Source organism: Mesorhizobium sp. STM 4661 (genome assembly GCF_000359125.1).
Taxonomy (GTDB): Bacteria; Pseudomonadota; Alphaproteobacteria; order Rhizobiales; family Rhizobiaceae; genus Mesorhizobium.
In genome coordinates this window covers 56,207-102,018 of record NZ_CAAF010000085.1, presented here as the reverse complement: position 1 = coordinate 102,018, position 45,812 = coordinate 56,207, and the positions used below count along the sequence as shown (strand labels likewise).

36 protein-coding genes and 2 pseudogenes (1 of these 38 cut by a window edge) are annotated in these 45,812 nt (G+C 60.3%); 16 read left to right on the top strand and 22 right to left on the bottom strand.

Annotated features, from left to right (window positions below):
- Positions 1–182 precede the first annotated feature (182 nt).
- The 9 genes from panD to MESS4_RS30375 all read right to left on the bottom strand — a co-directional run bounded on the left by panD (position 183) and on the right by MESS4_RS30375 (position 11,675).
- A complete protein-coding gene (panD, locus tag MESS4_RS30415) occupies positions 183–635 on the bottom strand; it encodes an aspartate 1-decarboxylase (protein ID WP_006339732.1) in 453 nt (150 codons plus the stop codon).
- 66 nt (positions 636–701) lie between these two features.
- Complete coding sequence (locus MESS4_RS30410) at positions 702–1,685, bottom strand: beta-ketoacyl-ACP synthase III (protein WP_006339730.1); 984 nt, start codon at positions 1,683–1,685, stop codon at positions 702–704.
- Positions 1,682–2,947 carry an adenosylmethionine--8-amino-7-oxononanoate transaminase gene (locus MESS4_RS30405; protein ID WP_006339725.1) on the bottom strand — a complete coding sequence of 422 codons (1,266 nt, stop codon included), beginning with the start codon at positions 2,945–2,947 and terminating at the stop codon, positions 1,682–1,684. The genes MESS4_RS30410 and MESS4_RS30405 overlap by 4 nt, the downstream gene beginning before the upstream one ends.
- Complete coding sequence (gene bioD / locus MESS4_RS30400) at positions 2,947–3,582, bottom strand: dethiobiotin synthase (RefSeq protein ID WP_006339724.1); 636 nt, start codon at positions 3,580–3,582, stop codon at positions 2,947–2,949. Before bioD ends, MESS4_RS30405 begins: the two co-directional genes overlap by 1 nt.
- Complete coding sequence (locus MESS4_RS30395) at positions 3,579–4,718, bottom strand: 8-amino-7-oxononanoate synthase (protein ID WP_006339723.1); 1,140 nt, start codon at positions 4,716–4,718, stop codon at positions 3,579–3,581. Before MESS4_RS30395 ends, bioD begins: the two co-directional genes overlap by 4 nt.
- Positions 4,715–5,656 carry a biotin synthase BioB gene (gene bioB, locus MESS4_RS30390; protein WP_006339721.1) on the bottom strand — a complete coding sequence of 314 codons (942 nt, stop codon included), beginning with the start codon at positions 5,654–5,656 and terminating at the stop codon, positions 4,715–4,717. The genes MESS4_RS30395 and bioB overlap by 4 nt, the downstream gene beginning before the upstream one ends.
- Positions 5,657–5,738: 82 nt before the next feature.
- Positions 5,739–7,880 (bottom strand): methylmalonyl-CoA mutase, encoded by a 2,142-nt coding sequence (gene scpA, locus MESS4_RS30385; RefSeq protein ID WP_006339720.1) that lies wholly within the window; start codon positions 7,878–7,880, stop codon positions 5,739–5,741.
- A 10-nt stretch (positions 7,881–7,890) separates the two neighbouring features.
- Positions 7,891–9,912, bottom strand: a complete 2,022-nt coding sequence (locus MESS4_RS30380) for an acetyl/propionyl/methylcrotonyl-CoA carboxylase subunit alpha (RefSeq protein ID WP_036242557.1) — start codon at positions 9,910–9,912, stop codon at positions 7,891–7,893.
- 230 nt (positions 9,913–10,142) lie between these two features.
- Positions 10,143–11,675 (bottom strand): acyl-CoA carboxylase subunit beta, encoded by a 1,533-nt coding sequence (locus MESS4_RS30375; RefSeq protein WP_006339717.1) that lies wholly within the window; start codon positions 11,673–11,675, stop codon positions 10,143–10,145.
- 215 nt (positions 11,676–11,890) lie between these two features.
- Between MESS4_RS30375 and MESS4_RS30370 the strand changes: the two genes are divergently transcribed.
- Positions 11,891–13,303, top strand: coding sequence for a short-chain fatty acyl-CoA regulator family protein (locus MESS4_RS30370; RefSeq protein WP_006339716.1), 1,413 nt, complete (start codon positions 11,891–11,893; stop codon positions 13,301–13,303).
- 181 nt (positions 13,304–13,484) lie between these two features.
- Here MESS4_RS30370 and MESS4_RS30365 read toward each other — a convergent pair whose 3' ends face one another.
- Positions 13,485–13,994, bottom strand: a complete 510-nt coding sequence (locus MESS4_RS30365; RefSeq protein WP_244441243.1) for a zinc-binding dehydrogenase — start codon at positions 13,992–13,994, stop codon at positions 13,485–13,487.
- A 578-nt stretch (positions 13,995–14,572) separates the two neighbouring features.
- Here MESS4_RS30365 and MESS4_RS30355 point away from each other — a divergent pair.
- Positions 14,573–15,472 (top strand): LysR substrate-binding domain-containing protein, encoded by a 900-nt coding sequence (locus MESS4_RS30355; protein ID WP_051070952.1) that lies wholly within the window; start codon positions 14,573–14,575, stop codon positions 15,470–15,472.
- 9 nt (positions 15,473–15,481) lie between these two features.
- On the opposite strand, the pseudogene MESS4_RS30350 reads toward MESS4_RS30355, so the two are convergent.
- Positions 15,482–15,874, bottom strand: a pseudogene (locus MESS4_RS30350) (transposase domain-containing protein); the annotation flags it as partial.
- Between the two features lie 533 nt (positions 15,875–16,407).
- On the opposite strand from MESS4_RS30350, the gene MESS4_RS30345 reads away from it, so the two are divergent.
- The 3 genes from MESS4_RS30345 to MESS4_RS30335 all read left to right on the top strand — a co-directional run bounded on the left by MESS4_RS30345 (position 16,408) and on the right by MESS4_RS30335 (position 20,673).
- The gene (locus MESS4_RS30345; protein ID WP_036242599.1) at positions 16,408–17,388 is read left to right on the top strand and encodes an ABC transporter substrate-binding protein; all 981 of its coding nucleotides are present in this window, start codon (positions 16,408–16,410) and stop codon (positions 17,386–17,388) included.
- Positions 17,389–17,482: 94 nt separating this feature from the next.
- Positions 17,483–18,562, top strand: coding sequence for a betaine/proline/choline family ABC transporter ATP-binding protein (locus MESS4_RS30340; protein ID WP_051070951.1), 1,080 nt, complete (start codon positions 17,483–17,485; stop codon positions 18,560–18,562).
- A 197-nt stretch (positions 18,563–18,759) separates the two neighbouring features.
- Positions 18,760–20,673, top strand: coding sequence for an ABC transporter permease subunit (locus MESS4_RS30335; protein ID WP_244441242.1), 1,914 nt, complete (start codon positions 18,760–18,762; stop codon positions 20,671–20,673).
- Positions 20,674–20,809: 136 nt separating this feature from the next.
- Here MESS4_RS30335 and MESS4_RS30330 read toward each other — a convergent pair whose 3' ends face one another.
- Positions 20,810–21,721, bottom strand: a complete 912-nt coding sequence (locus MESS4_RS30330) for a LysR substrate-binding domain-containing protein (protein WP_006339704.1) — start codon at positions 21,719–21,721, stop codon at positions 20,810–20,812.
- Positions 21,722–21,848: 127 nt separating this feature from the next.
- Here MESS4_RS30330 and MESS4_RS30325 point away from each other — a divergent pair, with 127 nt between their 5' ends.
- Positions 21,849–22,898 carry a PDR/VanB family oxidoreductase gene (locus MESS4_RS30325; RefSeq protein WP_006339702.1) on the top strand — a complete coding sequence of 350 codons (1,050 nt, stop codon included), beginning with the start codon at positions 21,849–21,851 and terminating at the stop codon, positions 22,896–22,898.
- A gap of 936 nt (positions 22,899–23,834) precedes the next feature.
- Here the strand turns inward: MESS4_RS30325 and MESS4_RS30315 are convergent.
- On the bottom strand, positions 23,835–24,752 hold the full coding sequence (locus MESS4_RS30315) for a DMT family transporter (protein WP_006339693.1): 918 nt from the start codon (positions 24,750–24,752) through the stop codon (positions 23,835–23,837).
- Between the two features lie 382 nt (positions 24,753–25,134).
- A complete protein-coding gene (locus MESS4_RS30310; protein WP_006339691.1) occupies positions 25,135–26,283 on the bottom strand; it encodes an aromatic ring-hydroxylating dioxygenase subunit alpha in 1,149 nt (382 codons plus the stop codon).
- Positions 26,284–26,877: 594 nt separating this feature from the next.
- Here MESS4_RS30310 and MESS4_RS30305 point away from each other — a divergent pair.
- Complete coding sequence (locus tag MESS4_RS30305) at positions 26,878–27,930, top strand: iron-sulfur cluster-binding domain-containing protein (protein WP_006339683.1); 1,053 nt, start codon at positions 26,878–26,880, stop codon at positions 27,928–27,930.
- Between the two features lie 3 nt (positions 27,931–27,933).
- On the opposite strand, the gene MESS4_RS30300 is transcribed toward MESS4_RS30305, so the two are convergent.
- Positions 27,934–28,779 (bottom strand): LysR family transcriptional regulator, encoded by an 846-nt coding sequence (locus tag MESS4_RS30300; RefSeq protein ID WP_006339682.1) that lies wholly within the window; start codon positions 28,777–28,779, stop codon positions 27,934–27,936.
- A 172-nt stretch (positions 28,780–28,951) separates the two neighbouring features.
- Here MESS4_RS30300 and MESS4_RS30295 point away from each other — a divergent pair, with 172 nt between their 5' ends.
- The 3 genes from MESS4_RS30295 to MESS4_RS30285 are packed head-to-tail and all read left to right on the top strand — an operon-like array spanning position 28,952 to position 31,076.
- On the top strand, positions 28,952–30,037 hold the full coding sequence (locus MESS4_RS30295) for an amidohydrolase family protein (protein ID WP_006339677.1): 1,086 nt from the start codon (positions 28,952–28,954) through the stop codon (positions 30,035–30,037).
- Positions 30,037–30,414 carry a Rieske (2Fe-2S) protein gene (locus MESS4_RS30290; protein WP_006339675.1) on the top strand — a complete coding sequence of 126 codons (378 nt, stop codon included), beginning with the start codon at positions 30,037–30,039 and terminating at the stop codon, positions 30,412–30,414. Before MESS4_RS30295 ends, MESS4_RS30290 begins: the two co-directional genes overlap by 1 nt.
- A 26-nt stretch (positions 30,415–30,440) precedes the next feature.
- Positions 30,441–31,076: an HD domain-containing protein gene (locus MESS4_RS30285; protein ID WP_006339671.1), complete on the top strand. Its 636-nt coding sequence runs from the start codon at positions 30,441–30,443 to the stop codon at positions 31,074–31,076.
- 556 nt (positions 31,077–31,632) lie between these two features.
- Here the strand turns inward: MESS4_RS30285 and MESS4_RS30280 are convergent.
- From MESS4_RS30280 to MESS4_RS30270, 3 genes are read right to left on the bottom strand one after another with little or no spacing between them, the layout of a single operon-like run.
- Positions 31,633–34,899, bottom strand: coding sequence for an error-prone DNA polymerase (locus MESS4_RS30280; RefSeq protein WP_006339669.1), 3,267 nt, complete (start codon positions 34,897–34,899; stop codon positions 31,633–31,635).
- Complete coding sequence (locus MESS4_RS30275; protein WP_036242550.1) at positions 34,896–36,416, bottom strand: DNA polymerase Y family protein; 1,521 nt, start codon at positions 36,414–36,416, stop codon at positions 34,896–34,898. Before MESS4_RS30275 ends, MESS4_RS30280 begins: the two co-directional genes overlap by 4 nt.
- The gene (locus tag MESS4_RS30270; RefSeq protein ID WP_006339666.1) at positions 36,331–37,092 is read right to left on the bottom strand and encodes an ImuA family protein; all 762 of its coding nucleotides are present in this window, start codon (positions 37,090–37,092) and stop codon (positions 36,331–36,333) included. The genes MESS4_RS30275 and MESS4_RS30270 overlap by 86 nt, the downstream gene beginning before the upstream one ends.
- A 161-nt stretch (positions 37,093–37,253) precedes the next feature.
- Here MESS4_RS30270 and dinB point away from each other — a divergent pair, with 161 nt between their 5' ends.
- Positions 37,254–38,375 carry a DNA polymerase IV gene (dinB, locus tag MESS4_RS30265; protein WP_006339665.1) on the top strand — a complete coding sequence of 374 codons (1,122 nt, stop codon included), beginning with the start codon at positions 37,254–37,256 and terminating at the stop codon, positions 38,373–38,375.
- A 24-nt stretch (positions 38,376–38,399) separates the two neighbouring features.
- Here the strand turns inward: dinB and ligD are convergent, their stop codons facing one another.
- The gene (ligD, locus tag MESS4_RS30260) at positions 38,400–40,337 is read right to left on the bottom strand and encodes a DNA ligase D (RefSeq protein WP_006339664.1); all 1,938 of its coding nucleotides are present in this window, start codon (positions 40,335–40,337) and stop codon (positions 38,400–38,402) included.
- A gap of 131 nt (positions 40,338–40,468) precedes the next feature.
- Here ligD and MESS4_RS30255 point away from each other — a divergent pair, with 131 nt between their 5' ends.
- The 4 genes from MESS4_RS30255 to MESS4_RS30240 all read left to right on the top strand — a co-directional run bounded on the left by MESS4_RS30255 (position 40,469) and on the right by MESS4_RS30240 (position 43,262).
- Positions 40,469–40,651: a DUF3606 domain-containing protein gene (locus MESS4_RS30255; RefSeq protein WP_006339662.1), complete on the top strand. Its 183-nt coding sequence runs from the start codon at positions 40,469–40,471 to the stop codon at positions 40,649–40,651.
- A 19-nt stretch (positions 40,652–40,670) separates the two neighbouring features.
- Positions 40,671–41,447 (top strand): exodeoxyribonuclease III, encoded by a 777-nt coding sequence (gene xth / locus MESS4_RS30250; protein ID WP_006339660.1) that lies wholly within the window; start codon positions 40,671–40,673, stop codon positions 41,445–41,447.
- Positions 41,448–41,553: 106 nt separating this feature from the next.
- Entirely contained in the window at positions 41,554–42,222 is a 669-nt protein-coding gene (locus tag MESS4_RS30245) for a DUF6088 family protein (RefSeq protein ID WP_006339659.1), read from the top strand.
- Positions 42,219–43,262 (top strand): nucleotidyl transferase AbiEii/AbiGii toxin family protein, encoded by a 1,044-nt coding sequence (locus tag MESS4_RS30240; RefSeq protein ID WP_006339658.1) that lies wholly within the window; start codon positions 42,219–42,221, stop codon positions 43,260–43,262. The genes MESS4_RS30245 and MESS4_RS30240 overlap by 4 nt, the downstream gene beginning before the upstream one ends.
- A 2-nt stretch (positions 43,263–43,264) precedes the next feature.
- On the opposite strand, the pseudogene MESS4_RS30235 reads toward MESS4_RS30240, so the two are convergent.
- A pseudogene (locus MESS4_RS30235) lies at positions 43,265–44,120 on the bottom strand (hypothetical protein).
- The gene (locus tag MESS4_RS33845) at positions 44,053–44,304 is read right to left on the bottom strand and encodes a hypothetical protein (RefSeq protein WP_157385707.1); all 252 of its coding nucleotides are present in this window, start codon (positions 44,302–44,304) and stop codon (positions 44,053–44,055) included. Before MESS4_RS33845 ends, MESS4_RS30235 begins: the two are co-directional and overlap by 68 nt.
- 56 nt (positions 44,305–44,360) lie before the next feature.
- On the opposite strand from MESS4_RS33845, the gene MESS4_RS30225 reads away from it, so the two are divergent.
- Positions 44,361–45,269: an HNH endonuclease gene (locus tag MESS4_RS30225; protein ID WP_036242591.1), complete on the top strand. Its 909-nt coding sequence runs from the start codon at positions 44,361–44,363 to the stop codon at positions 45,267–45,269.
- 73 nt (positions 45,270–45,342) lie between these two features.
- On the opposite strand, the gene MESS4_RS30220 is transcribed toward MESS4_RS30225, so the two are convergent.
- Positions 45,343–45,812 carry the 3' portion of a hypothetical protein gene (locus tag MESS4_RS30220; RefSeq protein ID WP_006339654.1) on the bottom strand. The gene runs 97 nt beyond the window's last position, so only the last 470 of its 567 coding nucleotides appear in the window; its start codon lies off the right edge, out of view; the stop codon is at positions 45,343–45,345.

The window sequence follows — 45,812 nt, the reverse complement described above, 5'->3', positions numbered from 1 at the left end:
ATCCAGACTACGGGCGACAATGACGCGTCAACGCACTGGGGTTTACCGCGGGATTGCATGGCGTTTCATGCCGAAATCCTCGGAGTGACCACCTCAACGGGTAGATAGCTCGCCAAGGTAAAGTTCTCGGCATTCCAAGGTCGCTGAACGGGGCTCTGCACATCATGGCAAATGCTGTGAAGTCATGCCCCGGAGACCAGCGCAGGAATTGCCAAAGCCTCATTCGCCTCGTCAAGGATCGAGAAACTGTATTTGCCGCTCGCGTCGAGATCGACGGAGTAGCTCAGGCGATCGAGTATGTGGTTGTCCTGGTCGAACGTGACGACCCGCGGCTTCAGCGAGGTGATATGCACCTCGTCCAGGTAAATGGAGTTGCAGATAATGATCTGGTCGTCGGGCTGGCAGGTGCGGGCGGCTGCACCATTGAGGATGCAGCAGCGTGAGCCGCGCTCGCCTAGAATGACATAGGTCGAGATCCGCGCACCGGAATTCTTGTTCCATATCTCCACGAATTCCATGGGCAGGATCCCGGCTGCTTCGCAGTGGTCCGGGTCGAGCGTTATCGAACCGTGGTAGTTGAGGTTCGCCTCGGTGACGTGGATGCCGTGCAGCTTACCGGCTACTATCTTTCGCATTGATCTGTTGTCCTATTCATCATGAGTGACTGGTCCTGCCGCCCCGTGGAGCAGCCAGTTATCCGGCTAAATTCCGACCACCAGCGCACCGCCGCTAAGACCCGCACCGGCCGCCGCCAGCAGTATTTTCTCACCCGGCCGAAACGGCTTCATCTGATGAGCCAACGACAGAGAAAGTGGGATCGTCGCGGCGGAGGAATTGCCGTAATCGGCGATCGTCTTGACGATTGCTTGATCCGCAATGCCGAGGTTTCGTCCGACCGCATCAAAGATGCGGGCGTTGGCCTGATGCGGCACAAACCGATCGATGTCCTGCGGCTGCATTTGCGCTACAGCGAGTGCGTCCCGCGAGCAGGCGGTCATCATCTCGACGGCTTTGCCGAACACCTCACGGCCGTCGGTGATGGTCATCCGGGTTTCCCCGAGGTCGAGGCCGCCATGGAACGGGGTGTTGCTTCCGCCGGCGGGAATCTGGATCAGCCCGTAGCGCGAGCCGTCGGAATCCACCGAAGCGCCGAGAATGCCCCGATCCGGGTCGTCGCACGGGCCAATCACCATGGCGCCGGCGGCGTCGGCAAACAGCACGGCGCTGGCGCGCTCGGCCGGGTTGATGCGGCGGCTGAGGATGTTGGCGGCAATGACAAGGCTCGCTTTGCCATGCAGACGAGTGAACCCGTCGGCGAACATCAGCGCATAGATGAAGCCGGCGCAGGCGCCGGTCAGGTCGATCGCACCGGCACGGCCCAGTCCCAGCCGATGTGCGACCAACGGCGCGCTTGGCGGCAGTAGGTGATCGGGCGTCGAGGTGGCGAGCAACAGCAGGCCGATGTCGCTGCGCTCGATGCCGGCATTGGCTAGCGCCATGTTGCCGGCCGAGGCTGCAAGGTCCGACAGCGTGTCTTCGTCGCTTGCCCAGAAGCGAGACCGTATCCCGGTGCGCCGCTCGATCCAGCCGGGTTCGAGCCCGAGACGGTCTTCGATTTCCGGGTTCTCGACCTTACGCGACGGCGCATGATGACCGAAGCCGAGAATGCGCGAGGATCGGTTCATGGACGCGAACCGAAGCGTTCACCGGCCTCCTCGATGGCGTCATAGAGCCCGTCCAGCTCGTTGCCGGTGATGCAATAGGGCGGCAGAAGATAGAGGACATTGCCGAGCGGACGCACGAGCAGTCCGCGATCGAGGAAAAAAGCGCGCAGCTTCGGCCCGATGTCGGCCAGATAGCCGGCAGAGCCGGTGCGCAGATCGAGGGCTGCGATCGTTCCCGTGGCGCGGCAGTCGGCAAAATATGGATTGTCCCGAAAGCGTGTCAGCCCGGTGGTCTGCATTCCGCTCAGGGCCGCGACGCGCTCGGCCACCGGTTCGTCCTGCCAAATCTCGACATTGGCGAGTGCCGCCGCGCAGGCCATCGGGTTGGCCGTGTAGGAGCTCGAGTGGAAAAACGTCTTTTTGCGGTCCGTCGAATAGTGGGCCTGGAAGATGGCATCGGTCGCAAGCGTGGCGGCCAGCGGGATCACGCCGCCCGTCAGCCCTTTCGAGGTGCACAGGATGTCGGGAGAGATAGACGCCTGCTCGCAGGCGAACATGGTTCCGGTGCGTCCCCAGCCCGTCATCACTTCATCGGCGATCAGCAGCGTGCCGGAGGCCTCGGCGATCTTCTTCAGTTCAGCCAGAACCCAGGCCGGATACATCAGCATGCCACCGGCGCCGAGCACCAGCGGCTCGACGATCAGCGCGGCGGCGCGCCGGTCGCGGCTGACGGCCTCGAAACGATCCAGCGTTTCCTGCTCGTGCCCGGCGGCCGGGAAGGGGATGGTGTCGACCTCGAACAGCAAAGGCTTGTAGGCGGCGTTGAACACGCCGCGGGCGCCAACGCTCATCGTGCCGATGGTGTCGCCATGATAGCTGTGCTCCATGACGACGATGCGCGAGCGCGGCGCGCCGATGTTGCGGAAATAGCCGAGCGCCATCTTCAGCGCGACTTCAACGGAGGTCGAGCCGCTGTCGGAGTAGAACACCCAGTCGAGACCAGCGGGAGCGAGCCCGACAAGCGCCCTGGCCAGGCGTTCGGCCGGCTCGTGCGTGAAGCCGGCGAAGATGATCTGGTCGAGGCTCGCCGCGGCCGTCTCGATGGCCTTGATGATGCGGGGATGGCGGTGGCCGTGGGTGACGACCCACCAGGAGGAAATGGCATCCAGGATGCGAGTGCCGTCGGCCTTGTGGAGGTAGGCGCCTTCCGTCCGGACGATTTCAGGGATGGCCGGCTCGAGCGCGTGCTGCGTGAACGGATGCCAGACTTGAGACTGCGACATCATTCGCCTCCCGCGATCGCTGTGAGGTCGAAGCCGGCAACCATCGCGTCCCTCAGCGTCCCGCTCGTCAGCGGATCGATGTGCGGCAGCCTGCCAAGCTGGCGCACGCCGCTGAATTCCACGATTGTTCTCTGCGTATCGGCCACCTCGTCGCCGATGAAGGCAATGCCGATGAGCGGGATGGAACGGGCCCTGAGCGCCTCGATCGACAGCAGGGTGTGGTTGATCGTGCCGAGCGTGGTACGGGCGCACAGGATAACCGGCACCCGCCACTGTGCAAATATGTCGATGAACTTGGTGCGCCGGTTGAGCGGCACCATCAGTCCCCCGGCACCTTCGATGACGATCGGACCCGGCAAGTCCGGAAGCGAGAGCTTTGCCACGTCTATCGCGACGCCGTCGAGTTCGGCTGAACGATGCGGCGAGAGAGGCTCCTTCAGGCGATACACTTCGGGCAGTGCGCGCCCCATCGGCAGGCCGGCGAGCCGTTCCACGACCTCACTGTCAGTCTCCTCGTCGAGGCCCGATTGCACCGGCTTCCAGTAGAAGCCATCGAGCAAGCCGGCGAGCCCGGCCGAAAATACTGTCTTGCCAATTCCGGTATCTGTTCCGGTGACGACGATGCGCTTGGTCATATCGTGGCCAACACCTCGACCAGGGCCTCGACCATCGCAGCAATGTCGGCTTCATCGACGTTGAGCGTCAGTGAGATGCGCAGGCGCGAGGTGCCCTCGGGCACCGTCGGCGGGCGAATGCCGCGAATGTCGAAGCCGCGGGCCTGCAATGCCGCCGCCACCGCCATGGTGCGCCTGTTCTCGCCTATGACGAAGGGCTGGATCTGCGATCCGCTGGGTGTCACACCGCAGCGTTCAGCCAGTTGGCGGCCCGCAAAGGCGACGCGTTCCTGCAGCTGGATGCGGCGCATGGGCTCGTCGGACAGCATGGCGAGCGCTTCGCGCACCGCGACTGCCATCAATGGCGATGGCGCGGTGGCGTAGATGAATGGCCGGCAACGGTTGACGAGATAGTCGCACAGCGTTCGCGGAGCGGCGACAAGCGCGCCGGACGCGCCGAGCGCCTTGCCGCATGTGTGGAGCGCGATGATGTTGTCGCGGCCCTCGAACGCGGCTGCGAGGCCGCGACCATCTGGCCCCCAGACACCGGTGGCGTGCGCCTCGTCGACGATGATGAATGCTTCGTGCCGATCGGCAAGCGCGACGAGGCTCTCCATCGGCGCGCAATCGCCATCCATGCTGTAGAGGCTCTCGACCACGATCGCGACGCGCCCCATGCCGCCTTCGGCGCGCCAGCGCGTGATCGCGTCCTCGACAGCATCGACGTCGTTGTGCGCGGCCAGCACGAATTGGGCACGCCCGGCCTGGGCCCCCTCATGCATGCTGGCATGAGCAAGCTCGTCGAGAACCAGCAGGTCGCCCTTTTGCGGCAGTGCGGTCAGCAGAGCGAAGTTGGCGATGTAGCCGCTGCCGAAGAACAGCGCGCGCTCGCTGCCGAAGAACGCCGCTGCGTCCGCCTCCAATGCCTCGTGCTCCGGCGCATTGCCGCGCAACAGCCGCGACCCGGTGGCGCCAACCGGCGTGCCCCGCGCAATCGCCGCGGCAACGGCATCACCAAGTCTCTTGGAAGCGGCAAGCCCGAGATAGTCGTTCGACGAGAAGTCGAGCCCGGCGCGCGGCGACAGCGTCCGCAGCCGGTCCTTGCGCGCCAGCCCCTGCAAGGTCGCGTCATAGCGGGCAAGCGGCGCCCCGTTCATTGCGCCTTGAGTTCCATAGGCTCGATACCGAGGCGCCGGAACAGCAGGATATCCTTGTCCTCGCCGGGATTGTCCGCCGTCAGCAGCGTGTCGCCGACGAAGATCGAGTTGGCGCCGGCAAAGAAGCACAGCGCCTGCATCTCGTCGGTCATGGCTGTGCGGCCGGCCGAAAGACGGACGTGCGATTTCGGCATCATGATGCGCGCCAGCGCGATCACGCGCACGAATTCGATTGGCTCGATGGGCTTAGCCTTGGCAAGCGGGGTGCCCTCGATCGGGATCAGCATGTTGATCGGAACGCTTTCGGGATGTTCGGGCAGGTTGGCCAGCGTCACCAGCATGTCGATCCGGTCCACCGGCTCTTCGCCCATGCCGACAATGCCGCCGCAGCAGACCTTGATGCCGCTGTCGCGGACATTGGCCAGCGTATCCAGCCGGTCGGCAAACGTCCGGGTCGAGATGATCTCTGAGTAGTAGCGCTCGGAGGTGTCGATGTTGTGGTTGTAGTAGTCGAGGCCAGCCTCTTTCAGCCGCTGCGCCTGGCCGAGGTCGAGCATGCCGAGCGTCATGCAGGTCTCCATGCCCAGCGCCTTGACGCCTTCGACCATCGCCACGACCGCATCCATGTCGCGCGCCTTGGGATTTCGCCAGGCAGCACCCATGCAATAGCGGGTGGCGCCGGCGTCGCGCGCCTTGGTCGCCTCGGCGATGACCCGTCTGACTTCCATCAGCTTCGACGCCTTCAACCCGCTTTCGTGATGCGCCGACTGGCTGCAATAGCCGCAATCCTCCGGGCAGCCGCCCGTCTTGATGCTGAGAAGCCGGCTGAGCTGAACCTTGTTGGGGTCGAAGTTCTGGCGGTGAACGGTCTGTGCCTGGAACAAGAGGTCGTTGAAGGGAGCGTCGTGAACGCTACGAGCCTCATCCAGCGTCCACATCCGGCGGCTCTCGTTGAATTGGGCTTTGGACGTTGTCAAATCCGAAATAGCTGGCTGCATTTTCCACCCTGTTCCTGCGCGCCTATGCGTTTCGACGCTTGCCTTCCATGAGATCCAACACGGCGCGTGCGGCGTCCAACACATTGGTGCCAGGACCGAACACCGCCGCCACGCCGTGGTCGATCAGGAACTGGTAGTCCTGGCGTGGCACGACGCCTCCGCAAATGACGATGATGTTTTCCTCGCCTTTAACCTTCAGCGCGTCGATCAATTGCGGCAGCAGCGTCTTGTGGCCAGCCGCGAGCGAGGACACGCCCACGACATTGACCTTTGTGGCGATAGCCAGATCGGCCGCCTCGCCCGGCGTCTGAAACAACGGTCCGGCGACGACTTCGAAGCCGATATCGCCAAAGGCGGAAGCGATGATCTTGGCGCCGCGATCGTGGCCATCCTGGCCAAGTTTGGCGACCATGATCTTCGGGTTGGCGCCGCGCGAAGCCGTGAAGTCTTTGAGGCGCGAGACCAGCGTCTTGAACTCCGGCTCCTGGTCATAGGCCTTGCCATAGACGTTGCTGACCACCTCGGGAACCGCCGTATGATCACCAAACGCCTTGCGCATGGCATCTGAAATCTCCCCCACCGTCGCACGGGCCCGTGCCGCCTCAACCGCCGCTTCGAGCATGTTGCCTTCGCCGCTAGCTGCGATCTGGCTGAGTGCGGCCAGCGTATCGCCGACGCGCCGGGGATCGCGCTGGCCCCTGGTCTTTTCGATGCGGGCAATCTGCGACTGGCGCACGGCTGCGTTGTCAATGTCCAGTATATCGATCTGGTCCTCAGTCTCGAGCCGGAACTTGTTGACGCCGACTATGACCTCTTCGCCCTTGTCGACGGCGGCCTGACGGCGTGTGGCCGCCTCCTCGATCAGCCGCTTGGGCAGTCCGGAGGCCACGGCTTTCGTCATGCCGCCCATTGCCTCGATCTCTTCGATCAGCGCCCAGGCCTTTTCGGCAAGCTCATTGGTCAAGCTTTCAACGTAATAGGAGCCCGCAAGAGGGTCGATGACCTTGGTGACGCCGGTTTCGTGCTGGAGAATGAGTTGTGTGTTGCGGGCGATGCGCGCCGAAAACTCGGTCGGCAACGCGATCGCCTCGTCAAAGGAGTTGGTGTGGAGCGATTGCGTGCCGCCAAGCGCCGCCGCCAGCGCTTCGTAGGCGGTTCGCACGATGTTGTTGTATGGATCCTGTTCTTGCAGCGACACGCCAGAGGTCTGGCAATGTGTGCGCAGCATCAATGACGATTGCTTGCTCGGTTCGAACTCTTCCATGATGCGCGACCAAAGCAGCCGGGCCGCGCGCAGCTTGGACGCCTCCATGAAAAAATTCATGCCGATGGCGAAGAAGAACGAAAGTCGGCCGGCGAACTCATCGACGTTCAGGCCCTTGGCGATGGCCGCCCGGACGTATTCGCGCCCGTCTGCCAGCGTGAAGGCCAGTTCCTGGACCAGCGTCGAGCCGGCCTCCTGCATATGATAGCCCGAGATGGATATCGAATTGAATTTCGGCATCTCCCTTGCCGTGTATTCGATGATGTCGGCGATAATCCGCATCGAGGGTCCGGGCGGATAGATGTAGGTGTTGCGGACCATGAACTCCTTGAGAATGTCGTTTTGAATTGTTCCGGAGAGTTTTTCGCGCGCAACGCCCTGTTCTTCTCCCGCGACGATGAAGTTCGCCAGGATCGGGATCACCGCGCCGTTCATGGTCATCGAAACCGACATCTCATCGAGCGGAATGCCGTCGAACAGGATCTTCATGTCCTCGACCGAGTCTATCGCCACGCCAGCCTTTCCTACATCGCCCTCAACGCGGGGATGGTCGGAATCGTAGCCCCGATGGGTGGCAAGATCGAAGGCTACTGAAAGGCCCTTCTGGCCAGCAGCGAGCGCCTTGCGATAGAAGGCATTGGATGCTTCGGCTGTCGAGAAGCCGGCATACTGGCGGATCGTCCACGGCCGCCCGGCATACATCGTAGCGCGCGGTCCGCGCAGGAACGGCTTCAGACCCGGTAACGAATTGAGTTGGGCGATGCCCTCGAGATCCGTTGCGGTATAGAGTGGCTTGACGGTTATGCCCTCCGGCGTGTGCCAGACCAGATCGTCCGGCGACCGCTTCAGTTCACGCTCGGCGAGCTTTAGCCAGTCCTCGTAAGTCACACGTTCGGTCATAGCCCCGCCCTCACTCGAATTCCATGATCAGTTCGTCGACGGCAAGGCTGGCGCCGGCTTCGGTGGCGATGCGCCTGACCGTTGCCCGGCGCTCGGCGCGCAAGACGTTTTCCATTTTCATGGCTTCGACCGTGGCAAGCACCTGGCCCGCCTCGACCTGATCCCCCGCTTTCACCGAGATGGCGGTGATCACGCCGGGCATAGGACAAAGCAGCATCTTGGAGGTATCCGGCGGCAGCTTTTCGGGCATAAGCCGCGCCAGTTCGGCAATTCGGGGCGTGCGCACGCAGGCGATCACATCCACTCCGCGCTGACGCAGGCGAATCCCAGATGCAGCGAATGCCGTCTTCACGCCGAGCGTCTTATTGTCGACGGTGAATTGGGCATGGGAGCAACCGGGGAGCCAGGCGCTGGCGACCGAAATCCGAATACCTTCGCTAAAGCTGACGACAGTATTCCCGTCTTCTTCCCCGGCTGCGGTATCAAAGCTTTGGCCTGCCAGCGTCACCACCCAGTGCTGGCCCACGGCGCGACGGTGATTGTCCATGGCGCCGGAAATCAGCGCGGCGCGCTTCTGCACTCGCAAATTGATGAAGACGGCGATCGCAGCAAGCTTCCTGGCCTCATCCGCCGACGGCGTGACCCCCGAAAAGCCGTCGGAATACTCTTCGGCGATGAAAGCAGTCGTCAGCCGGCCCTCGCGAAACCGCGGATGGTCCATGACCGCTGAGAGAAACGGCAGATTATGGCCGATGCCCTCGACCTCGAAATCGTCGAGCGCCTTGGCCATGGCATCGATGGCTGCCAGCCGCGCGGGCGTCCCCTCTCCATCCGGAGCCCAGGTGCACAGTTTGGCGATCATCGGATCGTAGTACATCGAGATCTCGCCGCCCTCGAACACCCCGGTGTCGTTGCGTACAACGATGCCGTCTTCGCGCTTGCCCTCGACCGGAGGACGATAGCGGGTCAAGCGTCCGATTGATGGCAGGAAATTGCGGTACGGATCTTCGGCGTAGAGCCGGCTTTCAATGGCCCAGCCCCGCAGCTTGACGTCATCCTGGGTGATGCGAAGCTTTTCCCCCGCGGCAACACGGATCATTTCCTCGACCAGATCGATGCCGGTGATCAGTTCGGTCACCGGATGCTCGACCTGAAGCCTCGTGTTCATTTCGAGGAAATAGAATTTCCTGTCGCCATCGACGATAAATTCCACCGTCCCGGCGGAGAAATAGCCGACGGCTTTGGCCAATGCCACGGCCTGTTCGCCCATGGCCTTGCGCGTCGCGGCATCGAGGAACGGTGACGGCGCTTCCTCGATGACCTTCTGATTGCGGCGTTGGATCGAGCACTCGCGTTCGCCCAGATAGATCAAATTGCCGTGCTGATCGCCGAGCAATTGGATCTCGATGTGGCGCGGCTGGGTGATGAATTTCTCGATGAAGATGCGGTCGTCGCCAAAGGAGGATTTCGCCTCATTCTTCGAAGAATGAAAGCCTTCGCGCGCCTCGGCGTCGTCCCAGGCAATTCGCATGCCCTTGCCGCCGCCGCCAGCCGAGGCCTTGATCATCACCGGATAGCCGATCTCGCCGGCGATCCTCACCGCCTCGTCGGCATCCGCGATCAGGCCCATATGGCCGGGCACGGTTGAGACACCCGTGGATGCGGCGATCTTCTTGGAGGTAATCTTGTCGCCCATCGCCTCGATCGCCACTGGCGGTGGTCCGATAAAGGCGACGCCCATAGCTTTCAATGCCTCGGCGAAATTGGCGTTTTCCGACAGGAAACCGTAGCCCGGATGCACCGCATCGGCACCGGTCTGCTTAACCGCATCGAGTATCTTACCGATGACGATGTAGGACTGGTTCGATGGCGACGGACCGATATGCACGGCTTCGTCAGCCATTTTCACATGCATCGCTTCGCGGTCGGCGTCCGAATATATGGCGACGGTGGCGATGCCAAGCGTCCGCGCGGTCTTGATGACGCGACAGGCGATCTCGCCGCGATTGGCTATGAGGATTTTCTTGAACATGGGTAGCCTATCGTTCAACAATCAAAATCTTTGTGCCGCGAGCCTGCATCCACCTCAGCCCTGCGCGTTCCAGAGTTTTCGGAAGGTCGATCGCGCAAAGGCACCAGTCCATTTCACCAGCGTGCTCCAACCAGACCAAACCCTGTGGTCCGCCGATCAGATCGCAAAGCTGTCTTGGGGTCGCATAAGTGCGTTCACCGCACCCCACGTGGTTGCACATCGTTTGACCTCTACAGCGGAATCGTATCGTGCTTTTTCCAGCGTGTATCGACCATCTTGCCGCGGAGTGCGGCGAAGGCGCGGGCGATCCGCTTGCGCGAAGAATGCGGCATGATCACTTCGTCGATGAAGCCCCGTTCGGCAGCCACGAATGGATTGGCGAAGCGTTGTTCGTAGTCATTGGTGCGGGCGGCGATCTTGTCCTTGTCGCCAAGCTCTGAGCGATAAAGGATCTCGGTCGCGCCCTTGGCGCCCATTACCGCGATCTCGGCTGTCGGCCAGGCGTAGTTGACGTCGGCGCCGATGTGCTTGGAGGCCATGACATCGTAGGCGCCGCCATAGGCCTTGCGCGTGATCAGCGTGACCATTGGCACCGTCGCCTGGCTATAGGCGAACAAAAGCTTCGCCCCGTGCTTGATGACGCCGCCAAATTCCTGTGACGTTCCCGGCAGGAAACCCGGCACGTCGACCAGCGTGAGGATCGGGATGGAGAATGCGTCACAGAAGCGGACGAAGCGCGCCGCCTTGCGCGAGGAATCGATGTCCAGGCAGCCGGCGAGCACCATCGGTTGATTGGCGACCACACCAACCGTCTGGCCCTCGATGCGCATGAACCCGGTGATGATGTTTTTCGCAAAAGCCGCCTGGATTTCGAAGAAGCCGCCCTCGTCGGCGATTGCAAGGATGAGTTCCCGCATGTCGTAGGGTTTTGCCGCGCTGTCGGGGATCAGCGTGTCGAGCCGCATCTCGAGGCGCGACGGGTCGTCATGGAACGGACGCACCGGCGGCTTTTCGCGATTATTGAGCGGCAGGAAGTCGAACAGCGCCCTGACCTGCTCCAGCGTCTCGACATCGTTGTCGTAAGCACCATCCGCAACGGACGATTTCGTCGTGTGCGTGCGTGCGCCACCGAGTTCCTCGGCGGTGACGATCTCGTTGGTGACGGTCTTCACCACATCGGGTCCCGTCACAAACATGTAGGAACTGTCTCGCACCATGAAGATAAAATCGGTCATGGCCGGCGAATAGACCGCGCCGCCTGCGCATGGGCCCATGATGACGGAAATCTGCGGCACGACACCGGACGCATCGACGTTGCGCTTGAACACGTCGGCATAGCCGGCAAGCGATGCCACACCTTCCTGGATGCGCGCGCCACCTGAATCGTTCAAGCCGATAACTGGTGCCCCGTTGCGTACCGCCATGTCCATGATCTTGCAGATCTTCTGCGCATGCGTTTCGGACAGCGAACCGCCGAGCACGGTGAAATCCTGGCTGAAGACATAGACGAGCCGGCCGTTGATGGTGCCCCAGCCGGTGACGACGCCATCGCCGGCGACCTTCTGTCCCGCCATGCCGAAATCGATGGCACGGTGAGTGACGTACATGTCGTATTCCTCGAACGACCCTTCGTCGAGCAGCACGTCAAGCCGCTCGCGAGCCGTCAGCTTGCCCTTGGCGTGCTGAGCGTCGATGCGTTTTTGCCCCCCACCAAGACGTGCCTCGGCGCGGCGCGATTCTAACTGCTCGAGAACAGCGCGCATTAGCGGCGGCCCCGCACAGCGGCGGCGTCGCGGACGAAGCCGTTTACTCCACGATCTTCGACAAACGCGATGAGGAGCATCATTCGTTTCTCCTGTCCGGGCAAACAACCACCCAACCTCAGCGTTTAGGCGACCTGATCGAGAGAGAAAACGGTTGAACAGGTAGGCAAGCGTAATGTATAAATTTGCAAACTCTAAAATGCGAATTTGCAAATATGGCCGCAGGCAAGCTCTTCATCGGCAGAAAAGTCCGTGAACTGCGTGAAGGCAGCAAGGCGACCCAGGCCGCCTTTGCCGAGCGCATCGGTATCTCTGCAAGCTATCTCAACCAGATCGAAAACAATCAGCGGCCGGTGTCGGCTTCCGTGCTTTTAACCCTGGCGGAGAATTTCAAGATCGATATTGGATCGATTTCGGGAAGTGACAGCGATCGCCTGCTGTCAGCGCTCAGCGAAGCTCTGGCAGACCCGGTTTTCGACGCGTATTCGCCAAGCCTGCAGGAACTGAAACTCGTCACCCAGAACGCGCCCGGATTTGCCCACGCGCTGATTGCCAGCCACCAGGCGTATCGACGCAACAGCGAGCAACTCGCGAGTTTCGACGATCATATGGTCCGGACCAATGCGTTCAGCGATCCGACGCCTTACGACGAAGTCCGCGATTTCTTCCATTTCGTTGACAACTACATTCCCGAGCTCGATCTGGCGGCCGAGCTGTTGGCCAATGAGCTCGGTATTCCGGACCGCGACGCAGGATTTGCGCTGTCAAACCACCTGGAAAATCGGCACGGGATTCGCATATTGCGTGCCGAACCCCACGAGGATGTCTTGCGCCGCTATGACGGCGCCTCCCGGGCGCTCTTTCTCAATCCTTACTCGGCGGTCTCCACGCGAACCTTCCAGATGGCGTTCCAGATCGCCGCTTTGGAACTGGAAAGCGAGATCGAAGCGGTCGTCCGCCGGGCGAACTTCCGAACGCAGGGATCCGTCGACATTTGCAAGATTGGTTTGCGCAATTACTTCGCAGGGGCGCTGATGCTGCCCTACCAAGACTTTCTGGCAACGGCAGAGGAGCTTCGTCACGATCTGGAATTGATGGCGACTCGATTTGGAGCCAGCCTCGAGCAGGTTTCGCACCGCCTCTCCACTCTGCAGCGGCCAGGCCGCAAGGGCGTTCCGGTATTCTTTGCGCGCATCGATCGCGCAGGCAACATCACCAAGCGCCACAGCGCAGCCAAGTTGCAATTCGCCCGCTTCGGAGCGGCATGCCCGCTATGGAACGCTCACCAGGCTTTCGAAACGCCAGGTCGCATCATCCGCCAACTCGCCGAAACCCCCGATGGCGCACGCTATTTGAGCGTTGCTACAGAAATCGCAAAAGGCAGTGGGGGTTTCAACGCTCCGCAACGACGTTACGCCATCACTTTGGGTTGCGAAGTCGGCTACGCAAAGAACTTCGTCTATGCCGATAGTCTCGACCTTTCCAATCGCGCGGCATTCGATCCGATTGGTATTTCTTGCCGTATTTGCGAACGTACAAGCTGCCCGCAGCGCGCAGTACCCCCGCTGAAGAGCCGATTGACCGTCGATCACCAGCGCCGAGGGATTCTACCTTATCAGATCTCGTGATTTGATTGTGATGGTGCTCCGGCAACAAAGAGGCGCGGGTCCGATCCGCTTTGAGACCAGTTTGAGGTATCTTCGCGGAGGCCAGAGCGGGCAAATGCCCTCAAAGGACGGTGCCGCCGTTCAAGTCGACATCTTGCCTGCCCGGCGAGACAAAAATAATTCCTGGCATCGTCGGAGCCTTCTAGATCGTTACCACGACCTTCCCCGTGCTTTTTCGTGACGCTAGGAACCTGAGGGCCTCATGCGCCTGCTTCAAGGGATACGTTGCATGGATGCGCGGCTTAATCTTGCCGCTCCCGTAGAGGTCAAACAGTTCGGCGGTCGCGGCGTTGTTGCGCGCCGGATCACGCTCTACGGCTGCGCCCCAGAACACACCGCGGACGTCGCAGCCTTTCAGCAGCGGCAGGTTGAGCGGTAGCTTACCTATGCCAGCGGGGAAACCTATCACAAGATAACGTCCCTTCCAGGCGATCGAACGGATCGCCGCCTCGCTGTAATCGCCGCCAACTGGATCGTAGGTGACATTGGCTCCGTCAGGCCCGCACACGGCCTTGAACTGCTCGGACAAGGCTTTTTGCTGCGCTCTGTCGAGGCTGCCGGTCGGATAGACCACGCCGTCGGATGCGCCCGCCCGTTTCGCGACGTCCAGCTTTTCCTGCGAGGACACGGCTGCGACGACCCGTGCGCCCATCGCTTTGCCCAGTTCAACCGCCGCGAGCCCGACGCCGCCTTGCGCAGTGCACGTCGCGGGATTCCGGATCATCTGCTTAAGCACGTCTCGCCGTTGAGTTGGGAGCACATCAACCTGACCGGCATCTACACCTGGGACGCAGAGCATCAAATGCCAGAAGGCTTCCGATCGCTCAGACTGCCTACCCCAATCCGTCGAGCAGCGTAGAGTTCCCGATCCGTTCGCCCTTAACGCAAGATTTTGAACAGCTCTTGTCCTGACCCCTGGTTGGAATCTCGATGAGGGAGCCCGACGTAGTCGCCTTCTCAATGAAGCCTGCGTCTTTCGACTCAAACGCGCCCAAATAGGCTAGGAGCGCTTCAGTTGGACTGTCAAAAGACCCGGAACCTGGCAAGTATTTGTTCTGTGCCGCAATATAGGCGGCGTGGGCGTCAGAGCTTCGGATCAGTGCCTTTGAGGCCATTCTCATGCTCCGCGTTACCTCTGGTGGACAAGTTGCTGTAATGCGAGCTAGAGTGATATGATTGAATTGCTTGGATCAAGCGATAGTTTTGCCTAGCTTAGGATGACTTTGGATTATGCCAACCCTCCGCCAGCAACTTCCCCCTCTGGACGCTCTCGTGATGTTCGACGCCGCTGCGCGCCACATGAGTTTCACGCTTGCAGCCAATGAACTGAACGTCACGCAGGCTGCTGTCAGCAGACAGATTCGAAACCTCGAACAAAATCTTGGAATACGGCTGTTCATCCGCGGGCATCGTAACGTCGAACTTTCCCCGGAAGGTCGGATGTATCAGCACAGCGTACACTTGGCCTTGACGCACATTGGCGATGCCACAAACGAGATACGCAACGTGCCACAGGCAACCTTTGTCGTAGCGACAGATCAGGCAGTCGCCGGCCTCTGGCTTCAGCGAAGGCTGCCAATGTTCTTCAGATCGAATCCGGAGATATCTATTAGACTTATTGTATCAGACAAAGAGGATTGTTTGCGCGAGCGTGTCGACGTTGCGATCATACATGGCAACGGGGAATGGCTAGGTTTCAAATCGCGATTGCTGTTCCCAGAAGAGATCATACCGGTCTGCAGCCCTTCATGTATCGAGAAGTATGGACCAGTCAGCGGGCCGCAATCATTGGTAAACTTCCCACTCATTGAACACGAAGACGAGCGCTGGGATTGGATGAACTGGCGCGTCTGGCTCAGCATGAATAATATCGAGGTTCCGCAAGTTCATCACAAACTCCTTATAAATAACTATGCTCTGGTAATTCAGGCTGCGGAGGCTGGCGACGGTGTCGCTCTCGGTTGGAGGTATGTCATTGACGACTCCTTGAAAAGCGGGCGGCTGGTCAGTCCGGTCAACCAATCCGTCAAGACGAAGCTCGGATATCATGTCGTCATGCATGAGGCGGAACATCCCAACCCATCCGTAGAAAAGTTCTGCGACTGGGTGTTCTCGATCGTCAGCGTGTAGGTGCGGCCATCAGGCTTCGGTTGCCCACGGCATGAGTTCTTCGATCCTGCTGTTTGGCCCTCCGTTGGCAATGGGCTCAAGGGTTCTTGTGAGCCATGCGTGCGGATCGATGTTGTTGAGGCGGGCCGTGGTCAGCAGGGTGGCGATAGTCGCCCATGTCTTTCCGCCTCCGTCGCTACAGGCAAACACGCTGTTCTTTCGCGTGATCGTGCGGCCGGAGGGCGCGTTCGACGGTGTTGCGAGTTCGATACGGCCATCATGAAGGAAGTGCTCGAGGATCTCGCGTCGGCTAAGGGCAGAGCGGATAGCCTCAGTCAGTTTCGATTTCCCTGGAAGTCTGGGCAGTTCCGCCGCCCATAGATTGAAGAGCGCGGCGACGATCGGCGCGGATTTCTCCTGCCGCCGCCCGGATTTCGGCGTGGTGGCCACGAACCTCTTTTTGACGAGACCAATGGCATTATCGTTCGGGAAGATTCCGACGACTTCGGTGCGCCGCTAGATCTCGCCGTTGAAACGTTCGTTCGGTTTGTCGAGTTGGGCGCGACGTTCCTTCGGCGAGGTCATGTCGGCCAGCACGTCGGGCTCGGCATTGTCCATGATTTTCGCCACCTTTGTTCGGCGGATCTGTCGGCGATGGTGCGCCTTGTAGCGACGCGGCCTAGGGCGTAAGTGCAGCGGCCCGCTAATGATCGTTGGAAGCGTCGGCCAACGGAGCATGATCCCTCATCAGCCTGCTAGCCGTGGCGCGCTGATCAGCTCACCAATCTACGACGATCAATGCCTCAACTACGCCAAGCCGCGGGATACGATTTAGCACCTCTCACATAACCGACGGTAATGCTTCGGCCCAAGAAATCCTCGCTTGTAGCCTTCTCGCATCACGTTAACTTGTCTGCGGCAGGGAAAGAAGGTCCACTCGAATGAAGGGTCGAAGAATGTTTAGTGCACTGAGACTGTCCGCCGCGACAATCGCGCTGTCCCTTTTGGGGACCTTAGCCATACCGCTAGCTTATGGGGCGTCTATTCCTGAAACGAAGGAGCCGATTAAGCTTACGCTTAATGAATGGACGGGGCAGCACGTCACTACCAAAATCGCTGGAATTATTCTTGAGCGCATGGGTTACAAGGTTGAGTACGTGACGGCAGGCTATCTGCCTCAGTTTACGGCGCTCAGCGACGGCACAGCAGACGCTGCTCTTGAGATATGGCTAAGCAACATCGGCGAAACGTGGCCAAAGGCAAAGGAATCCGGCAAGGTCGTTGAGGTCGGCGACCTCGGTCTCAAGGCTCGCGAAGGTTGGCTATATCCTTCTTACATGAAGGATATCTGTCCAGGATTGCCGAATTGGGAGGCGCTTAAGAGCAGTGCCTGCGCGCAGGCGCTGGCCACCGCGGATACGCTGCCGAAAGGTCGCATCTTGGACTATCCTCCAGACTGGGGCTCGCATAGCGAGGCGATGATCAAAGGTCTCGATCTTCAACTGCAGGCGGTGTCCGCTGGCAGCGAGGGAGCGCTCGTATCGGAATTGAAGGCAGCGGCGCTTAAGAAGACGCCCATTATTGCGATGTTCTGGTCGCCGCACTGGCTCTTCAACGAGCTCGATCTCGAGTGGGTTGAGATGCCTAAGTATGAGCCCGCGTGCATGGATGATCCGAAGTGGGGTCCAAATCCGAATGAGGTAGGTGACTGTGCATTGCCCAATTCAGAAATTATCAAAGTCGCTTGGTCTGGAATGGAGAAGAAATGGCCCGCGGCTTATCGGTTTCTGCAGAATTACCAGATGACCGACGAAGCACAGATCCCAATGATTTCGGCGATTGATGTTCACAACCACACTCTCGATGAGGTAGCTCAAGCCTGGGTGGAGAAGAACAAGGATACTTGGCAGAAGTGGGTCGATGCCGCGGTTAAGTAATCCGTTGCGGTTATACGTGTCGGCGCGTCGCTCCAACAGCTAACGCCTCAACAGCTGACGTCGGCGCTTCGCTCTTCGAATGGAAGGACACGGAATGACTTACTTCCTGGACGATCAAATTGGGTCGGCCAAAGATCGCAAGGTCAAGCTTTCCTGCCGTAACGTTTGGAAATGCTATGGCCCTACGGATAGCGGGATCTATCAAATGCGCGACACTCCGGAGCGCGCGAGTGCCGTCGCGGCATTGCGTTCGTCGGGTTGCGTGCCGGCAGGCATCGACGTCTCATTCGACGTGCATGCCGGTGAGATTTTCGTCATTATGGGGCTCTCCGGCTCAGGCAAATCAACCGTTATTCGTTGTCTGTCGCGGCTCGTGGAGCCGAGTTATGGCGAGATCCTTTTCGATGGCGAGGATCTCCTTGAGGCGAGTCCCAAACGGCTCATCGAAATCCGACGTCGCAGAATGGGAATGGTGTTTCAGAGTTTTGGCCTGCTCCCCCATCTGACGGTCCTTGAGAACGTGGCATTTCCTTTGAGGGTGCAAGGCGTCGACCGTCAGAGGCGTGAACGTCGCGCGTCGGAAATGGTCGAGTTGGTAGGCCTAAAGGGCCGCGAGTGCGCTTTCCCTGCGCAATTGTCGGGGGGACAGCAGCAACGTGTCGGCATCGCTCGGTCACTAGCTGTTGAGCCAGAGCTTTGGTTCCTGGATGAACCATTCTCGGCTCTGGACCCTCTAATACGTAGGCAGATGCAGAACGAGTTCTTGCGCCTGCAGACCTTGCTGAAGAAAACGATCGTTTTCATCACTCACGATTTCTTGGAGGCTATCCGGCTCGCGGATCGCATCGCGATCATGAAAGACGGGCAGATCATCCAGATCGGAAGTGCGGCGGAGATCGTTCTGAAGCCGGCGAACGATTATGTCCGAGAGTTCACGCGCGATGTTCCGCTCGCTCATGTCCTGACGGTGGCGGATGTGATGGAGCCTTATCGAGGGCATTTGCAGACGACTCAGGCATGCAGTGCAGATCTATCCCTTTTGGATGCAATGCCTTCCTTCGCCGGCAACCCGGAGGGATTCGCCGTCACAAACAGCTCCGGCGCGATCGTCGGAGAAATAACCGCTTCAAAGGTCCTGACGATCTTTGCCGAAAGCCAAGAGCGAACCCGCTGAGAGATCGATTCAAAGTGACCCTTACCAATAGCCACGCTCTTCCTATTCAGTCAAAGCCGCGTAGCGCCACGTTGATCGCTTGGACATTTGTAGGCCTGACCAGCATCCCATTCTTCTATTTCCAACAGGATATGACATGGCTCACCAATACAGCAGTCTGGCTAAAGGGTCCGATAGAACGAGGACTGAACCTCGTGATGGACATGTTCGTCGCCAATTTTTCCTGGGCCTTTGGTGCGATCTCATGGTTGCTGTCGTGGCCATTGACGGCATTGCAAGGCGTGCTGCAATGGCTCCCTTGGTCTGTGACTTTGGTGGCCTTCACGTTTGTCGGCTTCGCCGCGGCCGGTAGCAGACTCGCGATATTCACTGCCGCTTCGCTATTCTACATGGTAGCGACGGGATATTGGCAAGAAAGTATGAATACCCTGGCTCTTGTTGGGGTAGCAGCCCCGCTTGCCGCCGGGGTCGGCTTTGGAATGGGTGTTCTGGGTTACCGGTCAGGGGTAGCTCGTCGGCTTCTGATTATCTGCCTCGATTTAATGCAGACCGTGCCGGCATTTTCTTATCTGGTGCCGCTTCTCCTGCTTTTTGGGTTTGGCCCTGTCGTAGGGCTGATCGCAAGTGCGATCTACGCCTGTCCCCCGATGGTCCGGAACGTGATGCATGGACTCGCGTCTGTTCCAAGTGCGTTGGTTGAATCCGGAGAGATGTCTGGCGCTACGCGGTGGCAGTCTTTCTGGTGGGTAAGGGTTCCCGCGGCGCTGCCGCAGATTATGGTCGGACTGAATCAGACGATTATGGCCACTCTTTCAATGGTGATCATCGCCTCTGTAATCGGCGGATTCAACGATATCGGCTGGGAAGTGCTGTCAACAATGCGAAAAGCGCAGTTTGGGCAGAGCCTCATATCGGGCATGGTCATCGCACTAATGGCAATGATTTTGGACCGCATCTCCGCTGGCTTCGCGAGCCGTGTTCGCAGCACCGTTAACACTCCAACCGTCAGCCGAAGTAAGGCACTAGCAGCCTCCGCACTTCTGCTGCTCGCCCTGTTCGCTGCGTCTATGCTCTTTCCCGCTATGCGACAATGGCCAAGCGAGTGGCGTGTCTATCCGGTCACCCAGATTAACGACTTTTTGAGCTACACGGTTTCGCACTACGGCTGGATCTTCGCGGAGGTGAAACAGATTGTGAACTTCTGTATACTTCTGCCGCTCAAGATCGGTTGGCTGCAGCTCTTTAATGCAATGGGGTACACTATTTCTCCCGTTAACCAGGTCGCGTACTGGGTTGCTGTGCTGTGCGCGATCCTGCTGGCGAGTTTCGCTTGGCAAGGACGCGGCGCCGTTCTGGTCGCACTGGTTGCAGTTGCCTGCTTCTTTGGGCTGACCAACATTCCCTGGCCGGTGCTGTTCATGGTGGTCGGCGTCGCAGCCTGGCAAGCCGGAGGGATTGGTACCGCCTGCTTTTCTCTTGCAGGGATGTCATTTATCCTTCTGACCGGTCTTTGGGGACCCGCGATGCTGTCCCTTTACCTCTGCGCCGCCGCTGTCGTGTTGTCATTTGTCGCCGGCGGCGCGCTCGGAGCTTTGGCCGCCTCCAACGATCGATTTTCCGCTTTTTTACGTCCTGTAAACGACACTCTACAGACCATTCCGCAATTTGTTTACCTCATCCCCGTCATCTTTCTGTTCGAAGTCGGCGACTTTTCGGCTCTTATTGCAATCGTCGCTTTTTCGATCGTGCCAATGATCAGATACACTGAGCACGGCATTAGGAGCATCGATCACGAAGTCTCGGAGGCTGCCATCGGAATGGGTTGTAGCGCCCTCCAGAAACGATTTCAAATTGATCTGCCGATCGCATCGCCCGCGATCATGCTTGGTCTCAACCAGACAATTATGTCCACGTTATCGATGCTGGTGATTGCGGCGCTCGTGGGTACCCGTGATCTCGGCCAGTCGGTATACATAGCCTTGACGAAGGCCGACACAGGCGCCGCGCTTACCACTGGAATTAGTATAGCAATCATCGGCATGGTTGCGGACCGCGTCATTCAGGCCTGGGTCAAGAAGAAACAACGACAGCTCGGTGTTCAAGAGAACTGATCAGCGAGAAATCGACCGCCTAAACGTTCTTGAGAATGCCGCTCCTTGCGCTAAATTCGACGCGGCACGCTCCAACTTCCTAGTGAAAATCTACAGACTTGACTTTTTGTCGCGCAGCCGCGGGCCGTCCTTGCTGTTAATCTCGAACAAGTGACTGGAAGCACCAGTCAACAAACCCGCGTATATCTGGATGGTTATGAGCACGAGCTGGCCAAAGCACGTAGTAGCCAAGTTCCGATTCAACCGCCGCGTTTGGAAGTGGGTTGAGTAACGTCCCCTTCTCTAATTCCCGACCTACGAGATGATCCCAACCCAACGCAATACCGTGCCCCTGAGTTGCGGCTTCGATCACCAGCGGATAACTGTTGACTGCAAGCCCCTTTGTAACAATGGCAGTGTTGACCCTATTCCGGTCGAGCCACTGCCGCCAGGTCATCCAATTCCAGTGCTCATCCACAAGCTCGATGAGCTTGTGTTGTGAAAGATCGTCGGCTTTGCGGAGTTCGGGGCTTTTCCCAAAGTATTCGGGACTGCAAACCGGAAAGATCCGCTCAGGAAAGAGCTTCTCCGCATGGAATCCGTGCCACGTGCCGTCGCCGAAAATGATCGCGACATCAACGTCGGTCGACAAACAAATCTTTTCGACGTCCGAAATCATCAGGCGCGGCGTGACTTGTGGGAAGGCAGCCGTTAAGTCGGGGAGCCTCGGCATGAGAAGCATATTGCCGATTGCTTGGTCGCACCCTATCGTTAGGGTGCTTTCATCTCCCTTGATCCGTAGGTCGGTGGTCGCGTTGGCGAGGTTCGCGAGCGTCATCGCGACCACGTGCTGGAAGTTGCGCCCTTGTGGAGTAAGGCTTACCGAACGATTGGCTCTGATGAAGAGCTGCACCCCCAAGTAGCTCTCGAGGGATCGAATCTGCTGACTTATTGCGGCTTGAGTGAGATGCAGCTCACGTCCAGCCTTGGTGAAACTCAGGTTCCGGGCCGACGCCTCGAACGCGATCAAGGGATCCAGCGGCGGAAGCTTTTGTCGGTAGCTTTTCATAACATTTCGTTATCCAAATGCCCAAAGAATGGCTGCTGTTCGGGCTTGAAGCATTACGTTATATTGTGCGAAAGATGTGTGCAACTCCACTAAAACCCTCGCGCCGGAATAGTACGAGCGAGAGAAAATGCGCACAGCAGCGCCGGATCGCATGCCGTTGGATGAAGGTATCATCGCAACAGTCGAGGGCGCATCCGAAGCGACTGAGGAGCCCATCGTCATGTATTTGAAGATCTCGAATGTATCTGACGAAACGGCGTCGATTCGAAGCTATACGTTGGTGAATGCATCGGCAGGAGTGCCGCTGCCGGCGTTCTCGGCGGGGTCACATATAACCGTGCGGGTGACCGGTTCCATACGGAGGCAATACTCGCTAGTAAATACCCCGGGTTCATCGGATCATTACTTGATCTCTGTACTCAGGGACCGGGAAGGGCGAGGTGGGTCTCAATGGATACATGAAAACTGGAAGGTGGGGGGCATTATAGAGGCCGATGGACCCGCCAACAACTTCAAACTAGACGAATCGGCTGGTCGGGTGATACTTATTGCCGGCGGCATCGGTATCACGCCTATTCTGTCGATGGCGAGAAGGCTGCAACAGATCGGAAGCGATTATCATTTGTACTACTGCGCGCGTTCGGTCGAGGAGACCGCGCACTATGCAGCGATCGTAAATTCCACTCTGTGCAGGAATGTAACCTTTATTCATAACAAGGGAACAAAAGCTGGGCGTTTGGATGTGAGCAGACTGTTGTGCGATGGCAAGGAAGATTGTCACGTGTACGTGTGCGGTCCGCACGGGCTGGTGGACGCCGTCAAGAGCGCGACGCGAGGCTGGCCTCCGGAAACGGTGCATTACGAGCTGTTCGGGGCGGATCCAAGTGCAATACGGTGTCGCGAGGGTGACTCGGAATTTACGGTTACAATCGGTAGCACCGGACAGTCGTTTGCCGTGCCCGTGGGCCAATCGATATTGCGGGTACTGACCGACAATGGCGTGAAGGTGTCAAAGCTATGTGAGGAGGGATATTGCGGGTCTTGTCTGACTCCGGTGGTAAGCGGCAAGCCGGACCACCGGGACAGTGTGCTGACGCAGGCGGAACGAAACTCAGGAGAGCTAATTGCCTTGTGCTGCTCGCGTGCAGAGTCCGAACATCTGACTCTGGACCTGTGATCATGCGGCGATCCCGGTTGTCACGCGCCGACGGGCCGGAGAACACAAGGTTCGCGTAGTCCCCGGCATCAGCCTGTCGATGGTGTGGCTGCCGGCATTCAGCTATGTCCGTCTGTTGCTGATGTGCTACGCGCCACCGACTGACCCGTTCGCCGGGTGTTCCTTCAGGAGGCGGACGGCGTCCTGCGTGCCTGCGAGCCCCCAACGGGCTCGTGCTCGACACAAGGCGCGAGCAGCTGCTTCCAGCGGTGACTAGGGACAACGCCATCTGGCGCTCGCTAAGGCCGGCCCATCGGATGGCCCACGTTATACGCTTCATCCAGCTTTCGGGCGGCATCAGACGAGATGGTCTCGCTCCGCCTGCGGAACCTTGCGATCTGCCACCCCAGGCTTGGATGCGTATGGGTGTTCAGCCCAGGCAGGTGAACCGCTGCTTCGGACCGACTCGCCACGTGATCATGGCATAAATGATCACCTGAACGTCGCGCTTAGAGCCTCTTCAACCATCCGCTGTTCTTCACCAATGAATTTCGGGAAGCCTGTGCAGCGGCTTCTAACCTCTAATCGAGCTCTTGTCTTGTTACCGGCGGCGTGCGCTGGTGGCTGACGATCGCGTACAAGCTGGTGGTCCTCGCCATGAGTCTGGTCCTGCTGTGGCAGGTCTGCATCGAAGTCTCTGCCAATTAGGGACGCAGAACACTCGCTCCGGTGCTGCATCAGACGCCCACGTGGCTGCCGCAACTGGTCGCGCGCCGAGAGGGTCAAAGCGATCTGGGAGCATGAGTCCATGCGCCTGCAGGGCCGCGCATCACAATGACCTTGGCCAGCGCGAATAATTGCTCTGGGAGTGGTAATGTTTCTTGGAGAGCCTGCGTGACCGGCTTCACGGAGTTATTCACCAAAGGGGCAAGCCCATCGAGGATGTCGTGCAATGGTCTATTCAATTCCAGCAATCATTGCGGCACGCGGGGTCGACGGCGAAGCGGCCGCCATCAGACCGGCAACAACGACGAGGACGGTGCCCACCAGCATCAGGACACCATACGGTTCGCCCGCAAACAATGCTGCCGAAACGGCGCCAGCTGCCACCTCCGTCATCATGAAAATCCCGAGCCGTGTTGGCTCCAGGAGGCGCGCAGCCCACAGGAACCCGGTGAGCGCGACCGCCCACCACCCGACCCCAATAATGATGATAGCCGGAATACCGGTGCCGTAGTCGATTGAATGCCCGGTCTCCAAGATCGGGGGCCCCATAACGCAAGCCAGAAGTACGGCGGACAAAAATGCACCGACGCTGAATATGAAGTTGCTGCTGTAAGCGTCGAGACGTGAGTGTATGTAAATACCCGTGCTTGCGATCGACCACAGAATGCCACCACCGAGGCCGAGCCAATCGCCGACCTCGTGCGGCAACGGGATACCGGTGGAGTTACCCTTGAGAACCAGGAATATTCCGACTATCCCGATTACGATCGCAGCGTAACGTATCAGCGAAGTCTCCTGTTTTAGCCATAGACGTGCGATCAAAACGCTCCAGACCGGCGTAAGGTAGTACAGGACCACGACCACCGAGACACTTCCATACAACAGGCCGGCTGCGTACAGCGTGAAGGACGCCCCGCCGAGACCGGTAGATATGAGCGCGTAACGGTTGGATGAGTAAAGCGACGTCCGGTAGCGCCAAGCGGCGGGCGCCAGAACCACGCAGGCTACAATTACCACGTAGACGGTTCCCCAAACGCCAGCGCCCGTGGATGCTTCAACATAGCGGGCCGGTATCCAGTACAAGCCCCACATGACGGGGACGAGGAGCGCAACTGAGTGCGCTGTATTTCGCGTGGCTAATTCGCTCATTCGCAACGCTCCATAGGCGTTATTGCAGCCAAAGGTGCATACTGGCCCCGCACTCGTTCGTCGGTGCGCGCCTGCCCCGGCAACGTCCTTCCGGGTCGGAGATCACGGCTGCGCCGATGATCGAATTCATTCCTGACGGTTATCGGGTGAAAAATAAATGCCGTCACTGGGCATACACAGGCAGGTTCTCAACCGAAAAAATTCTATTCCTACGGGGCAGCGCCAACGGCAGAGCTTCAAGACACCCGATCAGCGCTCTCATGACTGAGGTAGGGTGAAGGGTTCGTGATCCTGCACCGGCCGCTATGGCCGGTGCAGGATCGCGCTCGCCGAGATCATATGGCAATAACCCGTTGCTTGACCAAGTTCAGAATCAGCCCAGTTATTCGACTCCGATTTTCAGTCCGAGAGCATTGACCACCAGCTTCTGGAAGTGGTGGACCGGCGCCTCGGTAACCTGGACCCGATCGCCTCCAACGACGAAACGCCCTTGGTTGTAGCCCATAGACTTCAGTCCCTTCTGCACGCTCTCGCAAATGGGGATATCTTCCGCAAATTGGAGTGTATCGCGCTGGAACTTGATGGTGCCACTCAATTCCTCGCTGACGGTTCCGTCCTTCGTAAACCAGTCATGACGCTCGTACGAAGTCGTGGGAGTAAGTGGATCGACGCGCATCACGGAGAGTTGCTCGTCGCCTGGATAAACCCAGATCGTGAGATTCGGCCACAGGAACCACCCACCGTATCCGTCAATGTCGTTACCGCTAACCTTATAGGCAGCGCTGTCCCGAGTGGTTCGAGTGGAGCAGTGGCTGGTGAAGATGCCATTGGAATACGGGTTATACGCCCCGTCGCCGAAGTCGACCAACACGGAAAAGTCTTTGTGCGCCACTGCACAGTGGTAGCACTCCTGAAAGTTCTCGACCAATATCTTCCAGTTAGCTTGTGGCTCGTATTCTTGGCTGGTGGCATATACGAGATCATCTGCATGGGGTACGTAGCTACGAATCTCCTTTTCCAGTTCGGGAGCCTGTTCACGCAACGGTACAGCTTTACCGTCTAGGTTTACAAAGAGCATACCGCAGAATTCTTCAATCGCCACCTCCTTCAAAGTGAACTGGCTCTTGTCGAAATCCTTAATTGAGCCGGTCTCGCGTGCGGCTCGCAAGGTTCCATCGAGGTTATACGTCCATGCGTGGTAAGGGCATACGATCATCTGCGTCTTGCCGCAACCGCGTAGCAACTCGTGTCCGCGATGTTGACACACATTGTGGAATGCCCGAACGCGCTCATCTTGCCCTTTAATGATGATCACATTTTGATCGTGGACCAATTCGGTTACATACTCGCCAGGATTCCGTACCCTGCTTTTGTGGCAGACATAGACCCAACTTTGGTAGAAAATCGCAGCCTTTTCCTGTTCGAAAACGGCTGAATCATAAAAGTACCTTGCTGGAAGCGTGTATGACACGCTGGCATCCTCACGAAACGGCTTGTCTTGCTCTCTTTTCTCGATCAGGTGTACATTCATGACCTAACCTCTCCCTGTTTCTCATCTGTTACGGTGTGCGTGGGCTTTACGGACGTTAGTACAGTTGGGTAATTCGTGACGTTGCACTCAGCAAGTTCGTCTAGTTACTGCCCGCATCGTACAAAAACCATGTTGCCCCTGCGACACACCGGCGACAAGCAATGTTATCCAGGTCTTATGGATAAGCGATCGTTATGCCACGGATCCTGGTCCGTGACTCCGCCGGGTGAGGTGAACGCCCCCAAGCGTCGTGCAACGCATGCGCGCATCGTCCTACGGGCTCAAATGTGTGAGAACATTTGCCCTGGCCCCGGAAGTTCTGCCATGAGAATGGAGCCGGTCGCGGCTTCGGTGATCTAGAAGGCGCCACGTAGTTGGTTGAGGTCCGTTCCGCCCACCACCGAATGGCAGGCTGAGGAGCGAACCGTCACCTGACCTGGAGGTGAAGCGCAAGGCATCAAGTGGCTCCGCACTCTTTGTCGCTTACAGCTGAAGAGGGATCTGAACGCCTTTCGCGATCAACGAAGCGCGGGGTTGTGCCGCCAACTCTGTTTAGGATGTTTCACTTCTCCGTCTGATCCGGGACATGACCGAATGAGCATCGATGCGGTTCTCGCCGAAACAAAGGCACCACTTGGCACCTTGCACTCTTGCGTTTGCACTGATCGCATTCAGGAAACAGGGGATATCGTCACTCTGGAGTTCCAGAGGACCGATGGTCGGATGTTCGATTTCCTTGCCGGACAGTTCGTTACGATCCGCTTCTCTTGGGATGGCGATCGTTACTCGCGGGTGTTTACCATCGCATCGCCACCGACCCGGCCTCAACGGATCGCCTTGACGATCAAGGCTGCGGCGAATGGCAGGGCCACGCGTATCCTACACGATCATTTCATCACAGGTTGCTCGGTCGAGATCAGCGAACCCGGGGGCGACTTCACACTGGACGGCCGCGCCGTCGAGAAAGCGCTGTTCGTGTGCGCTGGAAGCGGTATCACGCCACTGATGTCGATGGTGCGGGCCCAGTATGATAGAGGTAGTGACCTCGACCTGGCGTTCATACAATGCGCGCGCACGCCGGACGATGTCCTTTTCGGCCAGGAACTGCGGATCCTATGCGAAAGCATGCCGAAGCTGAGGGTCGAAACAGTGTGCAGCCAAACGCCTGGATCCGGCCAACCCCAAGGTGGCGGCCGGCTTGACGCGACCCGGTTGGCGCGTCTTGTCCCGGATGCGGCTACACGAACGGCTTTCCTGTGTGGCCCGACTGGATTCATGCAGGCAATGCGCCGTCATTTGCTCGAACTTGCGGTTCCAGCCGAGCGGATTTTCATGGAAAGCTTCGGCCTCGAACCATCGCCAGCAAACAAGGCATTTGGCAGCACGGAAGCCGTTGTCACCTTCGAGCGCTCCGGCGTGCGCTGCGAGAGCAACGAAGGTGAGACAATCCTGCACCTGGCCGAAGCCAAGGGCGTTTACATCGAAACGTCGTGCCGAATGGGCGTGTGCGGCACGTGCAAGGTCAAGCTGCTTCAGGGCGAAGTCGAGATGAACGATATAGGCGGCCTGACAGAAATTGAGCGCCTGGACGGCTTCATCCTGACCTGCTGCAGCATGCCGAGAGGCGACGTCGTCATCGACCTGTAGATGCTACGCCGTCATCAGTTTGAGTGCCTTGAGCAGGCGAACATGGGTATGGGAATGGTGGTGCCTGACATGCACGGCCGAATAGATGGGATGTGAGATCTTCGGTGCATCTGCAACGGGGTGCGCCACACCCTCCTGCCGCAATCTTGTCGCCATCGTTTCCGTAACGAAGGCGGCACCGCCCCGGCTTCGCAGGAGATAAACAACGGCACCGCCATTTCCCGTCGAAACCGGGCTGTTTTCCAATTCCGGCAACATCTGTTTGTGGGCGCGGTTGAAAAAAGCCGAATAATTGGCGCGGATATAGTCCGCCGGCTTGACCTCGCTCCAGGCAATGCTGCGCGTCGAAACCATGACGAAATTTTCCTCCGCGATCTGCTCGTAATGCATGTCCGGAAAGTACTGCGGAGAATAGAGCACCGCCAGATCGAGGCTGCCCGTGGTGAGATCAAGGATCATCTGGTTCGAGTAGTCGATCTCGACATAGATCGCGAGCTTGGGCATCGTCGCCCTCACCCATTCCAGCCACCCTTCCAACACGCGTTCATAGAGCTCGAACTGGATGCCGATGCGGATGAGGCGATCGAACTTTCCAACCGCCTGGATTTCGCTGCGAGCGTCCAGCCAACGCAGCCTAACCGCGCGCGCGTGCTCTTCGAACCTCAGACCGGCCACGGTCGGCTCAGTCCCGCTTTTGCCGCGGATGAAGAGCTGCTTTTCCAGGAGAGCCTCGAGCGTGCGGATGCGGCTGGAAACGGTCGATTGGGTGATGCCCAGTCGCTCCGCTGTCCTGTTGAAATTGCGGGTTTCGATCAGATCTAGGAACGTATCCAGCAGTTCGATCTGCATGCAGCCATCCAGCGCAAGAATTCCCGCAACTGCTAGCGCTTTTCAGGCTGTTCCGACAACAGGTAATCGGATTCGCCGATTAACATCTTGCCGTTGGCTGCGTTGCCGGAGCTGCCGCTGAGGCGCACGCTTACCCCGTCTTCCACCCACCCTCCATGGCAGGTGCCTACCCATGTTCATCGTCGACACCGACGTCCACAATTACTGGTCCAGCGCCGAGGTGCTGCTCCCCTATCTCGAGCCTTACTGGCGCGATTTCCTGGTTCGCGGCGAGAAGCCTGGGCCGAGGGGAAGCTTTCCGCATGGCCACCGACCATGGCTGCATCCGGAGGGGTTTTCGCGGCACGACATCCGGCCGGAGACCGAGGAAGACAACTATTTGATCATGAAGGAGAAGCACCTCGATCTCTACAACATCGACGTGGCTATCCTCACCGCCGACGAGCCTTTGGAAGCTTCGACGCTAGCCAACTACCACTATGCCAACGCGCTGGTGAAGGCCTACAATGACTACATGATCGACTGGTGGCTGCCCAAGGACAGCCGCTTGAAGGGATCGATCATCATTTCGCCAACCGACCCGCACGGAGCCGCGGCCGAAATCCGGCGCCTCGGCGGCCACAAGGACATCGTGCAGGTACTGGCCAGCCACGGCTCGCAGCGCCCCTATGGCGATCCCTTCTACCATCCGATCTATGAGGCCTGTGCCGAGGTCGGCCTGCCCTTCGCCATCCATTTCGGCGGCCAGGGCGGCGTCAACCACAATGCGGTCGCCAGCGGTCCGACTGCCTATTACTGGGAAACGCACGCCCTGCTCAGCCAGCCGGCCATGACCCATGTGGTCAGCATGATCTCCAACGGCGTGTTTGAGAAGTATCCCGACCTCTACTTCGTCGTCATCGAATGCGGCGTATCGTGGGTGCCTTCGCTGATGTGGCGGCTTGACGCCAACTTCAAGGCGCTGCGCAAAGAGACGCCGTGGCTGAAGATGCTGCCCTCGGAATATTGCCGCCGCAACATCCGCTTCAGCACCCAGCCGCTCGAGCAACCTCAGAACGTGAGGCATCTGTGGGAAACGCTGGAGCACATGGACGGCCAGAACACACTGCTTTTCGCCTCCGATTATCCGCATTGGGATTTCGACGCGCCGACCAATCTGCACATCCCGCCCGCATGGCGCGACAAGGTCATGGGCCTGAATGCGCTGGAGGTCTACAAGCGCATCGAGGCTCCGGCCGCTACCGCGAGGGTCGCCTGATGACAGCCGCAGCAACCGCCCCCGCGCTGACCTTCGCCTGCAAGACCGCCGACGTCGCTGTCGGCAAGCCGAGGATCGTCACGATCGGCCGCATCGGCGTCGGCATATTCCAGCTCGAGGATGGCTACGCCGCGCTGCTCAACATCTGCCCGCACCGCGCAGGTCAGCTCTGCGAGGGGCCGATCTCCGGTACCACCAGGCAAACAGACAAGACGGAATTCGTTTACGAACGCGCCGGAGAGCTCATTCGCTGCGCCTGGCATGGATGGGAGTTCGATATCCGGTCCGGCAAATGCCTTGTCGATGACAAGCTAAAGGCTCGCACCTTTCCCGTACATGTCGACGGCGACGACATTTATCTTGAAATGGCCCGCTGACAGAACCAGAATTTGGAGTTTCGCCAATGGAAACCGTGAAGTTTACCCAGATGAAGGATGGCGACCATGAAGACTATGCCTTCCTGACCGCGCATGAAATCGAATATGCCGCCGGCACGGCCGACCGACTTTTGGCAGCGATGGTGGAACTCGACAAATCGCTGTCAGGTTACAAGGTGACCCGGCTTGGCCATTCGCTGCAGGCCGCCACGCGTGCCTGGAATGCCGGCGCAGACATCGACTGGGTGGTGTCGGCGCTGTTGCACGACATCGGCGACATCTACGCTCCCTACAATCACGACGAATATGCCGCTGCCATCATACGACCGTTCGTGCGCGAACAATGCGCCTGGGTGGTGGAGAAGCACGGCGATTTTCAGCTGGTCTATTACGGCGAGCATGTCGGTGCGAATCCACACAAGCGGGACGCGTTCAGGGACAATGCGTATTTCGACGACTGTGTGGAATTCTGCGAAAGATGGGACCAGGCGAGCTTCGATCCGGAGTACGCCACGCGGCCGCTGGAGTTCTTCGCGCCCATGGTGCGGGAAGTCTTCGCCCGTAGGACCTATGATCCGGCAATAATTCGGACCGCTCAGCGAGAGCCTCTGTCGAGCGTCGCGCTGCAGGCGTCGCGTGCGGAGTTCAGCCATCCCAGTTAGGCTGAGCGCGACCGGCGAAGTATCACGCTGTTACCATGCGGAAGCTGGCTCCGGCACGCGGCCGGCAAGCCGGCGAAAGTGACGGGTACGCTGTGATGGCTGGTCGCGGCGCAGCCTCCCTTGCCCGGCGCAGCGCGCAAGCGGCAAGGATCGCCCCCCATCAGCGGCGTTCACCTTCGCGTCAGGGATGAAAGCCCGAAGGGCGAAGACCCGCATAGCGGGGCTTCGGCTCGCCGACAGCCCGGCTCCTGGGAGGACGCCCACCCCCAAAACGCTTTGTGCGTGCACTATCATTCTACTTCATGTGCGTCCGCTGGGTCGAATACAGCCAGATGATGCAGGATCTCGAACTCGGGATCCCGACGCAGCAGTCCGAACTCGACCTGCCGCACAATGTACGCGACAGATCCGTCCTCTTTCCTCCCCTGACCGACCGGTCCAAAGTAGCATCGCCAAGGTTCTGACGACCATGCTTCAATCATCGGCGACCAGCCGACAATCTCACCCCTTATGCTGTTGTGAGTCTCCTCTCGCGCATCGAAGGCCAAGAGGCGATCTACTTGAAGTCCCGTGTCTTCACTTTGATCGGCTCGACCGTCAATGTCGGGTCGACGAGATCACGCGGTCTGAACCCTTTCGGCAGGCTACGCGGATCGATTCCGGCGCCACCATGATGGGCCTCGTCGCCCCTTCCATGCGGAAGCGGAAAGGGCGCCTCTCGGTTGCCGACGCTGGCGAGTTCACCGGAGAGGTCGGTGAGCTGATGAGCGACGAGGTGAACCACGTCACCCTCACGCTGAATCTTGCCCCGGGCGGCGAGCATCGAGGAGGAGAGCAGCACACGGCGGAACTTCTCGAAGACCTTCACCCAGACCACGATATTGGCCGCGCCGGTCTCATCCTCCATGGTCAGGAACATCACGCCCTTGGCCGACCCGGGCCGCTGGCGGACGAGAACCAGGCCCGCCGCCTCCAGCCAGCGACCGTCGCGAGCCTGCATCGCCTCGGTGCAGGTGACGATGCGACGCCGGGCAAGGTCAGCCCGCAGGAATGAGAGTGGATGGTTGCGCAGGGTGAGACCAACGTGACCATAGTCCTCGACAACTTCCCTGCCGGTCGTCATCGGCCGTAGCGCCACGGCAGGCTCGTGAATTTCCGAGACGGTCTGCCGTTCACGCGCCGAAGCGGCGGCAAACAGCGGCAGGGGCTCATCGCGCAGACCCTTGAGCGCCCACAAGGCTTCGCGCCGCGCCAAGCCGAGGCCGGGACGGAAGGCATCGGCCTCGGCCAGTTGCACGAGCGAGGCCGCCGGCACGCCGGCGCGCTGCCAAAGATCGTCGATCGAGGCGAAGGGATCGTCGGTCCTGGCCGATACGATGGCGGCCGCGTCGGCATTGGCCAGTCCCTTGACCAAGCGCAAACCAAGGCGGACGGCGAAGCGCCCCGTTTCGTCGACCGCCTCCAGAGTGCAGTCCCAGCGGCTAGCATTGATGCAGACGGGGCGGATCTCGACGCCATGGGCTTGGGCGTCGCGCACGATCTGAGCCGGCAGGTAAAAGCCCATTGGCTGCGAATTGAGTAGCGCGCAGCAGAAGACGTCGGGATGGTGGCATTTCATCCAGCTCGACGCGTAAGAGATAAGCGCAAAGCTGGCGGCGTGGGACTCGGGGAAGCCGTAGCTGCCGAAACCTTCGAGCTGCTTGAAAGTGGTGGCGGCAAATTCGGGCGTATAGCCATTCGCGATCATGCCGCCGATCAGCTTGTCGCGGAACTTGCTGACCCCGCCGGTGTGCTTGAACGTCGCCATGGCCCGGCGCAACTGGTCGGCCTCGCCGGCACTGAAGCCGGCGCAGACCATGGCGACCTGCATGGCCTGCTCCTGGAACAGAGGGACGCCCAAGGTCTTGCCGAGCACGCGCTCGAGCTCGGGGGTCGGAAACTCGACCCGCTCCTTGCCCTCCCGGCGGCGCAAATAGGGGTGGACCATGTCGCCCTGGATCGGACCGGGGCGTACGATGGCGACCTCCACGACGAGGTCATAGAAAGTGCGCGGCTTGATGCGGGGCAGCATCGACATCTGGGCACGGCTCTCGATCTGGAAGACCCCGATCGTGTCGGCCTTGCGGATCATGGCGTAGGTCGCCGGGTCTTCGGCCGGGATGGTAGCCAGGTCGAGGCTCATGCCCTTGTGCTCGGCCAAGAGATCAAAGCTGCGCTTCATGCAAGTGAGCATGCCGAGCGCCAGGACGTCGACCTTCATGAATTTGAGAATGTCGATGTCGTCTTTGTCCCACTCGATCACCTGGCGATCGACCATGCGCGCCGGCTCGATCGGCGCCAGATCGTCGAGCCGGTCATTGGTCAGGACGAAGCCACCCGGATGCTGCGACAGGTGCCGGGGCGTGCCTTCGAGCTGCTGCGCGAGTTCGAGCGTCAGCCGCAGCCGGCGATCGGCCGTGTTGAGGTTGAGCTCTCGGGCGCGGGTCTCGTCGATGCCTTCGCCGTGTCCCCAGACCTGCGAGGAAAGCAGCTTGGTGAGGTCCTCGGGCAGGCCGAGAGCCTTGCCGATATCGCGGACAGCGCCCTTGGTGTGATAGCGCACCACCGTCGAGCAGAGCGCGCTGTGGTCGCGGCCATAGGTTTCGTAGATCCATTGCATGACGATCTCGCGCCGTTCATGCTCGAAGTCGACATCGATGTCCGGGGGTTCGTTGCGCTCCTGCGAGACGAAGCGCTCGAACAGCAGATTGTTGCGCTCGGGATCGATGCTGGTGATGCCCAGCACGTAGCAGACGGCGGAATTGGCGGCGGAACCTCTGCCCTGGCAGAGGATGTCCTTGCTGCGCGCGAACTGAACGATCGCGTTCACCGTCAAGAAATAGGGCGCGTAGTGCAGGATCTCGATCAGGCGCAGTTCGTGCTTAATGAGCGCCACGACCTTGTCCGGCACACCCTCGGGATACCGCCGCTCGACACCTTCCCAGGTGAGTTGTTCGAGCGCCTGCTGTGCCGACAGCCCGGGCAACATCTTCTCCTCGGGATACTGATAGGCGAGTTCGTCGAGGGAGAAGCGGCAATGCCGCATGATCTCGACGGTGCGCGCGAGGGCTTCCGGATAGCGCGAAAACAGTCGCGCCATTTCCTCGGGGGGCTTCAGATAGCGATCGGCATGCCGCTCGCGCCGGAAGCCCAGCTCATCGATGGTGATGTTGTGACGAATCGCCGTCACCACGTCCTGCAGGATGCGCCGACCGGGTTCATGGAACAGGACGTCGTTCGTCACCACCGTCGGCATCCGCATTTGGGTCGCGAGGTTGGAAAGCTCATGCAGCCGCACCTGGTCATTGGGTCGGCGGCGCAAGGTCAGCGCTAGATAGGCGCGATCGCTGAAGGTTTCCCGCAGGCGACGCACCTGCAGGATACAAGTGTCGTCGGCGCGATCGGGAACAAGGACAGCGATCAGGCCCTCGGCATAATCAGCCAGATCGCTCCATTCGAGGTGGCATTTCGCCTTGCCGCCACGCTTCTTGCCCAGGGTCAGCAGTCGGCAGAGCCGGGAATAGGCGGCCCGATCGGTCGGATAGACGAGGAGGGACATGCCGTCGACGAGATCGAGGCGGCAGGCGACGATAAGCCTGACCCCGGTGTCCTTGGCGGCCTGATGGGCGCGGACAATGCCGGCCAGCGAATTGCGATCGACAACCGCCAACGCCTCGATGCCGAGCGCGGCCGCCTGGGCGAAGAGGTCATCGCAAGAGCTAGCGCCCCGAAGGAACGAGAAGTGGCTGGTCACCTGCAATTCGGCATAGCGCGGGGTGGTCATGCGAAGACCCCATGCAGGAACCATTTGTGCGAGCCGGTCTCGGGATCCTTGCCATCGCCGGCGCGGTAAATCCAGAAGCGGTCACCGGCCTCGTCCTCGACCTGGAAATAGTCGCGTACCGCGATCACTTCGGCATCGCGCCGCCACCATTCGCCGAACACGCGCTCGGGACCGTCAGCGCGCGTGACGCGGCGCCGGATGCCGCGCCAACTGAACCAGACCGGCGGGTGATCCGGCAGCAGCGCCATGGTTTCAATGGGCTCGGGGTGGGTGAGCAGCCGCGGCGGGCGCGGCCATTCTCCCGGCCAACTCGTCCCGTCATCGGGCGCGGTCGGCGCGATGCGTCGGATAGAACGTTCGGGAACGTCGCTTTCGAGCGGGGCGAAGCGATAGAGACTTTGCTCGCCGATGCGGTTGGTGAGTGTGTCGATGAGATCGGTGATGTCGGGCTCCTGCTCCTCCACCAGCGACGAGATGATCTGCTTGGCTCCAAAGGGTTCGGCGAGGGTCGCGGTCAGCGTCATCAGTTCGATGCCGAAGCCAGGATCGACGGTCTCGATGCGATCGGTGAGGAGCCGGGTCAATCGCTTGACGTCGCGCACCGGGACCGCGGTGCCGACACGAATAGCCTCGATACGATTGTCGACGCGGTGGAACAGCAGGTCGAGCCGGCGGGCGCCGAGCCCCCTGGTCTCGAGCGCCTCGCAGAGCGCCGCGACCAGCTTGCCAGCATAGCGGGCAATGGTCTCGGCAGCGCCGATCGGCTCGCCGAATGCCCGGCGAACCTCGATGAGGTCGGGGGAGCGGACGGGCTCGAACGGTTCGCTGCGCCGCCCCATGGCCTGGTCCAGGCGACGGCCGAGCTCGTTCCCGAAGCGAAGACTGAGAGAGGCGCGCGGCGCCGCATCGACTTCGCCAACACGTTCGAAGCCAAGCGTTTGGAGACCGTGAACAATATCATGGGGCAGACGCAGCGCGACGATCGGCAGACCGAGCATGATGGCCGAGGATCCCTCCACCGGCGCGACAAAGGTGGGCCGGGCGAGGAAGCGGGCGCAGGCATGAGCGGCGCCCCACGTGTCCGCGACGGCGGCGCGTGCCTCGATGCCGGAGGCGGCCATGCGCGACACCAGCCCCTCGAGCATCATCTCCTCCCCGCCATGCAGATGGTCGGCGCCTGTTGTGTCGATGATGAGCCCGTCGGGCGGATCGGCGGCAACGATCGGAGCATAGCGCAGCGACCAGAGCGCCATTCTATCGAGCGCCGCGGCATCGCCCGCTGCATCCAAGTCGAAGCTCTGCAGGTTGGGCACCAGCACCTCGGCTTTGCTCCCCGGTATGCCGACACGCAATCCCGCCGCCCGCGCCGCTGCATCGACCGCGAGCACGAGCCGCCGGTTTCCCTGCCGGCCGAGCATAACGATCGGGCTTTCAGCCGATGGCGCCGACTGGCCCATGGCGCGCCGCAGGCGATCGGTCGGCCAGGCCGGAAAAAAGAGCGAGACGACCCTTGGCATCGCAGGCTTCCACTTCAAAATCGGCGCTTTCTCCAGCCCGGACCCGGATCAGCTCAAGCTGCCAGCGAGCACGGCCGACGCCCGGTACCGGCAAAGGGCGGGAGGGAAGCGCGGTGACCCGCCAGCGGGTGACCGCGGCGGTTGGTTGTCCAAAATCGGTTGCCTCGGTCTGCCGCCGCCAGCGGCGGATGGCGATGCCCACGGCGCCGGAAGTCTCGGCGGCGAGTTGGAGACGGCGGGAGGCTGTCATCGAGAGGCGGGCCAGTTCGGCAATGACAGCGCCTAGACCGCCATGGCGAAGCCCTTCCTCGAAACAGGCGAGCACGGAAGCTTCGTCGCCGGCCTCGACATAGACGACGCGGCCTGGGAGCAGACCGGCCTGGGCGATGGCAGGAGCAAAGAGATCCTGCCGGGTGACACACCAGAGCACCCTACCCTTGGCCCGCGCTGCAATGCCGGCGGCAAAGAGCGCCGCCGCCGCCCCGTCAATCGCCCCATTCCGGCCACCCGCAACCTCATGCAGCGCCCCGAGCGCCAGCCCTCCCCCCGGTAGCACCTTGTCGATTGCCGGCACGCCGAAAGGAAGCGTTCCGCGGTTGCGCGTCGGCCCGCCTTCGAGGCGCGCGACTTGTTCGCGAAGCGCAGCGATAGCAGGGCTTGCGGCCGGCTGACCCATGGACAAATCACTCTCAAACAGTCTTCCCAATGGATTTCGGGGCTGGTATGTTCCTTATTTGTTCTCTTGGCACTCATGAGTCAATCCGACTCGTTGCGCCACTTCGAGAGTTGATCGCAGACTGCGCTCGATCGAGTTGGAAAGTGTTCGGAGTGAGCGCAGTGAATGCGATAGGGGACAATGATCGGGATTTGGAGGCGCCGACTGGCCCGGCCGTTTTGCGCAAGATCATCCATGTGGATATGGATGCGTTTTACGCTTCGGTCGAGCAGCGCGACAATCCGGAGCTCAGAGGCAAGCCGGTGGCGGTCGGTGGTTCAGCCGCTCGCGGCGTCGTGGCGGCGGCAAGCTACGAAGCGCGCGCCTTTGGCGTGCGGTCGGCACTCCCGTCTGTCACTGCCAAACGCCGCTGTCCCGAGTTGATCTTTGTCACACCCCGGTTCGACGTCTATCGGGCGGTCTCGGCACAGATCCACCAGATCTTCGCCGAACACACGGATCTGATTGAGCCACTGTCGTTGGACGAGGCTTATCTCGACGTAACGCAAAACAAGCAGCACATCCCCTTTGCAACCGAAATAGCAACGCAGATCCGCGCGCGGATCAAGGAGGTGACCGGACTCAATGCCTCGGCAGGGATCTCCTATTGCAAATTCCTGGCGAAGATTGCGAGCGATCTCAATAAGCCCAACGGCCAGGCACTCATCACGCCGACGATGGGACCTGACTTCGTGGCTAGACTGCCGGTAAAGAAATTCCACGGCGTGGGGCCGGCGACGGCCACGAAGATGGAGAGGTTGGGCATAGAGACGGGCGCCGATCTGCGCGAGAAGCCACTAGCTTTCTTGCAGCAACATTTCGGCAAGTCGGGAAACTGGTATTATCAGATCGCCCGGGGGATCGATGAGCGGTCGGTTCAGCCCGACCGTCCACGGAAATCCGTCGGTGCCGAGGATACCTTTGCGGTCGATATCTTTGCCCTTGATGCGGCGCGCGCCGAGCTGGCGCCGCTGGCCGAAAAGGTTTGGCGCCATTGCGAAGCCAAGCATCTTTCCGGCAGGACGGTGACGCTGAAGGTGAAGTTCACCGATTTCCAGCAGGTCACACGCAGCCGTACCCTTCCAAGGCTCGTGCTGGGCGCCGATGAAATGCTTGAGGTGGCACAGACCATGCTCGCCGACCTGTTCCCGGTGGTGAGGGGCATCCGCTTGCTGGGTGTGACGCTGTCATCGTTGGAAGGCATGGACAGCGTCCCGATCGCGGATCAGCTAGGCCTGTTTTGATGCGATCCAGACTGAACTAGTCGGCTACTGAACCGCTTTGCGCATACGGTCCGTAAGCGTCTGCTCGACCTCGAAATACCCATCCCAGGCGTCGGGCTCCTGAGCCCAGGCGGCGGCAGCGAAAACGTCGAATGCGCTGGCACTCTTGAATGTCGGCAATTCATCCCAAGGGACGGGTACGGCGCAGGACGCACCGGACCGCGCCCGTGTAGACCAGGGGCATATCGCCGTGGCGCCTTGGCCGTTGCGGAGATAGTCGATGAACATGCGGCCTTTGCGTCGCGCCTTGCTCATGTTCGCGACGAAGCGGGACGGATCCGTGCGGGCCAGCAGTTCGGCGAAGTCCTGGCAGAAGTTCTTGACTGCTTCCCAGTCGGCCTCGGGAACGAGTGGCACGACCACATGCACGCCCTTGCCGCCGGACAGAAGCGGCCAGGATTGAAGGCCGAGTGCCTCCAGAACGCCGCGGATGTCGATCGCGGCCTGCTTGACGTCACCAAAGCCCAGGCCCTCGTCGGGGTCGATGTCGAAGATTATCCGGTGCGGCAGGTCAGGCAGCTGGCGCAGGCTTCCCCAGACGTGGAATTCAAGCACGTTCATCTGGACGCCGCCGATCAGCCCAGCCAGGTCGTCGACCCAGAGGATGCGGCTTTCCTTGCCGGACATCTTTTCCAACTGGCCGTCATGGATGGCCTTGGGCATGCCAGGCAGCTTGTGCTTCTGAAAAAAGGTCTGCCGCAGGTCGCCGTCGGTGTCGCGCACCAGCGATAGCGGCCGATCCTGGATATGCGGCAACATCTTCTCGGCGACCGCCGCGTAGTATGCGGCGAGCGTCGCCTTCGTCACCTCTGTGCCCGGATACATGAGCTTATTGGGATGCGTCAGGGTCACGCCAACCGCGCGAGCGATCTCCTTGCCCATAGCGGGATCCAGATTGGCCGTCGCGGTGGTCACGACTGTCTTCGGCATTTCCATCACCACCTGGTCCGCGCGCTTGTCTTCGCGCATGCCTTCGAAGCTCGGGTGACGTAGGCTGCCGTCGGGCGTTACCTCCGAATAGGTGACCTCGGCGACGAGCTCTGGCTTCACCCACCTGGCACGACGCGCGATGTCGCGCGGCACGGATACGAACGCGGACTTGTCCAGGGGCCGCTTCTCCAACTGCGCGAGAATGGATTTGCGCATCGCCTCTGTGAACCCGGTGCCGACGCGGCCGCGGTAGATCAGCTTTCCGTTCTCGTAGGTACCAAGGATCAGCGAGGCCACACCGCGGCCGGCATCGCTGGGGCGGTAGCCGCCGATGACAAATTCCTGACGTTTCGTGCACTTGATCTTGAGCCAGCTGGCGGTGCGGTCGCCGACATAGCGACTGTCCGCGCGCTTGGCGATGATGCCCTCGTGGCCGCCGGCGCACATCGTGTCGAAGACCTTCTTGCCGTTGTCGGCGATATGGCTGGAAAACTGCAGGCTGTCATCCGGGTCCCTCTCGCCCAAAAGTTCCGCAAGCCGTTCCTTGCGCTCGAGCAGGGGCAGAGTGGAGAGGTCTTCGCCATTCAATTCCAGCAGGTCGGAGGCGTAGAATTTGAGGGGCATGCCTGCGGCAATGCCGGTTTTTAACATTGAGAAGTTCGTGCGGCCCTGGCTATCGATGGCCACAATCTCGCCGTCGATTAGCGCCGAGCCCCTGGTCAGTGCCTGAAGCGGCGGCAGGATAACCTTGAACTGGCGGGTCCAGTCGTGGCCGTTGCGGGTGTAGACGACGACGTCCGCTCCCGACATGGCGACTTGGGCGCGATAGCCATCGAACTTCATCTCGAAGAGCCAATCGGCGCCAACCGGTATGTCGTCGGTCAGCGTGCAGAGTTGGAACGGACGAAACTGAGGCAGGGGGTATTTCGGGGTAGATTCTGACTCCCTGCGCCGCGTGCGCTTTTTGCTGGGAGCGGCCTTTAAGGCCGACATGCGGAACTCGAATACATAGTCCGATTCAATACTCTTCCCTGTGATTCAGTTCCACACTGCGACGCCCATGAATTGAACCGGAAGAGTCCGGGCGCGTTAATGCAGACTGGAACGGAACTATGGAGGAAGAAATGGCCACCACTCAAACAACTCGCGGGCGCAACCAGGACCGCGCAAAAGTCGCTGGCGGGCAGGACCATGAGGTTAAGTACGAGGCCGGGAAGACCGGAGCCAGCAAGGCCGACGTCAAGTCGGCAGTGAAATCGGTCGGCAACAGTCGCAAGAAGGTCGAGGACAAGCTCGGTAAGAAGTGAGCCACGGCCGCCAAGGCACATGGTTCGCATCGCCACTTTCAATGTGAACGGCGTCAATGGTCGGCTGCCCGTGCTGCTCAAGTGGCTTACGGCGACCTCCTACGACATCGTCTGCCTGCAGGAACTGAAGACGTCCGACGAGAAGTTTCCGGTCGAAGCCATCCGCGAGGCCGGATACGGCGCGGTCTGGCACGGCCAGAAATCATACAACGGCGTCGCTATCCTGTGTCGCGGGGCAGACCCCATCGAGCGCCGACGCGGGCTTCCCGGCGACCCTGACGACAGCCATAGCCGCTATATCGAGGCGGAGGTCGGCGGGCTCGTCGTTGGCTGTCTTTACCTGCCAAACGGAAATCCCGCCCCTGGTCCCAAGTTTGACTACAAGCTGCGCTGGTTCGACCGCCTGATCAGCTACGGCCAAGCTCTTCTCCAAGAGGGCGCGCCGACGGTGCTGTGCGGCGACTACAATGTCGTTCCAACTCCGATTGATGCCGTGGTGCCGCGACGATGGATTGGCGACGCGGTTTACTTTCCCGAGAGCCGCCAAGCCTATGCCGAGTTGCTCGAGGACGGCTGGATCGATGCGGTCAGGCGCATCCACCCCGAAAAGGGGGTCTACACCTATTGGAATCACTCCTATGGCGGGGGCTATGACAAGAGTTCTGGCCTGCGAATGGATCATCTGCTGATCAGTCCCTCGTTGTTACCCAAGCTTCGCGGTGCCGGGGTGGATGTTGAGACGCGAGGGTGGGAGAAGCCGAGCGATCATGCGCCGGCATGGATCGAGCTTGAGTAGCCCAGTTTGAGCGGCTGCGGTACGACTTCGCGCCTTGTCCGAAATTTGTAGCATTCTTCGGACCTACTACCTTGCCATTGCCCGAAACTTGTAACATATTTCGGACATGACCACAGTCGAACACGACACGGATATTCGCTCGCGCGTGCTCGCGCGTATCGAGTCCAAGCCCGAGGAGGTCTGGACCCCCGGCGACTTTGCCGATTTCGGCACCCGCGCCGCGGTGGACAAGACGCTCCAGCGACTAGCTGCGGCTCAAGAGCTTCGCCGTATCGACCGCGGTCTCTATGACCGCCCGCGGACCAATCCTTTGACCGGCCGCGCCACCGTGCCGGACTATCGCGCCGTGATCCGGGCCGTGACACGCCGCGACAACGCGCGCACCGTCATCGATGGCATGACGGCCGCCAACGACCTTGGGCTTACGACGGCCGTACCTGCGCGAATCGAGGTCCTGGTCGATGCGAGATTGAAGCCGATCACACTCGGCAGCCAGGAAATTCATTTCAAGTACGCGGCCCCGAGCCGCCTCTATTGGGCGGATCGGCCGGGGATGCGGGTCGTGCAGGCGCTATATTGGATGCAGGATATGCTGACCCAGGACAGCGAGCGCAAGCGGATCGCGACCATATTGCGCCGCCTGCTTTCTGACCCCAAGCACGGCGAGGCGATCCGCGAGGATCTACGCGCCGGTCTTTCCGCCGTGCCGATCTGGATGCAGGAGTTCCTGCGCCAACTCCTCAGCCCAACCGCTGGGCCGGAAGGCAAGCCATGACGACCGCGGCCTACCGTCAGATTATTGCCGCATCGCCACGGGACCGGCTCGATCTGTTCCTTGCCACGGCCAACCGTATTGGCGCCCCGGTCGGCAATGTCGAAAAGGATTTCTGGGTCTGCTGGACGCTCAACGCACTTTATCACGAACGGCCGGCAGGAGAGCCGCGGCTGCTTTTCAAGGGCGGCACATCGCTGTCGAAGGGCTATGACCTCATCAAGCGCTTCTCCGAGGACATCGACATCACGGTCTTCCGCGACGACCTCGAGGAGCCTGCGTCGGTCGAAGAGCTGGAGGCACTGTCAAACAAGAAGCGGCGCGCCAAACTGGACGCGATCCGAGATGCCTGTCGCGCCTATATCACCGGCCCGCTCAATGCGTTCCTCGCCACCCAGTTGGCAGACGTCACCGACGGGGCGGGTCGCGTAGAAATTGATGACGCCGATCCTGATGGGCAGACCCTGCTGCTTTGGTATCCCGAGGTGGAACCGCGCGATGGCGCCTATGTCCGACCGGCGATACGTCTCGAATCCGGCGCAAAATCGGCGCTCGATCCCCACGGGCCGCTGACGATAACGCCCTATGTGGCCGGGGACGCAGCCGGCGTTGATCTCGCCGTACAGGACGTCACCACGATCGACGCGACGCGAACCTTCTGGGACAAGGTGACGATCGCTCATGGACTGCGCCGCTGGTATGAGCGGCGCGGTGAATTGCGGCAGGCAGGGCAGCGGGTTTCACGCCACTACTACGACCTGCACTGTCTCATGCAGTCAGAAACCGGCAAGGCTGCGCTCGCCGACCTCGATCTCGGCGCCGACTGCGTGCGTCATGCCCGCATGTTTTTCGATCGTCCCGACTATGATCTTGCCTCGGCAGTGCCGGGGAGCTTCGCCATTGAGCCCGTGCCCGGGATGGTCGATGCGCTTGCGCGAGACTACGCCAACACGACCGCGATGATCTTCGGCGCCGCGCCCAGCTTTGATGACATCATGGGGTCGGCGGGGCAGATCGAGAAGAGCCTGAACGGTGGCAAATAGGTTCACACTCGACCGCGGCGTCTTTCCAATCCCCGCGCCGTCTTTCGAGCGACCCTGAGGTCGTCGAGTGTTGGCTGCCACCAAAGCGCGTCACCGATCTCGGTCTCGGATCCCGTCCGCGAGGGCCAGGCCCTTATGAGCTCATCGAGGGCGGCTGGGCGCCACCGGCCCCAGACATAGTCATCGCGGTTTGGAAAGTCGGCGTACTGGGAAAGAAGAATATCGTCATCGACGGGCTCGCCATCGCATCCGATGAAGACGACGACACCGAAGCTTCGTGTCATCACAGGCCGGCCCAGAGGCGGAAGATCGTTGGGGTCCAGCGGATAGCGGCGGCGGCGGCGTTCGGTGGCCCGCGCACGTGCGGCCCGTTCGTTTTCCGACCCGCGATTGGCTTCTCGCCGCTTTTTGCGCTCGTCAGGCTCGTTTCGCCTGGCAGCCTCCTCGATTCGTCTCCAGTGCCGGTGCAGGGCTTCATATGACCGGTAGGGGACCGTCCACACACGGCGATCGGCATCCCAGGAGGCGAACGGCACCTCGCGCATCTCGTCAACGACAGTGCGGGAATAGGGCGTCACCACTTCCAAATGAGCATCAAGGCGCCGAAGATACTTCGAGACGATGGGATCAAAGACAAAGGCCGGCATGGGTTTGCGTCTGCGAAAACTCTCGTTCGAGCCATCGATCGAAACGCTGCGCTGCGGTTTTGCCCGGGACGAACCACGCCTTCAGATCATCGTTCCAGCGGGCGCGCGGAAACGTCTTTCTAAAACGCTCGACTGTCATGCGGTCATACGGAAATGCCGCCATCGCGCCGGGACGGTCGCTTCCGTTCGAAGTTGGCTTGCTGTCGCTCATCCTGGATCAACGCGCTGTAGTCGGCCTCATCTTGTTGGACAACGCTGAACCAAATGCTCGGTTCTACCGCATCGCGAACGCTGATGCTCACTGCAGCTCTGTCGGCGCCATTTTTGGAAAGCGGCATCTCAGCTCGATCACGGCGCGAGACGTCGATACCTACAAAAAGAAAGCGGTCGGTCATGCAATGGCGTGATTGGGTGGGTTGCCGAAACAGTTCGCAGGATGCAACGTCGTGTCATGGTCAGCATCTTCGTGGGCGTCACTGATAACGATTGGTTCAACTACCTCTCGGCTCGTCAGGTCGATGAGGTAAACTTCTGGGCGCCGAGTGGCCGCATCAATTTCCGCGCGTTGCAACCTGGTGAGTTGTTTCTGTTTAAGCTGCATTCCCCCCAGAACTTCATTGTCGGCGGCGGAATCTTTTCCCACGCCTCGCTGCTTCCACTCTCGATCGCTTGGGAGGCATTCGGCGAAAAGAACGGCGTCGAGTCAGCCAAAGAGATGCGGCGACGCATCGGTCGGTATCGCACCGGCGATGATCCCCGCATGGATCCGACTATTGGCTGCCGCATCCTGACCAGCCCGTTCTTCTGGGCCCGTGACCGCTGGATACCGGTGCCCGAAAGCTGGTCCCGCAATATTGTGGTCGGGCGTGGATACGACACGGATGAAACAGATGGCGCCAAGCTCTGGAACGCGGTCATAGACCGGGCCAATTTCGCATTACCTGCCTCGTCTGAATTGGACCGATACGGGGCACCGATTTTGGTTCGACCACGGCTGGGCCAAGGCGCATTCAGGGTATTGGTCACAGACGCCTATGATCGACGCTGCGCCGTCACCGGCGAGAAAACCCTCCCCATCCTCGATGCCGCGCACATTCGATCCTATGCGGACGGTGGAGAGCACGAAGGCCCGAATGGACTCCTGCTGCGAACTGACATCCACAAGCTCTTCGATCTGGGGTACGTGACCGTGGACAAGGACCTGCGCTTTGTAGTCAGCGGCCGGCTCAAGGCCGACTTTGACAACGGCAGGCACTACTATGACCTGCATGGTACGACGGTGCAGTCACCGATCCGTGCCTCCGTGTTGCCTTCGCCCAGCTCACTGGAGTGGCATCGCCATAACAAGTTCCTAGGGTAGCTGTGCGACTCTGGCTCGTATGAATCATCGCCCGACCCATGCTTTGTAGCACTGCAGTCATTCGGCTGGGCCCTCAACTGTTAGGAGATGACCTTAGCACTCCGGTGCGGCCAGGATGTTGAGCCTTCGGGTTCTGGCGCCACCAAAACTCAACCGTGACAGGGATGCGCCACTTTTTGGCGAGGCGGTCGACCTCTTTCCATGCGTCCGAAGCGGACTGGCCCTGCACCGAAATACCAAGGTCAGGGTGGTACTTGAACCCCTCGTCCTCGAACTTGGCGGCCTTGGCCGGGATGCCCAGTTCGCGGACAAGCTTGTCGCCGTCGAGGCCCTTTGCCTTCAGTTGGGTGATCATCGTGAGCAGGATCGATGACCATCTCGGGCTCGGGATCGCCGTTCCGTTGATCGTCGCCGACAACGGTTTCGTGAAAGCGAGCCCGGGCGCGACCTCGAACTGCATGGCGCCGCCGTTCGATACGACAGCTTCATTGGGCTCCTCGTCGCGCTCCAACCCGAGCTGGTCCATCGCCTCCTTCACGACAC

Excerpts from the sequence above, each read along its gene's own strand:
- panD (WP_006339732.1), bottom strand. The coding sequence starts at position 635 with ATGCGAAAGATAGTAGCCGGTAAGCTGCACGGCATCCACGTCACCGAG.
- MESS4_RS30410 (WP_006339730.1), bottom strand. The coding sequence starts at position 1,685 with ATGAACCGATCCTCGCGCATTCTCGGCTTCGGTCATCATGCGCCGTCG.
- MESS4_RS30405 (WP_006339725.1), bottom strand. The coding sequence starts at position 2,947 with ATGTCGCAGTCTCAAGTCTGGCATCCGTTCACGCAGCACGCGCTCGAG.
- bioD (WP_006339724.1), bottom strand. The coding sequence starts at position 3,582 with ATGACCAAGCGCATCGTCGTCACCGGAACAGATACCGGAATTGGCAAG.
- MESS4_RS30395 (WP_006339723.1), bottom strand. The coding sequence starts at position 4,718 with ATGAACGGGGCGCCGCTTGCCCGCTATGACGCGACCTTGCAGGGGCTG.
- bioB (WP_006339721.1), bottom strand. The coding sequence starts at position 5,656 with ATGTGGACGCTGGATGAGGCTCGTAGCGTTCACGACGCTCCCTTCAAC.
- scpA (WP_006339720.1), bottom strand. The coding sequence starts at position 7,880 with ATGACCGAACGTGTGACTTACGAGGACTGGCTAAAGCTCGCCGAGCGT.
- MESS4_RS30380 (WP_036242557.1), bottom strand. The coding sequence starts at position 9,912 with ATGTTCAAGAAAATCCTCATAGCCAATCGCGGCGAGATCGCCTGTCGC.
- MESS4_RS30375 (WP_006339717.1), bottom strand. The coding sequence starts at position 11,675 with ATGCGCGCTGTTCTCGAGCAGTTAGAATCGCGCCGCGCCGAGGCACGT.
- MESS4_RS30370 (WP_006339716.1), top strand. The coding sequence starts at position 11,891 with ATGGCCGCAGGCAAGCTCTTCATCGGCAGAAAAGTCCGTGAACTGCGT.
- MESS4_RS30365 (WP_244441243.1), bottom strand. The coding sequence starts at position 13,994 with ATGGGCGCACGGGTCGTCGCAGCCGTGTCCTCGCAGGAAAAGCTGGAC.
- MESS4_RS30355 (WP_051070952.1), top strand. The coding sequence starts at position 14,573 with ATGCCAACCCTCCGCCAGCAACTTCCCCCTCTGGACGCTCTCGTGATG.
- MESS4_RS30345 (WP_036242599.1), top strand. The coding sequence starts at position 16,408 with ATGTTTAGTGCACTGAGACTGTCCGCCGCGACAATCGCGCTGTCCCTT.
- MESS4_RS30340 (WP_051070951.1), top strand. The coding sequence starts at position 17,483 with ATGACTTACTTCCTGGACGATCAAATTGGGTCGGCCAAAGATCGCAAG.
- MESS4_RS30335 (WP_244441242.1), top strand. The coding sequence starts at position 18,760 with ATGGACATGTTCGTCGCCAATTTTTCCTGGGCCTTTGGTGCGATCTCA.
- MESS4_RS30330 (WP_006339704.1), bottom strand. The coding sequence starts at position 21,721 with ATGAAAAGCTACCGACAAAAGCTTCCGCCGCTGGATCCCTTGATCGCG.
- MESS4_RS30325 (WP_006339702.1), top strand. The coding sequence starts at position 21,849 with ATGCGCACAGCAGCGCCGGATCGCATGCCGTTGGATGAAGGTATCATC.
- MESS4_RS30315 (WP_006339693.1), bottom strand. The coding sequence starts at position 24,752 with ATGAGCGAATTAGCCACGCGAAATACAGCGCACTCAGTTGCGCTCCTC.
- MESS4_RS30310 (WP_006339691.1), bottom strand. The coding sequence starts at position 26,283 with ATGAATGTACACCTGATCGAGAAAAGAGAGCAAGACAAGCCGTTTCGT.
- MESS4_RS30305 (WP_006339683.1), top strand. The coding sequence starts at position 26,878 with ATGAGCATCGATGCGGTTCTCGCCGAAACAAAGGCACCACTTGGCACC.
- MESS4_RS30300 (WP_006339682.1), bottom strand. The coding sequence starts at position 28,779 with ATGCAGATCGAACTGCTGGATACGTTCCTAGATCTGATCGAAACCCGC.
- MESS4_RS30295 (WP_006339677.1), top strand. The coding sequence starts at position 28,952 with ATGTTCATCGTCGACACCGACGTCCACAATTACTGGTCCAGCGCCGAG.
- MESS4_RS30290 (WP_006339675.1), top strand. The coding sequence starts at position 30,037 with ATGACAGCCGCAGCAACCGCCCCCGCGCTGACCTTCGCCTGCAAGACC.
- MESS4_RS30285 (WP_006339671.1), top strand. The coding sequence starts at position 30,441 with ATGGAAACCGTGAAGTTTACCCAGATGAAGGATGGCGACCATGAAGAC.
- MESS4_RS30280 (WP_006339669.1), bottom strand. The coding sequence starts at position 34,899 with ATGACCACCCCGCGCTATGCCGAATTGCAGGTGACCAGCCACTTCTCG.
- MESS4_RS30275 (WP_036242550.1), bottom strand. The coding sequence starts at position 36,416 with ATGCCAAGGGTCGTCTCGCTCTTTTTTCCGGCCTGGCCGACCGATCGC.
- MESS4_RS30270 (WP_006339666.1), bottom strand. The coding sequence starts at position 37,092 with ATGGGTCAGCCGGCCGCAAGCCCTGCTATCGCTGCGCTTCGCGAACAA.
- ligD (WP_006339664.1), bottom strand. The coding sequence starts at position 40,337 with ATGTCGGCCTTAAAGGCCGCTCCCAGCAAAAAGCGCACGCGGCGCAGG.
- MESS4_RS30255 (WP_006339662.1), top strand. The coding sequence starts at position 40,469 with ATGGCCACCACTCAAACAACTCGCGGGCGCAACCAGGACCGCGCAAAA.
- xth (WP_006339660.1), top strand. The coding sequence starts at position 40,671 with ATGGTTCGCATCGCCACTTTCAATGTGAACGGCGTCAATGGTCGGCTG.
- MESS4_RS30245 (WP_006339659.1), top strand. The coding sequence starts at position 41,554 with ATGACCACAGTCGAACACGACACGGATATTCGCTCGCGCGTGCTCGCG.
- MESS4_RS30240 (WP_006339658.1), top strand. The coding sequence starts at position 42,219 with ATGACGACCGCGGCCTACCGTCAGATTATTGCCGCATCGCCACGGGAC.
- MESS4_RS33845 (WP_157385707.1), bottom strand. The coding sequence starts at position 44,304 with ATGACCGACCGCTTTCTTTTTGTAGGTATCGACGTCTCGCGCCGTGAT.
- MESS4_RS30225 (WP_036242591.1), top strand. The coding sequence starts at position 44,361 with ATGGTCAGCATCTTCGTGGGCGTCACTGATAACGATTGGTTCAACTAC.